This is a genomic window from Ruegeria sp. A4 (assembly GCF_056543025.1).
Map to the genome: position 1 here is coordinate 227,900 of NZ_JBQGAW010000002.1, position 57,671 is coordinate 285,570.

At 57.2% G+C, this 57,671-nt stretch carries 47 protein-coding genes, 2 pseudogenes and 1 riboswitch (2 of these 50 running past the window's edge); of the genes and pseudogenes, 23 read left to right on the top strand and 26 right to left on the bottom strand.

Features of this window, described 5'->3' with window-relative positions:
- On the bottom strand, positions 1–529 hold the 5' portion of the coding sequence (locus ACR0E2_RS10335; protein ID WP_480446336.1) for a DeoR/GlpR family DNA-binding transcription regulator. 245 nt of this gene lie to the left of the window's left edge; 529 of the gene's 774 nt are visible here — the first part of the coding sequence; its start codon is at positions 527–529; its stop codon lies off the left edge, out of view.
- A gap of 217 nt (positions 530–746) precedes the next feature.
- Here ACR0E2_RS10335 and ACR0E2_RS10340 point away from each other — a divergent pair, with 217 nt between their 5' ends.
- The 6 genes from ACR0E2_RS10340 (at position 747) to ACR0E2_RS10365 (ending at position 9,158) form a co-directional block, all read left to right on the top strand.
- Positions 747–1,691, top strand: coding sequence for an ABC transporter substrate-binding protein (locus ACR0E2_RS10340; RefSeq protein WP_480446337.1), 945 nt, complete (start codon positions 747–749; stop codon positions 1,689–1,691).
- Between the two features lie 74 nt (positions 1,692–1,765).
- Positions 1,766–2,788 (top strand): quaternary amine ABC transporter ATP-binding protein, encoded by a 1,023-nt coding sequence (locus tag ACR0E2_RS10345; protein ID WP_480446476.1) that lies wholly within the window; start codon positions 1,766–1,768, stop codon positions 2,786–2,788.
- Positions 2,785–4,776 (top strand): ABC transporter permease, encoded by a 1,992-nt coding sequence (locus ACR0E2_RS10350; protein WP_480446338.1) that lies wholly within the window; start codon positions 2,785–2,787, stop codon positions 4,774–4,776. Before ACR0E2_RS10345 ends, ACR0E2_RS10350 begins: the two co-directional genes overlap by 4 nt.
- Position 4,777: 1 nt before the next feature.
- Positions 4,778–5,659: a phosphotransferase gene (locus tag ACR0E2_RS10355; protein WP_480446339.1), complete on the top strand. Its 882-nt coding sequence runs from the start codon at positions 4,778–4,780 to the stop codon at positions 5,657–5,659.
- An 8-nt stretch (positions 5,660–5,667) separates the two neighbouring features.
- Positions 5,668–8,112 (top strand): GcvT family protein, encoded by a 2,445-nt coding sequence (locus tag ACR0E2_RS10360; RefSeq protein WP_480446340.1) that lies wholly within the window; start codon positions 5,668–5,670, stop codon positions 8,110–8,112.
- A gap of 266 nt (positions 8,113–8,378) precedes the next feature.
- Positions 8,379–9,158: an inositol monophosphatase family protein gene (locus ACR0E2_RS10365; RefSeq protein ID WP_171726410.1), complete on the top strand. Its 780-nt coding sequence runs from the start codon at positions 8,379–8,381 to the stop codon at positions 9,156–9,158.
- Between the two features lie 23 nt (positions 9,159–9,181).
- On the opposite strand, the gene ACR0E2_RS10370 is transcribed toward ACR0E2_RS10365, so the two are convergent.
- From ACR0E2_RS10370 to ACR0E2_RS10410, 9 genes and pseudogenes are all read right to left on the bottom strand, one after another.
- Positions 9,182–10,192 (bottom strand): FecCD family ABC transporter permease, encoded by a 1,011-nt coding sequence (locus ACR0E2_RS10370; RefSeq protein ID WP_480446341.1) that lies wholly within the window; start codon positions 10,190–10,192, stop codon positions 9,182–9,184.
- Between the two features lies 1 nt (position 10,193).
- Positions 10,194–11,144: an ABC transporter substrate-binding protein gene (locus tag ACR0E2_RS10375; protein ID WP_480446342.1), complete on the bottom strand. Its 951-nt coding sequence runs from the start codon at positions 11,142–11,144 to the stop codon at positions 10,194–10,196.
- A gap of 16 nt (positions 11,145–11,160) precedes the next feature.
- The gene (locus ACR0E2_RS10380; protein WP_480446343.1) at positions 11,161–11,934 is read right to left on the bottom strand and encodes an ABC transporter ATP-binding protein; all 774 of its coding nucleotides are present in this window, start codon (positions 11,932–11,934) and stop codon (positions 11,161–11,163) included.
- On the bottom strand, positions 11,931–12,287 hold the full coding sequence (locus ACR0E2_RS10385) for a DUF1636 family protein (protein ID WP_480446344.1): 357 nt from the start codon (positions 12,285–12,287) through the stop codon (positions 11,931–11,933). The genes ACR0E2_RS10380 and ACR0E2_RS10385 overlap by 4 nt, the downstream gene beginning before the upstream one ends.
- 98 nt (positions 12,288–12,385) lie before the next feature.
- Positions 12,386–12,582: riboswitch (cobalamin riboswitch) on the bottom strand.
- 100 nt (positions 12,583–12,682) lie between these two features.
- Positions 12,683–13,300 (bottom strand): annotated as a pseudogene (locus tag ACR0E2_RS10390) (D-lyxose/D-mannose family sugar isomerase).
- 64 nt (positions 13,301–13,364) lie between these two features.
- The gene (locus ACR0E2_RS10395) at positions 13,365–14,291 is read right to left on the bottom strand and encodes a carbohydrate kinase family protein (RefSeq protein ID WP_480446345.1); all 927 of its coding nucleotides are present in this window, start codon (positions 14,289–14,291) and stop codon (positions 13,365–13,367) included.
- 30 nt (positions 14,292–14,321) lie between these two features.
- A complete protein-coding gene (locus ACR0E2_RS10400; protein ID WP_480446477.1) occupies positions 14,322–15,380 on the bottom strand; it encodes a glucokinase in 1,059 nt (352 codons plus the stop codon).
- Positions 15,354–16,658 (bottom strand): annotated as a pseudogene (locus ACR0E2_RS10405) (GH1 family beta-glucosidase); the annotation flags it as partial. The pseudogene ACR0E2_RS10405 and the gene ACR0E2_RS10400, both read right to left, overlap by 27 nt.
- Positions 16,655–17,692 (bottom strand): LacI family DNA-binding transcriptional regulator, encoded by a 1,038-nt coding sequence (locus ACR0E2_RS10410; RefSeq protein ID WP_480446346.1) that lies wholly within the window; start codon positions 17,690–17,692, stop codon positions 16,655–16,657. The pseudogene ACR0E2_RS10405 and the gene ACR0E2_RS10410, both read right to left, overlap by 4 nt.
- Before the next feature lie 220 nt (positions 17,693–17,912).
- On the opposite strand from ACR0E2_RS10410, the gene ACR0E2_RS10415 reads away from it, so the two are divergent.
- The 14 genes from ACR0E2_RS10415 (at position 17,913) to ACR0E2_RS10480 (ending at position 35,250) form a co-directional block, all read left to right on the top strand.
- Positions 17,913–19,271: an ABC transporter substrate-binding protein gene (locus tag ACR0E2_RS10415; RefSeq protein ID WP_480446347.1), complete on the top strand. Its 1,359-nt coding sequence runs from the start codon at positions 17,913–17,915 to the stop codon at positions 19,269–19,271.
- 55 nt (positions 19,272–19,326) lie between these two features.
- The gene (locus ACR0E2_RS10420; RefSeq protein ID WP_480446348.1) at positions 19,327–20,334 is read left to right on the top strand and encodes a carbohydrate ABC transporter permease; all 1,008 of its coding nucleotides are present in this window, start codon (positions 19,327–19,329) and stop codon (positions 20,332–20,334) included.
- Positions 20,335–20,337: 3 nt separating this feature from the next.
- Positions 20,338–21,486, top strand: a complete 1,149-nt coding sequence (locus tag ACR0E2_RS10425; protein WP_171638771.1) for a carbohydrate ABC transporter permease — start codon at positions 20,338–20,340, stop codon at positions 21,484–21,486.
- A gap of 9 nt (positions 21,487–21,495) precedes the next feature.
- Positions 21,496–23,151, top strand: coding sequence for an alpha-glucosidase (locus ACR0E2_RS10430; RefSeq protein ID WP_480446349.1), 1,656 nt, complete (start codon positions 21,496–21,498; stop codon positions 23,149–23,151).
- Positions 23,152–23,154: 3 nt separating this feature from the next.
- Positions 23,155–24,237, top strand: coding sequence for an ABC transporter ATP-binding protein (locus ACR0E2_RS10435; RefSeq protein WP_480446350.1), 1,083 nt, complete (start codon positions 23,155–23,157; stop codon positions 24,235–24,237).
- A 71-nt stretch (positions 24,238–24,308) separates the two neighbouring features.
- Complete coding sequence (locus ACR0E2_RS10440) at positions 24,309–25,058, top strand: sugar phosphate isomerase/epimerase family protein (RefSeq protein WP_480446351.1); 750 nt, start codon at positions 24,309–24,311, stop codon at positions 25,056–25,058.
- The gene (locus ACR0E2_RS10445; RefSeq protein WP_480446352.1) at positions 25,058–26,095 is read left to right on the top strand and encodes a LacI family DNA-binding transcriptional regulator; all 1,038 of its coding nucleotides are present in this window, start codon (positions 25,058–25,060) and stop codon (positions 26,093–26,095) included. Before ACR0E2_RS10440 ends, ACR0E2_RS10445 begins: the two co-directional genes overlap by 1 nt.
- Positions 26,096–26,126: 31 nt before the next feature.
- Positions 26,127–26,876, top strand: a complete 750-nt coding sequence (locus tag ACR0E2_RS10450) for a basic amino acid ABC transporter substrate-binding protein (RefSeq protein ID WP_480446353.1) — start codon at positions 26,127–26,129, stop codon at positions 26,874–26,876.
- A 64-nt stretch (positions 26,877–26,940) separates the two neighbouring features.
- The gene (locus ACR0E2_RS10455; protein WP_480446354.1) at positions 26,941–28,587 is read left to right on the top strand and encodes an amino acid ABC transporter permease; all 1,647 of its coding nucleotides are present in this window, start codon (positions 26,941–26,943) and stop codon (positions 28,585–28,587) included.
- A complete protein-coding gene (locus ACR0E2_RS10460; protein ID WP_480446355.1) occupies positions 28,584–30,548 on the top strand; it encodes a beta-galactosidase in 1,965 nt (654 codons plus the stop codon). Before ACR0E2_RS10455 ends, ACR0E2_RS10460 begins: the two co-directional genes overlap by 4 nt.
- A gap of 147 nt (positions 30,549–30,695) precedes the next feature.
- A complete protein-coding gene (locus ACR0E2_RS10465; RefSeq protein ID WP_480446356.1) occupies positions 30,696–31,820 on the top strand; it encodes an extracellular solute-binding protein in 1,125 nt (374 codons plus the stop codon).
- Between the two features lie 116 nt (positions 31,821–31,936).
- Positions 31,937–33,049, top strand: a complete 1,113-nt coding sequence (locus ACR0E2_RS10470; RefSeq protein WP_152460254.1) for an ABC transporter ATP-binding protein — start codon at positions 31,937–31,939, stop codon at positions 33,047–33,049.
- A 12-nt stretch (positions 33,050–33,061) separates the two neighbouring features.
- The gene (locus ACR0E2_RS10475; protein WP_171119259.1) at positions 33,062–33,982 is read left to right on the top strand and encodes an ABC transporter permease; all 921 of its coding nucleotides are present in this window, start codon (positions 33,062–33,064) and stop codon (positions 33,980–33,982) included.
- A complete protein-coding gene (locus ACR0E2_RS10480; protein WP_480446357.1) occupies positions 33,979–35,250 on the top strand; it encodes an ABC transporter permease in 1,272 nt (423 codons plus the stop codon). The genes ACR0E2_RS10475 and ACR0E2_RS10480 overlap by 4 nt, the downstream gene beginning before the upstream one ends.
- A 40-nt stretch (positions 35,251–35,290) precedes the next feature.
- Here the strand turns inward: ACR0E2_RS10480 and ACR0E2_RS10485 are convergent, their stop codons facing one another.
- The 10 genes from ACR0E2_RS10485 to ACR0E2_RS10530 all read right to left on the bottom strand — a co-directional run bounded on the left by ACR0E2_RS10485 (position 35,291) and on the right by ACR0E2_RS10530 (position 46,555).
- Positions 35,291–37,207 (bottom strand): beta-galactosidase, encoded by a 1,917-nt coding sequence (locus tag ACR0E2_RS10485; protein ID WP_480446358.1) that lies wholly within the window; start codon positions 37,205–37,207, stop codon positions 35,291–35,293.
- The gene (locus tag ACR0E2_RS10490; RefSeq protein ID WP_480446359.1) at positions 37,204–38,064 is read right to left on the bottom strand and encodes an SMP-30/gluconolactonase/LRE family protein; all 861 of its coding nucleotides are present in this window, start codon (positions 38,062–38,064) and stop codon (positions 37,204–37,206) included. Before ACR0E2_RS10490 ends, ACR0E2_RS10485 begins: the two co-directional genes overlap by 4 nt.
- On the bottom strand, positions 38,061–38,666 hold the full coding sequence (locus ACR0E2_RS10495; protein WP_480446360.1) for a 2-dehydro-3-deoxy-6-phosphogalactonate aldolase: 606 nt from the start codon (positions 38,664–38,666) through the stop codon (positions 38,061–38,063). The genes ACR0E2_RS10490 and ACR0E2_RS10495 overlap by 4 nt, the downstream gene beginning before the upstream one ends.
- Positions 38,663–39,556, bottom strand: a complete 894-nt coding sequence (locus ACR0E2_RS10500; protein ID WP_480446361.1) for a 2-dehydro-3-deoxygalactonokinase — start codon at positions 39,554–39,556, stop codon at positions 38,663–38,665. The genes ACR0E2_RS10495 and ACR0E2_RS10500 overlap by 4 nt, the downstream gene beginning before the upstream one ends.
- Positions 39,557–39,560: 4 nt before the next feature.
- Positions 39,561–40,325 carry an SDR family NAD(P)-dependent oxidoreductase gene (locus ACR0E2_RS10505; RefSeq protein ID WP_480446362.1) on the bottom strand — a complete coding sequence of 255 codons (765 nt, stop codon included), beginning with the start codon at positions 40,323–40,325 and terminating at the stop codon, positions 39,561–39,563.
- Positions 40,325–42,031, bottom strand: a complete 1,707-nt coding sequence (locus tag ACR0E2_RS10510; RefSeq protein ID WP_480446363.1) for an IlvD/Edd family dehydratase — start codon at positions 42,029–42,031, stop codon at positions 40,325–40,327. The genes ACR0E2_RS10505 and ACR0E2_RS10510 overlap by 1 nt, the downstream gene beginning before the upstream one ends.
- Before the next feature lie 58 nt (positions 42,032–42,089).
- A complete protein-coding gene (melA, locus tag ACR0E2_RS10515) occupies positions 42,090–43,430 on the bottom strand; it encodes an alpha-galactosidase (protein ID WP_480446364.1) in 1,341 nt (446 codons plus the stop codon).
- On the bottom strand, positions 43,427–44,275 hold the full coding sequence (locus ACR0E2_RS10520; protein WP_170345350.1) for a carbohydrate ABC transporter permease: 849 nt from the start codon (positions 44,273–44,275) through the stop codon (positions 43,427–43,429). Before ACR0E2_RS10520 ends, melA begins: the two co-directional genes overlap by 4 nt.
- 1 nt (position 44,276) lies before the next feature.
- Positions 44,277–45,203 carry a carbohydrate ABC transporter permease gene (locus tag ACR0E2_RS10525; protein ID WP_171119269.1) on the bottom strand — a complete coding sequence of 309 codons (927 nt, stop codon included), beginning with the start codon at positions 45,201–45,203 and terminating at the stop codon, positions 44,277–44,279.
- A gap of 92 nt (positions 45,204–45,295) precedes the next feature.
- Positions 45,296–46,555 (bottom strand): ABC transporter substrate-binding protein, encoded by a 1,260-nt coding sequence (locus ACR0E2_RS10530; RefSeq protein ID WP_480446365.1) that lies wholly within the window; start codon positions 46,553–46,555, stop codon positions 45,296–45,298.
- A 141-nt stretch (positions 46,556–46,696) separates the two neighbouring features.
- Here ACR0E2_RS10530 and ACR0E2_RS10535 point away from each other — a divergent pair, with 141 nt between their 5' ends.
- The 3 genes from ACR0E2_RS10535 to ACR0E2_RS10545 all read left to right on the top strand — a co-directional run bounded on the left by ACR0E2_RS10535 (position 46,697) and on the right by ACR0E2_RS10545 (position 51,090).
- On the top strand, positions 46,697–47,503 hold the full coding sequence (locus tag ACR0E2_RS10535) for an IclR family transcriptional regulator (RefSeq protein WP_480446366.1): 807 nt from the start codon (positions 46,697–46,699) through the stop codon (positions 47,501–47,503).
- A complete protein-coding gene (locus tag ACR0E2_RS10540) occupies positions 47,500–48,558 on the top strand; it encodes an ABC transporter ATP-binding protein (RefSeq protein ID WP_480446367.1) in 1,059 nt (352 codons plus the stop codon). The genes ACR0E2_RS10535 and ACR0E2_RS10540 overlap by 4 nt, the downstream gene beginning before the upstream one ends.
- A gap of 318 nt (positions 48,559–48,876) precedes the next feature.
- Positions 48,877–51,090: an NADP-dependent isocitrate dehydrogenase gene (locus ACR0E2_RS10545; protein ID WP_480446368.1), complete on the top strand. Its 2,214-nt coding sequence runs from the start codon at positions 48,877–48,879 to the stop codon at positions 51,088–51,090.
- Between the two features lie 577 nt (positions 51,091–51,667).
- Here ACR0E2_RS10545 and ACR0E2_RS10550 read toward each other — a convergent pair.
- From ACR0E2_RS10550 to ACR0E2_RS10575, 6 genes are all read right to left on the bottom strand, one after another.
- On the bottom strand, positions 51,668–52,723 hold the full coding sequence (locus tag ACR0E2_RS10550; RefSeq protein WP_480446369.1) for a glycosyltransferase family 2 protein: 1,056 nt from the start codon (positions 52,721–52,723) through the stop codon (positions 51,668–51,670).
- A gap of 173 nt (positions 52,724–52,896) precedes the next feature.
- On the bottom strand, positions 52,897–54,006 hold the full coding sequence (locus tag ACR0E2_RS10555) for a LysM peptidoglycan-binding domain-containing protein (protein ID WP_152460270.1): 1,110 nt from the start codon (positions 54,004–54,006) through the stop codon (positions 52,897–52,899).
- A gap of 44 nt (positions 54,007–54,050) precedes the next feature.
- Positions 54,051–55,313, bottom strand: a complete 1,263-nt coding sequence (locus ACR0E2_RS10560; protein ID WP_480446370.1) for a substrate-binding periplasmic protein — start codon at positions 55,311–55,313, stop codon at positions 54,051–54,053.
- Positions 55,314–55,334: 21 nt separating this feature from the next.
- Complete coding sequence (locus tag ACR0E2_RS10565; protein WP_480446371.1) at positions 55,335–56,117, bottom strand: PP2C family protein-serine/threonine phosphatase; 783 nt, start codon at positions 56,115–56,117, stop codon at positions 55,335–55,337.
- A 3-nt stretch (positions 56,118–56,120) separates the two neighbouring features.
- Positions 56,121–57,161: an FHA domain-containing protein gene (locus tag ACR0E2_RS10570; RefSeq protein WP_480446372.1), complete on the bottom strand. Its 1,041-nt coding sequence runs from the start codon at positions 57,159–57,161 to the stop codon at positions 56,121–56,123.
- Positions 57,162–57,362: 201 nt separating this feature from the next.
- Positions 57,363–57,671 carry the 3' end of a serine/threonine protein kinase gene (locus ACR0E2_RS10575; RefSeq protein ID WP_480446373.1) on the bottom strand. The gene runs 1,878 nt beyond the window's last position, so only the last 309 of its 2,187 coding nucleotides appear in the window; its start codon lies off the right edge, out of view; the stop codon is at positions 57,363–57,365.

The window sequence follows — 57,671 nt, forward strand, 5'->3', positions numbered from 1 at the left end:
CGACTGAAAAAACGGCGAAACGGACGTTCAAACGTTTGATCAGGTCCTGAGCTTCAACGCCGAATGCGCCCCCATCGTGCGACCGCAGCTCGCCACCAGCCATGAACACCCGGTTGTTGTTTCGTGAAGCCAATGCCTGCGCCACAAAAACCGAGTTCGTCACGACAAAGAGATCGCTGTGGTTGCCAAGCGCCTGCGCCACATAAGCGGTAGTAGAGCCGATATCGAGGAAAACGGAGTCGCCGTCACTGATGACCTCGGCAACCGCCTTCGCCAGCTTCTCTTTCGCGTCAACCTTCTTGTCCAGGCGGCTTTGCAGCGACGGTTCCAGAATGTCTTCGAGAAGATGAACCCCGCCATGGACCTTGCGTACGATGCCGCGTTCTTCCAGATTGCGGACGTTTCGCCGAATGGTTTCCAGGCTAACCTCAAGTTCATTCGCCAGAACGCTTACCCGGCACGACCCGCCCGCGCGAAAAAGGGCGCGCAGGATTTCTTCTTCTCGTTGGTTTGTGGTTGGCAGGTTCATGTTTCGCGCTCTGATGGCATCGTCATAAGGGACGTTAAGCCATACCACAATACCCACATAAAGCAACGTTTTGCAAAAGGGCGGCCGTAGAAATTCGGTTTAAACAGGAAATTATGTGGCTTTACGTGGTTTTTATTGACACAAAACCCCACGATGTGGTCGTCTGTACTCAATACCACCGATTCATCGAAAAAAATCACGACAGGGAGAAGGTGTTATGAATTGTAAAATGGGAATTTCCGCGCTGGCCATCATGGCCGCCGGAGCCGCAACAACTGCATGGGCTGTTGAGTCCACGGACCCAATCAAACTGACGCTGCACGACTGGTCGGGGCAGTTGATCAATACCAAGATCATGGGTTCGATCCTGGAAGAAGCCGGGTACAACGTTGAATATGTTCAGGCGGATTACATTGCTCAGTTCGCCGGTCTGAAAACGGGTGACCTGCATCTGGCAATGGAAATCTGGGAAACCACCGGACGCGAAGCGCTGGACGAGGCAACCGGCACCGGCAAGGTCGTCAATGTCGGCGAAACCGGCCTGATGGCGATCGAAGAATGGTGGTATCCCAGCTACATGAAGGAACGGTGCCCGGGATTGCCGAACTGGGAGGCGCTGAAAGACTGCGCCGAGGAATTCGCGACGGCGGAAACTGCTCCGAACGGGCGTTATGTCGGCGGCCCGGTGACCTGGGGTGGCTTCGATGACGAGCGTGTCGAAGCGCTTGAACTGGATTTCGAAGTCGTCCATGCGGGCACCGACGCGGCCCTGTTTGCAGAATTGGAATCCGCTTATCAAAGGCAGGATCCAATTGTTCTGTGGGTCTACGTCCCGCATTGGGCGCCGGCGAAATACGAAGGCGAGTTCGTCGAATTTCCACCATATACGCCAGGGTGTTACAGCGACCCTTCTGTCGGTGTGAACCCGAACATGGCGTATGATTGCGGCAAACCGCGTGGCCCGATCTGGAAAGCAGCCTGGTCTGGCCTGCAAGAAAAATGGCCGGGCGCTTATGACATCATCGAAGCCTACAAAATCAACAATGATGAAATGAGCGCCATGGTTGGCAAGGCCGACCTGGACGGCGTGGAAATCGACAGCGTTGTTGCAGAGTGGATGGAGACCAACAAAGACCGCTGGTCTGGTTGGATCTCGAAGTAATCCACTGGCCAGAGCGGGCCTGTCGCTCTCTCAGACCGCTCTGGCCTTTTTCGCGAATGAACCGGACCACCCTGATGCCCCCCAAGACCAAACTGTCGTGCCGAAACGTCTGGAAGCTTTATGGCCCCAATGCAGATCGGTTGCTGCGGACAACCCCCGAACCTACGGCAGAAGAAATTCGCAAGGCAGGCGTGATCGGCGCAGTGCGCAACGCCAACATCGAGATCGCGGAAGGCGAGATCTTCGTCATCATGGGCCTGTCGGGGTCCGGCAAATCCACTTTGGTTCGGTGCTTGTCCCGGTTGATCGAGCCAACCGCCGGAGAAGTTCTGTTCGACGATGCTGACCTCTTGCGCGCCAGCGAGAATGAGCTGATCGAAATTAGGCGTCACAAGATGGGTATGGTGTTCCAGCATTTCGCGTTGCTGCCGCATCTGACCGTTTTGCAGAATGTGATGTTTCCGTTGACGATTCAGGCCACACCCAAACCCGAAGCCGACGCCAAGGCCCGCGAGGTGGTGGAACTGGTCGGTTTGAAGGGGCGCGAGGATTATTACCCGCGTGAGCTGTCCGGCGGCCAGCAACAGCGCGTCGGCATTGCCCGTTCCTTGGTGACCGAGCCTGATCTATGGTTTCTGGACGAGCCGTTCTCGGCCCTCGATCCGCTGATCCGGCGCGAGATGCAGGATGAATTCCTGCGGTTGCAGGAGCGGTTGCACAAGACCATCGTTTTCATCACCCATGATTTCGAAGAGGCCGTTCGCCTGGCCGACCGCATCGCCATCATGAAGGACGGAGAGGTGATCCAGATCGCCACGCCGGAAGAGCTGGTGATGCACCCGGCCACCGATTATGTGGCTGAATTCACGAAACATATTCCCCGCTCAAAGGTCCTGACCGTCGGCGGTGTCATGGCCCCCGGCGCTGTTGGCGAGGGCGATCCGATCTCTCAAACCACGCGCATCGCGGACGTGGCGGAACGGATTATCGCGGCAGATGCGCCGATCTCCGTCGTGGACGCAGAGGGCCAACCCGTCGGAGCGATTGACCGCAAGGCCGTTGCGCATGTGCTGTTCGGCGGCGGAGACACGTCATGATCCGCCTGACCCGCAGCCAGATGGCCATTCTGCTGCTTGTGCTGGTCACCATCGTGCTTGGCTATTTCGGCCGTGATTTGAGCAAGGCGCTGGATGCGCGCTGGTTGACCAAGTTCCCCTCGGCCTGGGTGATCCCGTTCAAAGCCTACATTTCCTCGGCGATGACATGGCTGATCGAGGATGCCGCCATCGGGCCGGTGTCCTTCACCGATGTCACCCGCGCCATCGCTTGGGTGATCGAGCAGCCCTACAATCTGGTATTGGCCCTGCTGGCCGACGGCTTTGTCAGCGGTCAGGGGAATGACGCGCAGGTCATCCTGCCTGCGATCAGCTGGATCGTGGTCATCACCGCCGTTGTCGCCTTGGGTCAATATTGCCGTGACTGGGGATTGGCCGCTCTGGTCGGGGCCTGCTTTGTCTATCTTGCAGTTTTCGGACAATGGGACAGCGCCATGGTGACGCTGGCCTCGGTCCTGATCGCGGTGCCGATTGGCGCGGGCGGCGGGTTGCTGTTGGGCATTCTCGCCTATCGCCATCCGCTTTTTGAAAAGATCATCTCACCAATCCTGGACCTGATGCAGACGATCCCGATCTTTGCCTATCTGGTGCCGATCCTGTTCATGTTTGGCTTTGGTCCGATCTCTGCCTTGGTTGCGACGATCATCTATGCGACCCCGCCGATGGTGCGGATCACAACGCTGGCGCTGAAAGGCGTGGATCCTGAGATTCTGGATTTCGGACGCATGGCGGGCACGACCCGGCGGCAGTTGATGTGGCGCGTGCTTGTGCCCTCGGCCAGCCACAGCCTGATGGTGGGCGTCAATCAGGTGATCATGCTGACCCTGAACATGGTCATCATCGCCTCGATGATCGGGGCTGGGGGGCTGGGCTTTGACGTCCTCGCCGCGCTGCGCCGTCTGGACATTGGGGCAGGGTTCGAAGCCGGCATCGCCATCGTGGTACTGGCCATCGCCGTCGACCGTCTGAGCCAGGCCTTTGCCGAACGGATGGGGCAGGTGCATCATGAGGTCCCCGGCTCGTGGATCGCGCGTCATCGCCGGACGGTTCTGGTTGTGGTCCTGATGCTGCTGACCTGGGTGCTGGGACAGTTCTCGCCTCTGTTGCTGGAATATCCTGAAAGCCAGACCATCACCACCGGCGCGTTCTGGGACAACACGGTCGAATACCTGAACGTCAACTATTTCGACACGTTCGAGGCCATCAAGGTTTTCTTCCTGACCTGGTTCATGATCCCGATCAAAACGGTTCTGCTGGGCATCCCGTGGCCATGGGCCATCGCGATGCTGTTCCTGCTGGGCTGGCACGCAGGCGGTTGGCGTCTGGCGTTTCTGTGTGGCGGAATGGCCTCGCTGATACTTGTGTCGGGCCTGTGGTCAAAGGCGATGGTGACAGTGTATCTGTGCGGCGCATCTGTCATTCTGGCGACGCTGATCGGGGTGCCTCTGGGTGTTCTGGCGGCACTGAACAAACGCGCTGGAACGGCCATCAATCTGCTGATCGACACGCTGCAAACCTTGCCCAGCTTTGTTTATCTGATCCCTGTTGTCATGCTGTTCCGGGTCGGCGATTTCACCGCCCTGATTGCCATCGTTCTCTATGCGCTGGCCCCGGCGGTCCGTTATGCCGCCCATGGTGTGCGCTCGGTCAGTGAGGAACTGATCGAGGCGGGTCTGGTTTCGGGCTGCACCCGCAGACAACTGCTGCGCAATATCCGCCTGCCGATGGCGTTGCCTGAAATCCTGCTGGGCGTCAATCAGACGATCATGCTGGCGCTGTCGATGCTGGTGATCACCGCCCTCGTCGGCACCCGCGATCTGGGGCAGGAAGTCTATATCGCCCTGACCAAGGCCGATACCGGCCGCGGTCTGGTGGCCGGTCTGTCGATTGCTTTCATCGCCATCATCGCCGATCGGTTGATCAATGCCAGTGCCCGCCAGGCCCGCATCCGCTTTGGACTGGAGAGTTGATATGAGCCATCCCGACCTGATGACCCGCATCCGCGCTCTGCCGATCTGGCAGGGAGAGATCGAGGCCACTCCGCTGACCGGCGGCATCACCAATGTGAACTACAAGGTCACGGACGGCAGCGGGTCTTATGTGGTTCGTGTGGGCGACGACATCCCCCTGCATCAGGTGATGCGGTTCAATGAGCTGGCCGCCAGCAAAGCAGCCAATGCGGCGGGTCTGTCGCCTGCCGTGCTGCATTCCTCGGGCGATCTGACAGTGCTGGAGTTCATCGAAAGCCGCACATTGACGGAAGAAGATGTCCGCCACCCGGACATGCTGCCCCGAGTTCTGGAATTGGTGAAAGCCTGCCATGTCGAAGTGCCGAAACACCTGCGCGGGCCGTCGCTGGTGTTCTGGGTGTTCCATGTCATCCGGGACTATGCCGCAACGCTGACCGAGAAGGGCAGCGCCCATGCAAAGCTGATCCCCGATCTGATCGACGCAGGCACGCTGCTGGAACATGAGGCAGGGCCGTATGACATCGTGTTCGGCCATAACGATCTGCTCTGCGGCAATTTTCTGGATGACGGCAACCGCCTTTGGCTGATCGATTTCGACTATGCCGGGTTCAATTCTCCGCTGTTCGATCTGGGCGGGCTGGCGTCGAACAACGGCTTGTCGCCTGAACAGGAAGACTGGGTGTTGGAGAGCTATTTCGAAGCCCCGGTCACCGACGATCTGCGCCACCGCTATGCGGCGATGAAATGTGCCTCGCTGCTGCGGGAAACCATGTGGAGCATGGTGTCCGAGATCACCTCGGATATCGACTTTGATTACGCAGCCTACACAGCTGAAAACCTGGCGCGGTTCCGCGCAGCCCTTACCGATTTCAAAAATACCTGAGGACAGACATGACCGACCTTCCGAATACAGCCAAAGCCGTCATTATCGGTGGCGGGATCATCGGCTGCTCGACCGCCTATCACCTGGCCAAGCTGGGCTGGACGGATACGGTGCTGCTGGAGCGCAAGAAGCTGACCTCGGGCACCACCTTCCACGCAGCGGGTCTGGTGGGACAGTTGCGTTCGAACGCCAACATCACGCAATTGCTGGGTTATTCCGTTGATCTGTACAACAAGATCGAAGAGGAAACAGGGCTTGGCACTGGCTGGAAGATGAACGGCGGCTTGCGTCTGGCCTGCAACGAAGAGCGCTGGACCGAGGTGAAACGCCAGGCCACTACGGCGCATTCCTTTGGTCTGGACATGCAGCTTCTGACCCCATCCGAGGCGCAGGAGCTGTGGCCCTTGATGGATGTCTCTGACGTGATCGGCGCGGCTTACCTGCCGACAGACGGTCAGGCGAACCCGTCAGATATCACGCAGGCATTGGCCAAGGGCGCCCGCATGGCCGGAGCGAAGATATTCGAAGATACTAAAGTCACCGATATCGAGATCGAAGATGGCAAAATTCGTGCGGTAATCACCGAGCAAGGTCGGATCGAGTGTGAAAAAGTGATCTGCTGCGCCGGGCAATGGTCCCGCACCTTTGCCAGCCGTTTTGGCGTCAACGTTCCTCTGGTTCCGATGGAGCACCAGTACATGGTGACTGAACCTTTCGACGTGCCCGGCAATCTGCCCACTTTGCGCGATCCCGACCGGCTGACTTACTACAAGGAAGAAGTCGGAGGTCTGGTCATGGGCGGCTATGAGCCGAACCCGATCCCCTGGGCCACCAAGGGTATTCCGCAAGGTTTCCACTATACCCTTCTTGACAGCAACTTCGATCATTTCGAACAGCTTATGGAACTTGCGCTGGGTCGCGTGCCCGCGCTGGAAAACGCTGGCGTCAAGACGCTGACCAACGGGCCGGAAAGCTTCACGCCCGACGGCAATTTCATCATCGGTGAAGCGCCCGAGTTGAGGAATTTCTTCGTCGGTGCCGGCTTCAATGCCTTTGGCATCGCGGCTGGCGGTGGTGCTGGCATGGCGCTGGCGGAATGGGTGCACAAGGGTGAGCCGCCCTTCGATTTGTGGTCTGCCGATATCCGCCGCTTTGGCCGCCCGCATTTCGACACCGACTGGGTTCGCACCCGTACCGTCGAGGCGTATGGCAAACACTACACAATGGGTTGGCCGCATGAGGAACATGACTCGGGCCGCCCCTGCCGAAAATCGCCGCTTTATGACACGCTGAAAAAGCAGGGCGCGTGTTTTGGCGAGAAACTGGGCTGGGAACGCCCCAACTGGTACGCGGACGTGTCAAAGGGCGAGGTGCCCAAGGATGAATACAGCTTTGGCCGCCAGAACTGGTTCGATGCCGTCGGGCGCGAACATAAAGCGGCACGCGAAGCGGCTGTGTTGTTCGATCAGACCTCTTTCGCCAAATTCGCCCTCAAGGGCCCGGATGCTTTGGCAGCGATGAACTGGATCTGCGCCAATGATGTGGACAAGCCGGTTGGTGCGCTTGTCTATACCCAAATGCTGAACGACAAGGGCGGGATCGAGTGTGACCTGACCGTTGGGCGCGTGGCCCATGATGAGTTCTATATCGTCACCGGCACCGGCTATGCCACCCATGACTTCGACTGGATCAACCGCAGCATTCCCGAGGGCATGAATTGCCAGCTTTTCGATATCACCTCATCGAATGCGGTTCTGTCATTGATGGGGCCAAAATCGCGTGAGATTCTGGCGGCGGTGACGCGCGATGATGTCTCGAACAGCGGGTTCAAGTTTGGCACGATCCGCACCATCGGCATTGCGGGGTGCCCGGTCAAGGCGCTGCGCGTGACTTATGTGGGTGAACTGGGCTGGGAGCTGCACCTGCCGGAGGAATATGCACAGACCGTGTATGATGCCTTGATGAAGGCAGGGCGCCCGCATGGATTGATCAATGCAGGCTACAGGGCGATTGAATCGCTGCGTCTTGAAAAAGGCTATCGCGCCTGGGGCTCGGATATCGGGCCGGATCATACGCCGTTCGAAAGCGGCTTGGGCTGGGCCGTGAAACTCCGGAAAAATATTGATTTCAAAGGGCGCGCCGCATCTGAGGCGCAAAAAATCGGCGGCGTAAAGAAGATGCTGGCATGTTTCACCGTTGACCCCGAGGTTGTTCTTCTGGGGCGTGAAACGATCTATCGGAATGGCGAAAGGGTCGGATGGCTGACTTCGGGCGGTTATGGTTACACCGTCGGAAAGTCGATCGGCTACGGTTACATCCGAAACGCCAACGGTGTCGACGCGCAATACGTCACATCGGGGACATATGAATTGGATGTCGCCACTCAGAGGGTTCCTTGCGAAGTGACGCTGCAACCGCTTTACGACCCGCAGATGAGCCGGGTGAAGATCTAACCCGAGGGTGCAAGAGCAGTTCTACCGACACACGCACGGCGATCGGAACACATGGGGAAAGCATGCAAACAGGGCAAGTCCGTCCCGAATGTGCGAAAGGTCGTCCGATCTGGCTGTTTGCGACCCATAAAGCGTTGATAAAGTTTCAGTATTATCACACCTCATGCCCATCCGAAAACTGAAATGCAAGACTTCTCATTCAGCTTTCAGGGCAAACAACCTTTCATCCGTCGGAGATTGGATGACTTCAGCCGAAAGGACCGGAAATGGTAACCCCAGATGCGTTGACTGAGCATGCGATGAAGATTGCTGATATTACCTCGGAGTCCGCGATGCGGTTTTTTCGGGGGTCTTTGGGCATTGAATTCAAACAGGATGAAAGCCCGGTGACGCAGGCCGACAAGGCAGTTGAGGCGGAAGTACGCACCTACCTGAAACAGCATTTTCCCGGACACGGCATCTTTGGCGAAGAGCACGGGCAAGAAGCAGGCGACGGGCGTCATATGTGGGTGATTGACCCCATTGACGGAACCCGTTCGTTTCTGTCCGGCCATCCTTTGTTCGGGTTCCTTTTGGCGCACCTTGTGGATGGGCGCCCTCGGTTGGGCCTGGTCGGAATGCCGGCCTTGCATGAGACCTATTTGGGTGTGGTTGGTGACGGGGCCAGCCTGAACGGGCAACCGATAGAGGTGTCGAACACCACGCGTCTGGATCAATCGGTTTTGTACGTGAATGAAGGCGACAAAATTTATCGCGATCATCCTGACCTGTTCAGTCGGCTGATGAATGCAGGGCAGACGCGCCGATTTGCCTATGATTGTTATCCCCATGCCTTGCTTGCTTCGGGCCATGTCGATGCTGTGGTGGATTACGATCTGCAACCTTATGACTATCTGGCGCTCTCACCTCTGATCACGGCTGCTGGCGGAGTGATGACCGATTGGCACGGGCATGCGTTAACCCTCGATTCAGATGGCGCGGTCGTTTCCGCCGCAACCCCTGAACTGCATGCTGAACTGCTTGACCTAATCAATGTCGAAAAATGACAGTGTTGCGCAACCCTGGAAAACTAGCTCCCGCGATCAGATTTGAACAAATACAAAAAGACAAAAAGTGATCCTATCGACGTTGTGACGATTCCCACGGGCAACTCCTGCGGAGCCAGAAGAAGGCGTGACAAGATATCGGACAATGTCAGCAGAATCGCGCCCACGATCGCCGAGACGATCAGCAGGTTTCGGTGCAGAGTTCCGGCGATGCCGCGTGCAATATGAGGCACCATCAGCCCGACAAAGCCGATGACACCGGCAACGGAAACGAAACTGGCCGTCGCCAACGCGGCAACGAAAAACATGCTGAACCGCAGTCCTTGAACGGGAATACCCAGTGACGAGGCTGTGAAATCCCCGGTCAGCAGCGCGTCAAGCCACCGGCTGCGGTAAAGTGAATAGCTCAGGATCAGGCCCAATCCGATCAGGACAAGCGGGAACGTTTCCCATCTTGCCAGTCCCAGACCGCCAAGCATCCAGAATATCACCGAATGAGCAGCGCGATTGTCGCCAGAGAAAATCAGGTAGTTGGTGATTGCGGAAAACAGAAAGGACACCGCCAGGCCAGCCAGGATCAGTTTTTCGGGTGCGCTTGTGCGCAAGCCCTGAACCAGCGCCAGAACAATGCCGGACGCGATCAAACCACCGCAAAATGCCGCCAGCGGCAACGTCCAGATTCCCAGGACATCACCCGTGACGGTGATCACCAGAACGGCGCCAGCAGCTGCACCAGAGGACAGACCGAACAGAAACGGATCTGCCAGATCGTTTCGCGTCGTTGTTTGCAAAACAACACCAACGACGCCCAGTCCCGCACCAATCACGGCGGCAAACAGGGCGCGGGGCAGGCGAAGGTCGAAGACGATCCGGTGCAAAGGCGTCATGTCTCCGTCCACCAGACCGGTTCCAAGGCCGATGGCCGAAAAAACTTCGCGCACGGGGATTGGGGTGGTCCCGTAGACGATGGACAACAGCAAAAGGGCGGTCAGAACAACCGCCCCCAGCAAAATCAAACGGCCCAATCGGACCATATCAGTTGGTCTCCGGGTGCATCGCCTTCGCCATCTTCTCGATCGCCTCGATATTTGCCGGGCCGGGCGTCAGTTCCTCGTAACGCAGGCCAATCCAGCGCTCGTTCTTTACCGCGTCCGTTTGTGACATCACCGGGTGATCCTTGAGGAACTGGAAAGTGTCCTCTGCGCCGTTGCCGGACTGATAGTCGAGCAGCACCAGAAATTCCGGGTTAGCCGCGGCGACGGCCTCCCACGACGTGCGACCCCAGCTGGTATCCAGATCATGCGTCACGTTCTCGCCACCCGCGGCTGCGATCATTGCATCGGGAATGGCGAACTTGCCCGCGGTAAACGGAGCATCGGCCGGCCCGTCCAGCAGGAATACGCGGGGCTTCGCCAGATCGGCTGTTTTTGCTTCGATGGCGGACAGTTGGTCCTTCCAGCGGGCAACCAGCGCCTCGGCCTTGTCCTCGACCTGCATGACCGTGCCCAGACGCAGAACGTCATCAAACAACAGGTTCATGCTGGCCTCGGGGCGATCCTTGTCCAGATGCACGCAGCTTTCGGATAGGATCATGGTCTTGATACCAAAGGGTTCCAGCGTGTCGGGCGTGACGTCACCGCCGGGTTTCATGCCATAGTACCAACCGGCAAAAAACAGATCGGGTTCGACGGCCACAAGGTTTTCAATGGTCGGGTATTTGGGGGCAAGCTCTGGGATGTCGCCACGCTGAGCATCAAAATCAGGGCTTGTTTTGTACCAGCCGGTAATTCCGGTAAGCCCCACGATCTTGTCCTGAAGGCCGAGCGCAAAGGCCATATCCGTCATGTTCATGTCATGCACGACCAGACGTTCCGGCGCCGAGTCAAAAGCCAGCGGTTCGCCGCAATTGTCCACGGTGACGCCCTCTGCGGCCACCCCACTTGCCAAGCCAGCGAAGACGACCACTGGCCAGAGTTTCTGCATCATATTTAAGTTCCTGTTATTATGACAGTTTCCGTTTTCGGATATCCAGTGCGGGGATCATGCGGCCTTCGTGCTGAAAGCACAGATAATCCACGCCGAATGTCTCACGTACCCGGTCTGGGGTCAGAACTTCGACAACAGGCCCGAACCCCGTCAGACGCGTGGCTTTCATCAGCGCCACATGGGTGGCGAATTCCGGGATCATGACCAGATCATGGACGATCATGACGACAGTTACCCCCAGATCAGCGACCAGAGACAGCATGTGCCCCTTGGCATCGGGGTCCAGATGGTTGGTTGGCTCGTCCAGAAACAGCAAGGACGGATTCTGGGCCAACGCGCGCGCGATATGTGCGCGCTGACGTTCTCCGCCGGACAGCTGACCCATCGTTTTGTTGGCAAAATGCGACAGCTCGGTCGTCGTCAGAACCCGTTCCAGATCAGCCTTGTGCTGAGCCATCGAACGTTCGCCTTGAATCGGGATTTGCCCCAGCGCAACATAGTCTTGCAGGCGCATCCGCCCGTCAGGCATTTCCTGCTGCCCGACCACAGCAATGGAGCGGGCACGTTGGCGGGCGGACAGGGTCCGAAGGCTTTGGCCTTCTATCCAAACATCACCCAAGGCAATCCGTTCGATCCCACACAGCAGTTTCAGCAGAGTGGTCTTGCCGGCGCCGTTCGGCCCTGCGATTGCCAGAATTGATCCTTCTTCCAGACGAAAGGATACATCCTGCAACAGGACATCGCCATTGAGCGCGTAGTACTCCAAATTCTCGGCAACCAGAAAGCTCATGATCCCCCCCCGGACGGCAATGCGGGCATGCGCGACAAGGTCTTTGCGAAAAGGGCCGGGGGGCGGTCCGAGGCGCTGGTCCAGCCATCGTCACTGTCGCCGAACTGGGTCGCGAATTCGACCAGGGCGGACAGGTCGTGTGATGTCGTGATATCGCCAAACAGGTACTGCGCTTTGCCCGGGGCCTGAAATCCGACGGTCATGGCCCGTTCACAACCTGCCATGCAGGCCACCATTCGGGTTTCAAAACCGTCAGGCAACCGGGCATCCAGCACGTCTTGCGCAGCCTCGGCAGACATCGCCCCCTGACATGTTGAACAGATCAGAACGTAGTGATCAGAATAGCAGGTCATCGCCATCTCCGTCGTTTGCCAGACGCAGACAGAGGGCACATACCCGGATATTACGCAAACGCGCCATCAAGCCTCCTTCCGAGACGCCCCGCCTCGGGTTGGTTTATAGTGCGATGGCAGGTCTCCTGACTTGCGGGTCGTTGCTTGGCCGACCTTCCCAACCCATGCGGGTCAGTGGTGAAGTGGCGTCGCTCACCGCTTACAGTTGCGGGGGCAGTCACGGACTTGGCACATTCCAGTGCCGCACCGTGTTCCCATTTTCATCCCTTATGGAACCATCCCGCTCAGCTAGTCTGGCAATGCCAGACTTGTCAAGCGGCAGACGAAGGCGTTGGTAGATGGAATTGCGACAGCTGACCCAGCTGTCCTGCTGCGCCAGCCCGGACCGAACGGTGTCAATAGTCTGATACAAGAAGGAAATCCGGTTCGGAATCTTTCTCGACCTTTGAAAACCGTGGAATTGGCTTTTCAAACCCAATGTCGGTGCGGTCGTTATTCACGGTCGATACCTCGCCAATAAGGCAATCGCCGCGCTCGGCCCAAAAAGCGTGCCAGATGCCGGGCATCAGAGTTACGCTTTGCCTCGGCTTCAGCCGCACGTATTCTTGGGGTTGCAAGGTTACGGGGCAGGCATCGCTGGGGACCGTCACCGGGTTGTCGCGGTCGACGCCACCGTTTGGATCCGACGCATGAATTTCCAGAACGAGATCGCCGCCGCCCCTGTTGATGATGTCTTCTGCCTTAACGATATGCCGGTGCATCGGAGAAAGCTGATCGTCTTTCGAGATCAACAGTTTTTCTGCACAGAGCATCCCACGCCCGGATTTCAGATCCTTCACCTCACCATTGTTTAGAGTGAACAGGAATAGGCAATGTTCGTCGAAATGGCCTTGTGCGTAATTGGTAATGTCCCATCCCAGCTTGCGGCTGCGGACAGTTTCGACCAAAGAGATGCGCATTTTCTCGGGCGATCAATCCGCAAAGGGTGGCAACACGGCTCCGAAAGATTGAATGAACGTCTGGGCTTAGGGCTTGAAGTGGTTGATTTCGGATCGTTTCATCATGCCATCCCGCAGATCAAAGTTCGTGCGCCCACGGGGGTTCTGCCCCGGCTCGGGAAACGGTCACGGCCGCCACGTCAGCGCCCAGTTCCATGGCTGCTTGCAGGCTTTCAACCGTCAATCCGCGCAGACCTGACTTGGTCAGATGCCCTGCGCGGCTGAGCTCGGTCAGAACGCCGGCGTTGAACGTGTCACCTGCGCCGATCGTATCGACCACCTCAACGGGCTTCACGGGAACCGAGACTTCGGAACCATCCGCCAGGTAACCGTGCGCCCCGTCACTGCCACGGGTGACGATGACAACGGAAGGACCCGCCTGCAACAGCACAGACGCTTTTGCGGATTCGGCTTCAGCGCCCGGAATGATCCAGTCCAGGTCCTCGTCTGAAACCTTGACGATATCCGCACGCGAGATCATGCGGTTCAAACGCGTCCGAAACCGGGTTTGATCCTTGATGAAATCCGGGCGGATATTCGGGTCCAGCATCACTGCCCGGTCGGAACCGTGGCTGTCCAGAAGGGCGGCATAGGCATCTGCGCAAGGTTCACACGCAAGGCTGATTCCACCGAGATACAGGGCAGAGACAGCAGGAAGCTGATCGGGCATGTCTTCGGGCAGCAACATCCGGCCCGCGGTGTTTTCATCGACAAAGCTGTAAGTCGCGTGTCCATCCGAGAGCTGCACAAAGGCAAGCGTGGTGGGACGGTCCGAGATGATCACATGTGTCGTGTCCACATGGCTCGCTTTCAGCGCATCAATCAATTGCTGGCCGAACATGTCCGATGACAAACCTGTCAGCATCCCTACCGGAATACCCAGACGTCCCATCGCGACGGCTGTGTTCAGAACTGCACCACCAGTATGTGGCACAAAACCAATTGCGCCCGATGCGGTCGGTTCTGAAATCATATCTATCAGCGCTTCACCACAGCACAGGATCATGTCTTGGTCCTTCTAGGTAAGAAACTTCGGTTAGTCTGGTTGCTGTCTCAGCGCGTTCTTGCAGAAGTTGTTTGCGCCGATGATCCCGAACTCTGCCTGTTCAGACACGTAAAGGTTCAGGGAGCGGCGCAAGTCGCTGAAGCGGCCGCCGCCGTTGAACGCATCCTTGAAGTTGTCACTGAATAGCCAGCGGTTTTTCTCGGCAACGCCGCCGACAAGGAAAACGCCCCCCTCCGGCATCAAGGTGACCGCCAGATCACCCATCAAAGCACCTAAGTGGGTGGTAAAAATCTGCGCCGCCTTTTCGGCGACCAGATCGGTGCCGTTGCGGGCATCGTTCAGAATGTCCTTTGCGGAGCGCGCCTGAGTTCGCGCTTGACCGGATGCCAATTCAACCGCCTGATAAAGGATCGGCAGGCCGGTTCCGCTCAGGAACATTTCTGCTTCCAGCGCCAGGCTGTCCCCAAAGAAACAGCCCGGTGCGATGCGACGTGCCGCCTCAAAGATCTCAACTTCGTCGCGATGGCGCGGGTACAGGCCCACGTGCCCGCCTTCGCCGGAGACCGTGTGATACCTGCCTTCGGAAAAAAGCAAAGCACCAACGCCAAGCCCGGTTCCGGGCCCTACAACCAGCCGTGTGCCTGTGGGCGGCGCCTCCTGACCCTGCAAGACCGCAACATCCGACCTGGTCACCTCGGCCACCGACCACGCCGCAGCGGTGAAATCATTTATGACAAAAGTGCGCTCTGCTCCTGTTGCTTTCGTCAGCTCGGTTTCCGAAAGATCCAGGTTCGCGTTGGTCAACTGAATTGTTCCGTCCCTGACCGGCCCGGCTCCGGCTGCTACGACGGCCTGTGGGTTGGTTCCGATCTCGTCCCTGAGGTCATGGAACGCCTCGAGCAGGTCTTCCAATGTCCCCGTCGGGTGTTTCCGAAGATCTGCCAATTCTCCGTTCGTGACGACGCCCAGACGAGTGTTCGTACCGCCGATATCCGCAACCAGGTTCCAATGCTCATGCACGGCACCGAATGGTTGCGCTAACGGCTGAGAGACGCTCTGAGTACCGGACAGGGCGGATTTCAGCGCCATGAAAGACGCTTTGGGCGTTCTCGCAAGTGTTTCGAAATCCACGTCCACCAGTCCAAACCTCTTTTCGTACCCGAAGGCCCATTCATAATTGTCCAGCAGCGACCAGACAAAATAGCCATTCACCGGAACACCTTGTGCCAAAGCGTCCAGTACGGCCGCAAGGTGCTTGTCGAGATAATCGATACGATCATCGTCCTGCACGCGCGCCTCACTCGCCATTCCGTTTTCGGTGATATAGATTGGCAACGCGCCCGTATAGTCTTTCCTTGTTCTGACAAGAAAGCGGGTAAGGGCAGAGGGATCGATTTCCCATCCCATCTGCGTTTTGGGTAACGGTCCGGGAACCTCTTGCAGGCCGGGCCAGGCGGCGTCCGCCGGGGCAATCAATTTTCGGGTATAGTAGTTCAACCCGCACCAATCGACCTGTGTGCCGATGGTTTCAAAGTCGTTCTGCCAGCCCTTGGGCAGGTGCGGCTCCAACCCCTCCAAGGCGGTTTGGGGATATTCTTTGTTGAAAACCCCGCCTAGGAAGAACCGGTTGTAGATTGCATCGTAGCGATCTGCCGCAAGCCGCGCTTCCGTGCTGTCATCTGCTGGCTCGGACCATTCGAGGTTGAACACGGCACCCAGATTGCCCATCCCAAGACTGCGCATGGCCTGAATCGCCCGCCCGTGGGCCAACAAAACGTGATGCATCGCCCGGGCTGCGGCGCGGATATCGCGCAGACCGGGCGCATGGTGGCCTTCAAAATGGCTCAGCCAACTGACACACCAGGGTTCGTTGATCGGCGCGGCACTGAACATCCGGTCGCCGATCCGACCCATGATGACCTGCGTATAATCCGCGAACCAATCCGCGATATCGCGATTGCACCATCCCCCCTGATCCGCAAGCGCCGACGGCAATTCCCAGTGATAAAGCGTCACGCAGGGGCGGATACCGCGTTCCAGCAGGGCGTCCGCCAATCGGTCATAATAATCCAACCCTGCCTGATTGACCTGACCACGCCCGTCCGGCAGCACGCGTGCCCAGCTGGTCGAAAAACGATAACAGTCAAACCCGGCCTCGCGCACCAGATCGAAATCCTGTTCGAACCGGTTCAGGTGATCACAGGCCACGTCTCCGTTTTCCCCGCGCACCACGTTGCCCGGTGACGCCGCAAAGGTATCCCAATGAGTTTGCCCCGCCCCGCCCTGTGCGTGGCCTTCAATCTGGTACGCAGAAGTGGCAACACCAAAGAGAAAATCCTTGGGAAAATCAGCGCGTGCGTGTTTCATGGTTGCACCCTGTTAGGCGCAGGGCCGGTTGACCTGCCAACGACCAGCTCGGCCTCCAGCAGCCGGGTTTTGACGGGATCATTCGGGGATTTGATGCGCTGGATCAACATGTCAGCCGCCATTTCACCCGCCTGACGGACGGATGAGCGCGTTGCCGTGAAAATCGGAACATCCTGCCCGTTCTTCAAATAGGACAGGTCGTCGTCATGGGCGATCACTGACACATCCCTACCCATCTCAAGCCCGTTTTCGGACAGCGCACGCCGTACGCCGATGGCAGAGATCATCGATGAACACAAAATAGCGGTCGGAGGGGAATCGAGGCGCAACATGTTCTGCGTTTCGTGATGGCCGTAAACCTCTGTCATTTCAGCGCTGCGCATCAGATCGGCATCGGGCGCAAGCCCGGCCTGACCAAGCGCCTCAAGATATCCGTCGCGGCGGCGTTGGGCAAAATCCATATCTTCCAGACCGTTGATCAGAGCGATCCGGCGATGGCCAAGGTCAATCAGAAAGCGGGTGGCGCGCATGAACGAACTTTTGTTGTTCACGTCGATCCAGTCATACTGAGCATCGACGCCGGTCGAGCGCCCGTGCACGATGAATGGGACGCCCATGCGGGTCAGGACTTCGATCCGTGGTTCGTTCACTTTGGGGCCTTGCAGCACGACTCCGTCCACCGCGCCGCGCTGAAAAAGACTCCGATACGCTTCTTCAATCGAAGTGTCGTCGGCATTGGTGAACATCATGTCATAGCCATGTTCAGCGTATTTCTTTGCGGCACCGGCGACGAAATCCCCGAAGATCGGGTTGACCATTTCATGCCGGGACGAGCTGGGAATGACGTGGCCGATCACCATCGATCGTCCGGTCGCAAGCCCTTTGGCGCGACTGTTCGGCCGGTACCCGTGTTTGCGCGCCGCGGCTTGAACGCGCGCACGTGTATCCTCGCTCACTTCGGGGTACCCGTTCAGCGCCCGGCTGACCGTAGTTTGCGAAAGGCCCAGAACTTCCGAGAGCTGCTTCAGGTTCATTTTACGATTCAAAGCGCCTTAAATTGAGTGGCTCTTTTTTGTTTTGTGAGCAAATACGGCATCCGTCAACTTGTTTTGCATTGAAAGCAGAAAATATAATTTATTTTGGCGCTGGGAAGCAAAATATTGACAGGGCGCCGATGTTGGCGGATAACACGGGCTATCCAAAGCGCTTTGAAAGCGAGTCTTTGAATACATGAAAGCTTGGGAGGAGGATTTGATGAAACACGGGCTTTACGCAGGTGCGGCGGCACTCGCCCTGATGGCCGGATCAGTTCAGGCAGAGGGTGAGATGATCCACGCCGTCGGCGAGGGCAGTTTTGACTGGGATGGGTTTCAGGCCTTTGCCGAAGCGAATGATCTGTCCGGCGAAAGCCTGACCATTTTCGGCCCCTGGCTGGCTGGCGAGGGCAAGTCCTTCGAAAACCTCGTGGCCTATTTCGATGAGGCAACAGGCGCGAATTCCAGCTATGTGGGTTCGGATTCTCTGGAACAGCAGATCCTGATTGATGCGGCCGCAGGCTCGGCGCCGAATCTGACTGTTTTCCCGCAGCCTGGTCTGGCGGCAAACCTCGCAAAACAAGGCTATCTGACGCCGTTGGCCGAAGGCACTGCGGATTGGATCAAGGAAAACTTCGCCGCGGGTCAATCCTGGGTCGATCTGGGTACGTTTGAGAACGCAGAAGGGTCTGACGATTTTTACGGGTTCTTCTTCAATGTGAACGTCAAATCGCTGGTTTGGTACGTGCCCGAAAATTTCGAAGACTTTGGGTATGAAGTGCCCGAAACCATGGAAGAGTTCAAAGCTCTGATGGATCAGATGGTCGAGGACGGCGAGACGCCCTTGTGCGTCGGTCTGGCCTCGGGCGGCGCAACGGGTTGGCCTGCGACGGACTGGGTCGAGGATCTTATGCTGCGTACGCAACCACCTGAAGTCTATGACCAATGGGTGTCGAACGAAATGAAGTTCGATGATCCCCGTGTCATAGCCGCGATTGAGGAATATGGCAGCTTTACCCGCAATGACGACTATGTCGTAGGTGACGCAGACGACACGGCGGCAATTGATTTCCGTGACAGCCCCAAAGGTCTTTTCGATAGCCCGCCGGCCTGCATGATGCATCGTCAGGCTTCGTTTATTCCCGCCTATTTTCCGGAGGGCACGGAATTGGGGGTGGATGCTGACTTCTTCTATTTCCCGGCTTACGCCGAAAAAGATCTGGGTACACCGGTGCTTGGGGCCGGGACATTGTTCACGATCACCAACCCAAATCCCGCGGCCGAAGCCTTTCTGGAGTTCCTCAAGACACCTTTCGCTCATGAGATCATGATGTCGCAGGATGGTTTCCTGACGCCCCACCTTGGTGCAAACCCGGATAACTATTCGAATGATTCACAGCGCGGACAGGGCGAAATTCTGACCAACGCTACGACCTTCCGCTTTGACGGGTCCGACCTGATGCCGGGTGCGGTTGGGGCAGGTACGTTCTGGACCGGGATGGTCGACTACTCTTCGGGTGCAAAAGATGCAGCCACCGTGGCCAGTGAAATCCAGGCATCCTGGGACGCAGCCAAGTGACCAACTTATGGGGCGGTCCCGGGGCCGCCCCACTTGCCAAACGGATGGGCGCACCATGACACCCGCACTTCAAGGCCTGCTGACGATCGCCATCGGCGTGTCGGGTTGCGTGGGCTACTTCTATCTTTCCAACCAGTTTCTGGACAAAATCCTGTTTCCGCCGCGCGGTCCGAATGCGGGCCGAAACATCAACCGCGCGAACTTGATCCGCCCTTGGTTGTTCCTGTTCCCGGCGCTTGCTGCATTGGGGCTGTATCTGGCGTATCCGGTGGTTGAAACCTTGCGCCTTTCGTTAACGGAACGCGTGCCCGGTGGCGGATACCGATGGGTTGGCCTGGACAATTATACCCAAATGGCGGCTGAGCCGAAGTTTTGGGAAGCCATGCGCAACAACATGTTCTGGCTGATCGTCGTGCCGGCCATGTCAACGGCTTTTGGTCTTCTTGTGGCGCAACTGACCGACCGCATCCGCTGGGGGAACTTTGCCAAATCCCTGATTTTCATGCCGATGGCCATTTCATTTGTTGGTGCATCGGTGATCTGGAAACTGGTTTATGATGCGCGACCAGCGGAACAAGACCAGATAGGCATCCTGAACGCGCTGTACATCTTCTTCGGCGGAACCGAACCCAACACGTGGTTAACAATCCCTTTCTGGAACAGTTTCTTTCTGATGGTTGTCCTGATCTGGATACAGACGGGTTTCGCGATGGTCATCCTGTCGGCGGCCTTGCGCGGTATTCCCGAAGAAACCATCGAGGCGGCCATTTTGGATGGGGCCAATCCCTTTCAGATCTTCTTCAAGATCAAGGTGCCGCAGATCAAAACCACGATCCTTGTTGTTTGGACGACGATCACGATCACCGTTCTTAAAGTGTTTGACATCGTCTTTGCCATGACCAACGGCCAGTGGGAGACACAGGTGCTGGCAAACTACATGTACGACAAGCTTTTCCGCGCCAATGACTGGGGCGTCGGATCCGCCTCGGCCATGGTGATCATGTTGCTCGTTACGCCGATCCTCGTCTGGAACGTGCGCAACGCGCGCAAGGAGATGGAGTAAGCCATGAGCGATATCGCCGGAACCAAACCCGCGCTCAGATGGGTGGTGCATCTGTCAGTCATCTTCCTGGTGGCTCTTTGGGTCATTCCTACACTTGGCTTGCTGATTTCGTCCTTTCGGACGGCAGATCAGATTTCGTCCAGCGGCTGGTGGCGGTCGCTGTTTCCCTCTGAACAAAACCTGACGCTTCGCAGTGCCGCGCCCGAGACGCAGGTGCTGGAAAACGGAGTGTATGTCATTCAGGGGGCGTTGTTCGGCGAGGATGAGCAAGCAACGATTTCCAGATGGGGTATCAGTTCGCGCGAGGTTGATGCATTTGAACCGGGCCAAACAGCCGAACTGCGCCGAGGTGGTACGATCACGGTGGATGCGACGGGCAACTATCGGATGGAAAACACCGAGGAATTCACAGGGAAACGTGGCGCGCGCATCTTCGTAACAGCGGAACTGCCACCCGAGTTCACTTTGGAAAACTACCGAAAGGTTCTTCTGGATCAAAGCAGTACGGACAGCATGGCCAAGGCGTTCTTCAACACGCTGACGGTGACCATCCCTGCAACAATCATCCCGATCCTGGTTGCTGCCTTCGCGGCTTATGCGCTGGCATGGATGGAGTTTCCCGGGCGCGCCCTGCTGATCGCGGCCGTTGTTGGCCTTTTGGTCGTTCCGCTTCAATTGGCCTTGATCCCGTTGCTGAAATTTCACCTCAATATCGGGATCGGCAAAGGCTATCTGGGAGTCTGGCTTGCGCATACAGGGTTTGGGATGCCACTGGCGATTTACCTGCTGCGCAACTACATGGCCGGATTGCCGCGTGATCTGATCGAAAACGCCCGCGTCGATGGCGCCACCGAGTTTCAGATCTTTACCAAACTGATCCTGCCACTCAGCTTCCCGGCGCTGGCGTCTTTCGCGATCTTCCAGTTCCTGTGGACATGGAATGACCTTCTTGTTGCCAAGGTTTTCCTGATCGACGCGACCGGCCAGACAACCGTGATGACGAACCGCATCGTCGAGCTGCTGGGTACACGTGGCGGCAATTGGGAAATCCTTGCGACCGCTGCCTTTGTCTCGATCTTCGTGCCGCTGGTCGTCTTCTTCGCAATGCAAAAATACCTGGTCCGGGGCCTGCTGGCCGGATCTGTCAAATAGAGGCGTCTGATGAACGTGCAGAACAACTTTGTACGCAGCAATGCAACGAAACTGTCTTCGGATTGGTGGCGCGGTGGTGTGATCTATCAGATCTATCCACGCAGTTTTCAGGACAGCAACGGGGATGGAATCGGTGATCTGAAGGGCATCACTGCGCGACTGGACTACATCGCCTCGCTGGGCGTTGATGCAATCTGGATCTCGCCGGTTTTCAAATCGCCGATGAAGGATTTTGGTTACGACGTCAGCGATTACCGCGATGTCGACCCCATGTTCGGGTCGCTGGCGGATTTCAAAGAGCTTTTGGATCAGGCCCATGCCAAGGGTCTGAGGATCATGATTGATCTGGTTCTGTCGCATACATCCGATCAGCACCCTTGGTTCATCGAAAGCCGCAGCAGTCGTGAAAACCCGAAATCCGACTGGTATGTTTGGGCGGATCCCAAACCGGATGGCACGCCACCGAACAACTGGCTTTCGATCTTCGGCGGCTCGGCCTGGCAATGGGATGCCCGACGCCTGCAATATTATTTGCACAACTTCCTGACATCGCAGCCGGATCTGAATTTCCACTCTCCGGATGTTCAGGATGCGTTGCTGGACGTGGCGCGGTTCTGGCTTGATTTGGGGGTGGATGGCTTTCGGCTGGATACCATCAATTTCTATTTCCACGACAAGGCGCTGCGCGACAATCCCGCGCTGCCGATGGATCAACGCAACGCCACGATCGCACCGGCCGTGAACCCCTACAACCATCAGGACCACCTGTTTTCAAAAAGCCAGCCCGAGAACATCGCCTTCCTCGAAAGACTGCGGGCCTTGACGGACGAATATGAAGGCCGGGCTTGTCTGGGCGAGGTCGGAGATGCGCAGCGTGGGCTCGAGATTATGGGCGAATACACATCCGGGGATAAGCGGATGCACATGTGCTATGCCTTCGAGTTCCTGGAAAAACGTTCATTGACCGCCACTTACACCAAGCACGTTTTTGACCAGCTGGAAGCGAAGGCAGGTGACGCGTGGCCATGTTGGGCATTTTCCAACCACGACGTGCAGCGTCACGTCTCGCGCTGGAATTTGGATGACGCCGCAACCCGCCAGCACGCGGTTCTCATGATGTGCCTGCGCGGCTCTGCCTGCCTCTATCAGGGCGAGGAGCTGGGCCTGCACGAAGCGGATGTGCCGTTCGAGAAACTGCAAGACCCCTATGGCATCGAGTTCTGGCCCGAATACAAAGGCCGCGACGGCTGCCGCACACCGATGGTTTGGGCAGCACAAGATGAACAATCGGGTTTCAGCACCGCAGAGCCCTGGCTGCCGGTAAGCGCACAGCAGGCCGGGCAGGCGGTGGACCGATTGGAGGCGGATCCAAGCTCGATGTTGAACCACTACCGTCGCGCCATTGCCTTGCGGCATGCGCATCCTGCTTTGGCAACGGGGGCGCAGACCGGCATGACGGAAACGGGTTCGATTCTGTCTTTTGTGCGTGAGGATTCTCATGAGCAGATATTCTGCGCGTTCAATCTGGGCACGGATTCTGCCGCGTTCAATCTGCCCGAAGGCAGTTGGCAGGTCATGGGTCAGGACCTGGGCGGTGTCGAAGGAAGCGGCAACGTTGTCCTGAACGCGGCGCAGTTCATCCTGATGTACAGGAAAAAGGGATAAAGCATGTCTGAGCTCAACCTAACGGATGTCGCCAAGTCCTATGGCCCTGTCGATGTTTTGAAGAACATCAACCTCGACATCGAACAAGGCGAACTGATCGTTTTTGTCGGTCCTTCCGGATGCGGCAAGTCCACCCTGCTGCGGATGATCGCCGGGTTGGAGAAGATTACAGGCGGCACGCTGGAAATCGAAGGGCAGGTCATGAACGATGTTCCGCCTGCACAGCGGGGCATCGCGATGGTGTTTCAAAGCTATGCTTTGTATCCCCACATGACCGTTCGCGAGAACATGGCCTTTGCCCTGAAAATCGCGAAGATGCCCACGGCCGAGATTGATGCTGCCGTAGATCGTGCCGCTCGAATCCTTCAGCTGGAACCATTCCTGGACCGCCTGCCAAAAGCTCTTTCCGGGGGGCAGCGTCAACGGGTTGCCATCGGGCGCGCGATCGTACGTGACCCAAAGGTGTATCTGTTCGACGAACCCCTCTCGAACCTCGACGCGGCACTTCGGGTGGCCACGCGGATCGAGATCGCGCGCCTGAAAGAGGCCATGCCTGACAGCACCATGATCTACGTGACCCACGATCAGGTCGAGGCGATGACCCTGGCCAGTCGGATCGTGGTATTGGCCAACAAGGGCATCGCGCAGGTCGGGACACCGCTTGAACTGTATGAGGCGCCTGATAACGAGTTTGTTGCGCAGTTCATCGGTTCGCCGTCCATGAACCTGCTGTCCGGCACAATCACCGGAACCGGCGAAATGACCACCGTTGACCTGTCATCAGGCGGGATTGCAAGATCCGCGGTTCCAACCGAAGACAGTGACCTGGGTAAAAAGGTCAATATCGGGGTGCGCCCCGAAGACTTGGCCATGACGGAAGACTCCGCGATTCTGTCCGGCAAGGTGGATTTCACCGAAGCCCTGGGCGAAGTCACGCTGCTGTATTTTGAGAAAACCGATGGTGCGGATGCAGTCATTGCAAAGCTGCCGGGGGTTCAGCGGAACCTGCGCGGCCAGACGGTCTCGGTCACGGCCGCACCGGACAAAGTGCATCTGTTCCACAATGGATTGTCCATGCGCAAATAGCAGCGAAACGCAGTTCTTGACAGAAGTGCGTTTTGTGTTTCACCATAATTGAAACGTTTCAATGGTGAAAAATGCGGGTATCGGCGCAGCTTTACACGGTTCGGCAATGCGGTGGCCTCTCGGACCAACTGAAGTTGGTTTCCGCTTGCGGGTTTTCGGATATCGAAACCACCGGTCTGCATGACATGACACCGCAAGAGATGGCGCGCATCGTCCATCAATCAGGTCTTAACCTTCGTTCTGCACATTTCGATTGGGAAGAGTTCCACGAGCGTTTCGACGACATCGTTGCAGTACTGCACCTTTTGGAATGCCAGGTGGCGGTCATGCCTTGGCTGGCGCTACAGGCGCGGCCCGGCACTGTCGAGGGATGGAAGGCAGTGTCGGGCCAGTTGTCCGATTGGGCGGATCGACTGAGGGATCACGGCATCAGTCTGGCCTATCACAACCACGATTTTGATCTGTTCGGGGCGCCGGGAAAAACGCCTCTTGAACAGATTCTGGCGCAAGAAAACATCTATTGGCAGCCTGATATAGGTTGGATCGTCGCGGCTGGTCAGGACGCGGCTGACCTACTGGCGCGCCATGCGGATCGCATCCTGTCTGTTCATGCAAAGGACGTGGATCCGCGGGGCGGATCAGGCGACAGGCGCTGGCGCAATCCGGGTGAGGGTGTTGTCGATTGGGACGCCACGATACGAGCCCTTTCAACCACCAAGTGCACCGACCTTTTCGTCGAGCATGATGAAACCGCCGATCACAGGCGCACCTTGCAAACGGGGCGGTCGTTTTTGACTGAACGGCTTGGGGGTATCGGCTGATGGCGCGGGCAACGATCAAATCGATCGCCCGTATGACCGGCTATTCAGTCGGCACGGTTTCAAACGCACTGCGCGGCGCTTCTTCGGTAAAACGGGAAACGCGGGAGGAGATCCAAAAGGCGGCGTCCGAGCTTGGGTATCGGGTCAATCTGGATGGCCTGAAACTGCGCACCAATAAATCCTACAGGATTGCGGTATTGGTCAGCGTTTCGGGCAGTGCCGCTGAAGAGTGGGAGGGTGTGGAGTTTACCCGGATTCTGGCCGGAATATCCGACGCGGTTCAAGGGTCACGCTATGAGTTGAGCGTCTTCAGTGTACGAGATGTTGAAGCCGCATTGCAGACCCTACATTCCATCGTGCAGGAAGGGTTGGCAGACGGCGTGATCTTTTCCGGAACTCGCGTGAATGACCCGCGTATCGCCTATCTGCAAGATAAAGGTTTTCCGTTTGTCACATACGGGATGAGTGACAGTGCCCAACCACATCCTTACGTGGATCTCGACAGTCAGGCTGCTGCTTTTGATGCAACGGCTCGGCTGCTGGCATTGGGGCATAAGCGGATTGCGCTTATCAACCCGCCGGATGACCTGATCTATGCCCGTCAACGTCGCCAGGGGTATTCAGATGCTCTGACAGCAGGTAGCATGGAGTTTGACCCGGCCCTTGTTTATCCCGGCCCGACCACGGCGAAGACCGGGCAAAGGGCCTTTGCGGCGCTCATGCGAATGCACAACCGGCCAAGCGCCATCATTTGCGCGAACGAGGCGATGACCCTTGGCGCCTTGTCCGCTGCGGCCGACATGGGCGTTCAGGTCGGCAGGGATGTCGTTGTTATTTCAAACGACGATCTGAAGCTTAGCCAGTATTTCATACCCCCGCCCAGCACCTACTATTTGCCGATAGGCGAGACCAGCCGCATGCTGGGGGAATTCATGCTTAAAGCACTGGACGGCGTTGATCCGTCGGAAACGCAAAAAAAGATCAGGGCCACATTGATCGAGCGGCAACCTGACACCCCGGCGCCGGGCATGGCGTAGACCAACTGAGCCATCAGAGGAGAAACCGAACATGTTCAAAAATCTATTTGCCGTTGCAACGCTTGCAATGCTGACAGCGCCGGCGGCTTTTGCCGCCGATCTGGAAGGTCGCGTTCTCAAGATCGGAACGGATGCAACCTATCCCCCGATGGAAACCGTCGACGAAACAACCGGTGAAATCGTAGGTTTTGATGTCGATGTGATGAATGCAATCTGTGAAAAGATCAATTGCGTTCCGAATTTCGTAAACACCGCTTGGGACGGCATCTTTGCGGCGCTTCAACAGGGTGAGTTCGACCTTGTCATCTCGGGCGTATCGATCACGCCCGAACGTGAAGAAACTATGGACTTTTCCGAACCGTACATCGTTGTCAGTCAGGCCATTTTGCTGCAAGTCGACAACGCGGATATGACGCTTGAGGATTTCAAAGCGGGTGGCCAGAAACTGGCGGCACAAACCGCGACGACCAACGCCCAACTGGCGGAAGAGCTTGTAGGGCGCGAGAATGTCAGCCTCTACGACAACTTCTCGGCGGCTATTCTGGCGCTTCAGAACGCAGACGTGCAAGGGGTGATCATTGATGGCACCTCTGCCGCGGCCTACGAGCAGGAGTTTGCCGGAGAACTGACCGTGGGCATCACAGGCCTGCAATCGGATCCATTGGGTATCGTGTTTCAGGAAGGTGACCCGACGGTGGATGCAATCAATGCCGGTCTCGCCGCCATTCAGGAAGACGGCACGCTGGACACGCTGAAGGCCAAATACTGGGGCACAAACTGATCCTTCAAGCCCTTCCGGGCCCGGAGGCAGCCGTTGCCGGGCCATGTTTCAGCGGAGAAGTTCCATGTCGCGTCTCAGCACGATCCGCCCGAGCAATCTTGTATTGCTCGCAGCCGCCCCCTTCATCATCTATCTGTTCGCCACATCCTCGAAATATCTGCGATCTCTGATTGCAATTCTGGGGATCGGCAACAATGCAGGGCCGATTTTCGTCGGCTTTCTGCTGATCGTCTCGGTTGCAATCCTTGGATATCTCTGCGCCCGGCATGTACGTTTTTCCAATCACGCCCCAGGTTGGTTGCGCGTTTCGGCCCTTGCGGCGCTGCCCACATCAATTGCGCTTTTGATCATGAGCTTTGTATCTCCACAGCTTTTGATGCCCTTCGCGGAATCCGTTTTCTTTCATGCGCTCAGCGAGAACACATCAACCCTGATCGACCGGTCCAGTCAGACGTGGGTGTTGTATCCCGAAGTCGTGACCCAGGTTCAAACAGGACTGCAAGTTCTTCTGGCCGCATACACGGCCGTTGTCGCCTTGAGCCTGCTGTCGGCGCGGTTGCAACCCCCTTGGCGCAGGCGCGTTCTTTTGGGGCTGGAATGCCTTACCGGTGCGGTTTTGTTCTATCTGATGTTCATGGCCCACTGGCAGTTCGCGACGGGCGTTGCCATTACGTTTCGCGCAGCCATCTTCGCCTATATCTTCTCGGCCATTCTGGGCTTGATCTGGGTGGGGCTGCAATCGTTCAAACCACGGGCGCGCACCACGATTCTGTATGGTTCCATCAGCCTGGCATTGCTTGCGATATCAGCCTTTTTCTTCATGCAGCCGCAGGTCAGTTACGTTCTGGTCGGAAGCACCGAAGGGCGCATCGCCATTGTGCGCGGCACACCACAGGCGCAGGCTGACATCATCCGGTTTGGAGAGTTCGACGGTGCCGGCGACCAACAATACCGCATACGCAGCGCCACTGATGCGGCGGCCGCCCTCGAGCAGATTGAAACCGTCGACAGCGTTTCCGGAGCGTTTGTTCCCGTGGATGCTCATTCACAAGGCTATCCGGTTCTGTGGCAGACCAGTTTCCTGCCTGACAAATACCGGAATCCCGCTCTGGCTTTTGCTGTTTTCGGCTTTCTGCTGCTGACGCTGACCATTGGCGGCGCACAGCACAAGCTGCATCCTTTGGCGGTCGGGGCCGAATTTTTCGTGGACACGATACGCGGCATTCCGATGTTGGTTATCATTCTTTACATCGGCCTGCCCTTGGCGGGCGCGGTCAAGGATGCTACGGGCGGCGGCATTGATATGACCAACATGACACGCGGGATCATCGCGATTTCGGTCGGGTATTCGGCCTATATGGCCGAAATATTCCGATCTGGGATCGAGGCCATCCCGAAAGGGCAGCTGGAAGCAGGCAGTTCGCTGGGCTTGTCGCGCTGGCAGACGGCGCGGCTGATCGTTCTGCCACAAGCCCTGCGGATCGTCACCCCGCCATTGGGCAACGAATTTATCGCGATGATCAAGGATACCTCGTTGCTGTCCATTCTGTCCGTCCGCGACATGACCCAAAGGATGCGAGAGTTTCAGGCAGCAAGCTTTCTGCCCTTTGCGCCGTTCAATACGGCAGCAATTCTGTACGTGGTACTCACCCTCTGTTGCGCAAGCTTCCTGAAATGGATCGAACGGCGCACGGCAAAGGACAACCGATGAGCAAACTGGAGCTTGGGGTTTGCTACTACCCCGAACAATGGGACCCGTCCCAGTGGCGCAGTGACGCCGCGCGGATGGCCGAGATGGGTTTGGATTGGGTTCGGATCGCCGAGTTCACCTGGGGTCTGATTGAACCGGAACGCGGCCGGTTTCACTGGGACTGGTTGGATGACGTCATCGAGATTCTGGGGCGGGCTGGCCTGCGGGTCATGATGTCGACTCCAACGGCTGCGCCACCCAAATGGCTGATTGATGAGCATCCCGAAATTCTGCCGGTTGGCCCTGACGGCCGGGTCAGGGGCTATGGTTCCCGCAGACATTATTGTTTTTCCAGTGACGTGTACCTGGCCGAGGCGAAAAGGATCGCGACGGAATATGCCAGCCGATATGGCCAGAACCCGCATGTCCATGCCTGGCAAATCGACAATGAGTACAACGACCACGACACCGTTCTCAGCTATTCCGATGCCGCGCGGTCTGGCTTTCGGCGCTGGCTGGCACAACGATACGGCACAATCGACGCACTGAACGAGGTCTGGGGGACCGTGTTTTGGGGGAGCCGCTATTCCGGCTTTGACCAGATTGAACTGCCCAACGGTTTGGTCGCTGCACCCAACCCCACCCATGCCCTTGATTTCAGGCGCTATTCTTCGGACCGGGTGCGGTTGTTCAACAAGGCACAGGTGGACGTGCTGCGCGAACATGCGCCGGGTCGAGATATCACGCACAATTTCATGGCCGGTAGTTTCGAATTCGATCACCACGCAGTGGCCGCCGATCTGGATATCGTCGGCTTTGACAGCTACCCGCTGGGTAATCTGATGGGCTCAACCCTGTCAGAGAAGGAAAAGCGCCGTTATCTGCGAACCGGCGCGCCTGATTATCAGGGATTTCATTGCGACTTGTATCGCAGTCAGGGGCGGGGGCGGGTATGGGTGTTGGAACAGCAACCGGGGCCGGTGGACTGGGCGGCACAAAACCCTTCCCCAGCCGAAGGGATGGTTCGGCTTTGGACCTGGGCCGCATATGCACACGGCGCGCAAGCTGTGATGTTTTTTCGATGGCGCCAGGCAAAGTTCGCGCAGGAACAATACCATACAGCCTTGCTGCGCTCGGATGACAGTCTGGATCAAGCCGCGCTCGAACTGGCTCAGATTGTGAAGGATCGCGAAAACCTGCCGTCAACGACGCGCGTTAAAGCCTCGGTGGCGATGATGCTGGATTACGCTTCGATCTGGGCGGCCGATATTCTGCCGCATGATGATGACTTCCCCAATTCCCATATCTTCCGCGAATGGTACACCGCCTTGCGCTGTCTGGGGGTGGACATTGATTTTGTGGGTCCCGAGGATGGTTTGGAAGGTTACGCACTGATCGTGCTGCCGCAAAGCATGATCGTGACCCCGGATCTGGCCGCAAGACTTGAGGTTTCGGGGGCAAAGCTTTTGATTGGTGCCCGATCCGGCAGCAAGACAGCTCAAATGCAGACCCCTTCGAGTCTGGCGCCGGGTGCGTTGGCGGATCTGATCGGCGTCCGTGTCGTCCGTGTCGAATCGCTCCCGGATATTGCAAGGGAATCCGTGCAGTTGCAGAACGGTCAGCTTTTTGGCTTTGGCGGTTGGCGTGAAATCGTCGAGACCGAGGCAAATGTCCTGGCGCGCTTCAAAAGTGCCTATTGCGACGCCAGCCCAGCGGTCGTCCGGTCGGATCGTGCGACATATCTGGCCATGGTACCCGGCGGTGCGCTCGTGCACGAGATTATGCGCGATGTCTTGGAATGGGCAGGGCTGAAGCCTCTGGACTGCGATCCAGACCTACGCGTAACCCGACTCGGTACGTTGCAGTTTGCTTTCAATTTTGGTGACATGTCCAAACCCCTGCCTGGTGGTGGATCACGACGAATTTTGATCGGCTCGGATCCGGTTGGCGCGCGCGATTTTACCGTATGGCAGGTAAACTAACGCTCTGAAATTCAACCGAAACGTGTCAAGAACAAAAACTGGACATAAGAATTCCGTAAACTGTCACTTTTGGACTGACGAACGGGCACAGAAAGTCCTATGAATAAAAATACAAAAACAAACTCATCCAACAATGGGAGATCACCTATGGCTAAACATTCTTCATTTTCGAGACGCTCTGTGTTGAAAGGCGCAGGTGCCGCGGCACTTGCGGCACCCCTTTACAGCAAGAGCGCTCTGGCGTCGTCGGGCGAAATCAACATTCTGATGTGGTCGGACTACCTGCCGCCCAGCTTCATCGAAGAGTTTGAGACGCTTACTGGAATCAAGGTGAACTATACCGGTATCGGCTCGAACGAAGAGATCATCAACAAGATGAAGGCCACCAAGGGCCAGGGTTTTGATATCGTTTCACCGACCAACAACCGGTCGTTGCAGTGGGAACCGCTGGAGCTGCTCCAGCCCTTCGACATGAACCGGGTTCCGATCGATCTGGTGAACCCTGCCATGGCCAAGATTGGCACTGATGCGTGGAACTTTGGCGATTCAGGTGCGCACTGGCTGCCGCATATCTGGGGTACAGAAGGTATCGCTTACCGTACTGACCTGTGGCTGCCGGATGGTGATGCGCCGTCCTATGGCGACGTGTGGTCGGAAGCGAACGCCGGTAAAACCATGGGCCGCGCGCATTCCATGATGCTGGGTGCCGGCCTTTACATGGAACGCGCTGGCGAGATGGAGCCGGGTTCGGTCTGGGCGGCATATGGTGATGAAGACACCATGCGCAAGGTTTGGGGCCAGATCACCGACTGGTGCGTTGCACGCAAGGACCGCATCAAATTGATCTGGAACGACGCCGACACACAGAAGAACGGTCTTCTGAACGAAGGCGTTATTGTTGGCCAAACTTGGGACGGCCCACCCCTTGCACTGAAATCCGCAGGCGAGCCAGTACACTATCAGGCGCCTGTCGAAGGTGCTATGGCTTGGGTGGATGGTATGTCCATGCCGACTGGTGCCGCGAATATCGATCAGGTTTACGCTTTCATCGACTTTGCCTATCAGGCCAAGCCGGCCGGTGTTGCGATTGACAGCCACGGCTACAACTCGCCGGTATTGGGAGCCGACCAGTATTCCGGCGACACCTACAAGAAGAACTTTGCCGAGGCCTATCCGGGCGACTCGCTGGCCAATCTCAATCCGTGGCCTGCAGAAGCGCCGTGGTATGCTGAAACCCGGACTGAGTTCGTCAACAAGTTCAAGAGCGCTTAAGCGTTCCGAACCTTCGCCCTCCGCATCCTGCGGGGGGCACCCATCTGCGCGCCGTCCCGGCGTGGCGGACACTAATACTGTGTGGTGACAACACGCACCTCAGGGAGAAACCAAAAATGAGTGCAGGGGTCGGAGTCGATCTGGAAAACCTGTGGATCCGTTTCGGCGACTTTGTCGCCGTGCGCGATGCAAACGTCAACATCAACGGGGGCGATTTCTTTTCTTTCCTCGGGCCATCGGGCTGCGGAAAAACAACCATTCTGAGGGCAGTGTCCGGCTTTCTTGAACCAAGCGAAGGCAACGTCCTGATTGGTGGCAACAATATGCGTGGCATCGGGCCCAACAAGCGTCCAACGGCGCTGATCTTTCAGAACCTCGCATTGTTCCCGCTGATGAAGGTCTGGGAAAACATCACGTTTTCCATGGAAATCAAAGGGGCCAGTGCTGCCGAACGCCGCAGGCGCGCCGATGAGCTTCTGGACATGATTGCGTTACCGGGGCAAGGGGACAAGCTGCCAAGCGAATTATCAGGCGGTCAACGTCAGCGTGTTGCTATTGCCCGGGCACTCTGCGCTGAGCCAGACGTGTTGTTGCTGGACGAGCCCCTTTCGGCACTTGACCTGAAGCTGCGCCAGCACATGCGGACCGAGTTGCGTGAAATTCAGCAGCGCGTGGGCATTACCTTCATCTACATCACGCACGACCAGGGCGAAGCGCTGACCATGTCAGACAATATCGCCGTCATGCGTGCCGGTGTGATTGATCAAATCGCCGACGGGAAGACGATTTACAACGATCCCAACACGGCTTTCGCGGCTTCATTCGTTGGCGAAAACAATGTGTTCCGCGGGAAAATCAAGCAAGTGATGGGCAAGGAAGCTTTGATCGCGACCAACCGTTCGGGTGATCTGGTGGCAAGGATTTCGACGGCCAATCAGGGCAAGATGAAAGAAGGTGATGACGCGATGATGTTCATCCGTCCCGAGGCCTTTGCGATTGCCCCCGATGGCGCAACGGGCGATCACTTCGTCACCGCCCGGGTCAATCATGAAGAGTTCGAGGGCAACGTCTTTAACATCTTCACAGAAGGTGAAGGCGGAAAAGAAATCAAGGTCTCGATCCCCAACCATGGGCAATCTTTTGAGGACCACACCGGACAGAACATCACGCTGGAATACGAGACGCATAACGCGGTCATCGTTCCTGCCGGTGAACTGGCAGCGGAATAGGGGGACGATCTCATGCCCCGATTCCTGAAAGAATTCTTCAATCGCAACGGCACCGGTATGGGTTTGGCGATCCTGGGTCTGGTTCTGTTCTGGACCATCGGCCTTATCATCCTGCCGCAGCTGTCGATGCTGGATTTCTCGTTCCGTCCAAACCTCCCGCCTCCAGAGATTGGCGGGCCGAAGGACGTCTATACGCTGGAAAACTACAAGTACCTGATATACGGCCCTGAAGGCGGCAGTCAGGATTACAACACGGTTGACCTGCGGGTGTTCTTCCGCACCCTCGTGGCGGCCGTTTGCGTCACGATTTTCAACCTGATCATCTGCTATCCGATCGCCTACTATCTGGGGCAGTCCGAAGGCAGCCATATCCGCATCTTCGCGATCATGCTGATCATCCCTTACTGGATCAACGAAATCCTGCGCGCCTTTGCGTTGCGCATTATCTTCGGTGAAACCGGTGTTCTGAACACGTTGTTCGTGGGGCTGGGGGTCTGGGATACGCCGTTCGACTTCATCCGGAACGATATCGCGCTCTATGCCGGGCTGGGTTATGCCTATATTCTGCTGATGATCTTCCCAATGTATAACGTCATAGAAAGCCTGGACAAAAATCAGATCGAAGCCGCGCGCGACCTTGGTGCGCCGTGGTGGCGGATACATTGGCGTGTGGTCATTCCATATGCCAAGCCAGGGATCAGTTCGGGCTGTACGATGGTGTTCATGCTGTCTGCGGGCGCGCTGGCGGCACCGCAGATCCTGGGCGGGCCGTCGTCGCTGTGGTTCACACAGCTGATCTATCAGCAGTTCAACGATAACAACGACTGGCCGCAAGGGGCTGCTTACGCGATCGTCCTGCTGGTGACCTGTATCCTGTTCGTGCTGGCCATGATGCGCCTGTTCAAAGTGAACATGGGGGATATCGGGAAATGAACAATTCCTTTCTCCGCATAAGCATCTGGGTATATCTGGCGATCTTCTTCCTGTATCTGCTGGGGCCGCTTGTGATCATGTCGATCACCGCGTTCAACTCGTCCGGCTTCCCGCGGATGAGCCCGTGGGAATGTCTGACCTTCCAGTGGTTTGGCGAGCTGTTTCAGGATCAGCGCATCCTGAACGGCATCAAGAACTCACTGATCATCGGGATCGGCACGGTCATCCTGTCAGTGGCCATGGGTCTGGCGGGTGCACTGATGCTGACCCAGATCTGGCCAAAACTTCGGGCGACTTACTATACGATCATTATCGCTCCGATCCTGATCCCGGGTGTTGTTCTGGGTATCTCGACGCTGGTGTTCTGGGATCGTATCAACCGGATGCTGGGACTGGGGGCGGACAGCTTCCTGTCAAATGGCATTTTTCTGACGGTGATCGGCCAATCAACCTTTATCGCCAGCTACTGCATGCTGGTGTTGGTGGCACGCTTGCAGCGCTACGACGTGGCCTTGACCGAGGCTGCGCTGGACCTTGGCGCCAGCCACGCCCAGGCCTTCCGCAAGATCCTGTTGCCGTTCATGCGCCCGGCGATTGCATCGGCAGCGGTGTTGGCGTTCCTCGCATCGTTCGAAAACTACAACACCACCACCTTTACCTTCGGTGAATACCCGACGTTGACGATCGAACTGGCCCAAAAGGTCCGTTATGGCATCACACCCGCGATCTCGGCGCTGGCCTTCATCATCGTGGCGCTGACAGTGTTCTTCGCTCTGCTGAACGAAGCCAAGCTGAAACGTCAGGAACTGGTGGCAGCGGCGCGCAAGAACGCGACGGTTGAAGAGCTGGCCGGCAAGATCAAACTGCCCAGCTTCTTTTCCGGCAACATGGCAGCGGTTCTGCTGGTTGTATTTGCCGTCGCAACGATCACAGTTGTCGGCACTGCGGCCACCTACAATCCGGCGCAGTGTATCGCTGATGTCCGCGAGCAGAAGAAGTTGGAAGCGGAACAGCGTATTCAGGAGTTGCGCAAACAGCGTGAAGAACGCCTCAAGCAACGCGAAGCTGAAGAAGCGGAACAGGGCGGTGTTCAAACCACCCCGAAACCGTCGAACAACAGCGGCTTTGGCAATGTTTTTGCACCGAACTCTTTAGGGGGTGACGAAAACGAAGGCGCAGATGGTGGGTCTGACTCCGAAAGCGCTCCGTCCAACAACAGTGGTTTCGGCGGGGTGTTTGACCCCAATAGCCTGCAAAGCGACGATTAGCGGCGCAGCTTCGTAACCTCGGCACCCGCCCGGACTGACCTCAGGTCGGTTCGGGCGGATTGCGTTTCAGGATTTTGACGTCACAACCTTCGACGGTGAGCCCGTTCCAATCCACCGGCCCCGCGTTGTAGTTGATCAGGAAGTCATGATTGGCCGTCTCGCGCAGTCGCAGGCCTTGCGGCATCCTGCGCAATGTCAATTCGGCTTCTTCCGCCGCCATGGCTATCACGCGATCCCAAAGGTCTGCATCCGGGAAGCCTGCCAAGTACCAGATTCCGTCCCCTGCCTTGAGAGCAGGTGTTCCGTCTTCGAAACTCAGCAGGTCTTGGGCCGTTCCTGACAATCGGTCGATCCAATGCTGCGCCGTTCCGCCACCCTTGACCGCGCGTTCAACCGTGGGCGGCAGAGTTTCGACCAGATCAACATCGCAATCGATCCTGCTCAGACCGGGTCTGCCCTTTTCAGGGATTTGAAAATCGCGGGTGATCGCGCCGCTGCGCGGTCCCAGAATGGCAAGATCGCATCTCTCAGCCAGACGTTGTTCCACATCAGGATCCATTGTGGCCAAACCGGGGGCAAAGATCACCGAGTAATTGCCTGGAATGTCCTTCGCCGAAACAAAGTCTACCGACAGACCGGCCCGTCGCAGCGCGCGATATGCCGAAAAAACCAATCGGAAATAGTCAAATCCCGCGCCTTGTGGTTGTGTGGACCACGCCCAGTCCGAGGCGTAATCGAACAGAATGGCCACTTTGGCCTGTATCTGTTGCACCGCACCCAACAAGTTCAGGTCATCCGCGGTCTGGCGGGCCTCTGCCAGTGCAGCAGCAGGGTGATTGTTCGATGTCATGAAGCCGGCATGCATTTGCTCTTGCGCAAACGGGGCTTGCCGCCATCGGAAATAACTCACCACCTCGGCGCCATGAGCAACGGCCTCCAATGACCAAAGCCGCACCATTCCGGGCAGCGGCGCCGGATTATACGGTGCCCAATTCACCGGGCCGGGTTGTTGTTCCATCACCCACCAACGGCCGCGCCCGACCGCCCGGTAGAGATCATGATGAAACGCCTGCATGTCCGGATCGCCCTGTTGCAAAAAGGCGGTCTTGTGCGCGTCGTCGGCGTCCAGCCGGTCCGACAGAAAACCGATCGGATAACTGTCCCAGGTGGCGATATCCAGATCCGCGCCAACCTTGAAATGATCGAAGTCCAGAATACGGCCCATGTAATTGTGCAAGAGCGGCGCATCAGTCAACGGTCGCAGCGTATCCACCTGTGCTTTGTTGAAGGCCGCGACCTGATCCGAACTGAAGCGCCGGAATGCCAGTACATGAGCCGGGTTCGGCTCGGTCACGATTTGATTGGGCAGGTCGATTTCGCTGAAGTTGCGATATTCCATCGACCAGAACACATTGCCCCACGCTTGGTTCAGCGTTTCAATTGTTCCATACCGTTCGACCAGCCAATGGCGAAACGCCTGTTGGGCAGCTGCGCTGTAACTGAGAGTGGTGTCGTGACACCCATATTCATTGTCAATCTGCCACGCGACCACATGGGGGTTCTTACCGTACCGTTCACCCAATATCCGGGCGATACGGGTAGATTCGTCGATATAGCCTTGATGGCTAAAGCAGTAATGCCGCCGGGATCCGAACTTGCGCGGGTTGCCGTTTTCATCGGCAGCCAGCATGTCCGGGTGTTTGTCCAACATCCAGCGCGGCGGCGTTGCGGTTGGCGTGCCCAGCACGACCTTCAATCCGGCTCCACCGAGTGTCTCAATCGCGCGATCCAGCCATTCGAATTTAAAAACGCCGGATTGCGGCTCGATGCGGCTCCACGCGAACTCGCCAATGCGCACCCATGTCAGGCCTGTTTCGACCATTTGCGCGGCATCGTCGGCCCACATCGTCTCTGGCCAATGTTCAGGATAATAACAAACGCCCAGTTCCGGCTTCATAAGATGACCTTGTGTTCTGCCTGACCCTGACCTGCGTTTCGCGCGGCAAAGGTCATGCCGTTGGTCGGTTGGCTGTCTATTGCTTCTGCGCTCAATCCCTGACGGGCCGTTGTGCAGAAAAGCGTATTCAGTTCATCGCCCCCGAAAGCGGGACATGACGTATGGGATGCGTCAAATGCAACGGCCTTCAGAAACATGCCGTCGGCCGTGTATGCCGCAATCCGGCTGGCACCCCATTGTGCAATCCAGATATTCCCCTGGGCATCGATGACCGCACCATCCGGGTTCAGACCTTCTTTGCGCAAATCCAAGAAAACTGCGCTGTCGCCTTCCGGCCACCCGGTTTCGGCGTTCAGACGCCAGCGCCTGACTTGTTTCGTTGCGGTGTCACAGAAATAGGCCACCGAACGATCGGGCGCAAAACAGATCGCGTTGGAGATTGTTACATCCGGAACCAATCGTCTCAACTCACCTTTCCAGAAGCGATAGATTGATCCGGCCCTAGGTTCCGCCTGCTTGCCCATTGTGCCGATCCAAAACCCACCCCACGGATCGGCGCGGCCATCGTTTGAACGGGTGACGGGGTTGTCGGCTTCCAGAGGCGTGATCAAGTTCCGCTTTCCGGATTGCAAATCGAAACGCCACAGCCCCGTTTCCGACGCCATAAGAAGCGTATCGCGATCCACCCAGCCCGCGGCCGAGACATGTTCATCGAAGCTCCAGCTTTTTGGCGCGTCCCGCTCGCGGGTCATCAGGCGTTTGCCGATGATATCGAACCAGAAAAGCTGACATCTTTCAGGATGCCACAACGGGCCTTCGCCCAACTCGCAGGGGCGGTCGTCAAAAATGGTGCTCATCCGGCGGCCTCGTCATAGGCCGCAACGATATGCCGGGCGCGCTCGGCGATTTCGGCGACATCCATTCCGGGTTTGTAAAGTGCAGAGCCTATCCCGAAGCCATCTGCGCCCGCTTTGATCCATTGCCCGAAATTGTCGGGTCCGGCACCGCCAACAGCAAAAACAAGCGCGCCTATGGGCAAAACCGGTCGTAAAGCGGCCAAACCCGCCGGACCAGCCATCACCCCCGGGAACAGCTTCAACCCGGTGGCCCCGGCCTTGAGGGCCGCAAAAGCTTCGGTTGGGGTGTAAACCCCCGGCCAGTTTTGCAGGCCCAACGCGACGGAACGCTTGATGACCTCGGCGTCATAGTTGGGCGATACGATCAACTTGCCTCCGGCGGTCGACACAGCGTCCACCTGATCGACTGTCAAAACCGTGCCCGCGCCGATCAGGGCCTGATTTCCAAACGCATCAACCAAAGTGCTGATACTGTCGAGCGGATCCGGAGAATTGAGCGGCACTTCGATCCGGTCGATGCCGGCATCGATTATGGCGCGGCCAACGGCTTTGGCTTCGTGCGGTTGCAAGCCACGCAATATGGCGATGATGGGACGGCTCATGCGGTTTGCCTTGTCATGTTTCGGGCCAGCGCAAGCCCGGCCAGAGTTGCCTCGGTGGCGTTTGCGGTTTCCACGAATGCGCCCTGCCGTTGCAAGGCTGTTGCATATGTCTGCGACACGCCCTCTGCTCCGATAACGGCCAGTTGCTGCCCCAGCCAATAGGGCCGTGTCGCGGCCAGTTCGGCCCCGATCAACATTCCGGAAAGGCGCGCGCGTGCGGTGGCTTTGGCCTGACCTTCCAGCAAGTCCGCCGCTCGCAGGTTGAAAAGACGCGCAGCCAATTGTTCGGGCTTTGACAACGTGTCCGCAACCGCCTCGGCGAAGGCGTCTTCGTCCCAGCCCGGGCCTACAGAGTGCCGCAGCACGGACTGACCACACAGCAGGTCGAACAACTCACCCGTCATGAAGGTACGAAAGCTTACAACCTCGCCAGCGCTTACCTGAACCCATTTGGTGTGGGTTCCGGGCAGGCAGATGACGCCGTCCCAATTCTGGCGCGCGCCCAGAAATCCGGCAATCTGGGTTTCCTCACCCCGCATCACATCCGGTGGGGTTGTCTGTTTCAGACCGGGTATGACAAAGGCCCGAATGCGCGGGTCTGATCCAGGTACGCGGATCGGGACATCCGGCAAGGGGTCCGACGGCACGGTCGAATAAGGGGCTTCCACCCAGCCCTGTCGTGCGCCGACCATTCCGCAAGCGACCACATCCACCGGCGCGCCGGGCAGCCAGTTTTCGATCAAATCCAGCAGGGCGGCTTGAAACCCGTCAGGTCCGACATGCGCCATGCCCTTGTCGGATTGCGCATGGTTCAGCGCGGTCGAACCCTGCATGGCCCAGGCCCGTAAATGAGATGTTCCCCAGTCGACGGCGATCCATTCAGTATTCATAACATCATCCCGAAACCACGACGCCGCCATCAACAGCCATACATTGCCCGGTCATCGCATGGCTGGCCCTGGACGCCAGAAAAAGTGTTGGTGCTATCATATCCTCGGGCTTCAGGTGCTCTTTCAGACATTGCCGGTCCAAATGGGCCGCCAGATCCTCGGGTGTGGCCCATTTATCCAACTGTTTTTGCGTCAGAACCCAGCCGGGGGCCAGAGCGTTTACGCGGATTTTCCTGGGCCCCAGTTCTCGTGCCAATGACCGTGTCATCCCCGTGATCCCGGCATTCGAGGTCGTATAGATCGGATAGCCAGCATTGCCCATCATGTAACTGATCGAGCTGAAATTGATGATTGCCCCGCCATCTTTCATTTGCCGGGCGGCTTCCTGACACGCGAAATAATAGGCTTTCAGGTTCACCTCGATCATCCAGTCCCAGAATTCCGTCGTGGTTTCCTCAAGCGTATGACGTTGGTCGTTGGCTGCATTGTTCACCAAGACGTTCAAAGGGCCATGAGCCTGGGCAGCTTTGACCATCGTCGCGTGCAGCAGTTCGGTATCCGTCATGTCGCCTTGCAGGAACAGCGGCGCGCGGCCGTGCTTGTCGCGCATCTCTTCGACAAACCCGCTGGCATCCGACCGACCAATGAAGGCCACATTGGCCCCCTGTGTCATGAATCCATCTGTCAGCGCCGCACCAACGCCCGAGCCGCCGCCGGTGATATAGACGGAGGCCCCGTCGAGATCGTGGAATGTAGCTGGTTGGGTCATCAGTGGCTCTCTCTGGTCACGAGGCGGGTGTCTTTGCCAACAAGAAAACCCAGATCCGCCCCCTGATCCGCTTGCAGCACGTGGTCGATGTAAAGTTTTGCATAACCGCGAGTGTAGTGCGGATCATCCGGTTGCCACGCGGCGCGGCGGGCGTCCAGTTCGTTTTCGTCTACAAGCAGTTCCAGTTCGCCGCTGCTGGCTGAAACACGGATGCGGTCTCCGGTTTTGACCAGCGCCAGCGTGCCACCCGCCTGTGCTTCGGGGCTGACATGCAAAATGACGGTGCCATAGGCTGTTCCCGACATGCGGGCATCCGAGATCCGGATCATGTCTCGTACACCCTCTTTCACCAGTTTCGCCGGAATTGGCATGTTGCCAACCTCGGGCATGCCCGGATACCCCTTGGGGCCACACCCTTTGAGCACTAGGATGCTCTTGGCCGTGACTGGCAGGTCTTCTCGGTCGATATTGGCCTTCAGGTCTTCGATGTTGTCGAACACGAAAGCCTCGCCCTCGGTTTCAAGAAGCGCGTCAGTGGCCGCCGAAGGCTTGACGATTGCCCCATTCGGCGCAAGGTTGCCGCGTAGGACTCGCAGGCCCGCAGCGGGCTTTACAGGATCATCGAAGGGACGGATGACGTCGGTATTGAAACACTCGGCCCCTTCGTAATGTGCTGAAATATCTTTGTTCAGAACCGTCTTTGCCGGGCGCAGGAACGATTTGAGTTCATTCAGTACAACCGGCATGCCGCCTGCGTAGCAGAAGTCTTCCATCAGGTATTTGCCCGACGGCATGCAGTTGACCAGCAGCGGGATTTCGGATCCGATTTCAAAGTCTTTCAGGGTCAGGTCAACCCCGACACGTCCCGCCAGCGCCAGCAGGTGAACCACCGCATTGGTCGAGCCTCCTACGGCCGCGTTGGCGAGGATGGCGTTCTCAAACGCCTCTTTGGTCAGGATGTCCGAGGGCTTGAGGTCTTCGTCGACCATCTCGACGATGCGCTTGCCGGTCATGTGCGCCAGCGCCATGCGGCGGGCGTCGACCGCCGGAAGCGCGGCATTGGTGGGCAGGCTCATGCCCATCGCCTCGACCAGCGACGCCATGGTGGACGCGGTGCCCATGGTCATGCAGACGCCAGCGCTGCGCGACATGCCGGATTCGGCGTTCATGAAATCCTGCAAGGTCATTTCGCCAGCCCGAACCGCTTCGGAAAATTTCCAGACATCGGTGCCGGACCCGATATCCTGTCCGCGGTATTTACCGTTCAGCATCGGGCCTGAACTGACGACGATCGAAGGCAGATCGACAGACGCGGCCCCCATCAACTGACCTGGCGTGGTCTTGTCGCAGCCGCCCAACAGAACGACCCCGTCAATACCATAGGCGCGGATCGATTCTTCGACATCCATGGCCAGCAGGTTGCGGAACAGCATCGCGGTGGGTTTCATCTGGGTTTCACCCAGCGACATGACGGGGAATTCTACTGGAAAGCCGCCCGCCTCCCACACGCCGCGTTTTACGCCCTCGGCCAGATCGCGCAGGCCCGAGTTGCAGGGGGTCAGTTCCGACCAGGTGTTGCAGATGCCAATTATGGGTCGCCCGTCAAAAGCGTGGTCGGGAAAGCCCTGGTTTTTCATCCACGACCGGTGGATGAAGCCATCCTTGTCGAGTTTTCCATACCAATGCTGTGAGCGGCGTTTTGTCATTTCTGGCTTTGTTTTTCTTGGCGGAAGTTGGATCTGAGTATTTGTGAAAAGATGAAGATCAGGCGGCGCGGGCCGGCCGGCACCAGTCGGGCAGCCAATCGTTGTGGGCCGTCAGCAGATCCTTGACAAGGTTGCGGATCTGGCGCAGGTCCAGTTCGGCGGCGGTGTGCGGATCCATCATCGCGGCGTGATAGATATATTCGGGGTTCTGTTCTGTCAGGGCCCGAACAGTCAGTTCCTGTACATTGATCTGGGTGCGCATCAGGGCAATCAACTGCGGCGGGATGTCGGTCACGACAGAAGGCTGTACGCCGTTGCTGTCGACCAGGCAGGGGGTTTCGACCGCCGCGCCCATGGGAAGTTGCGGGATCTGGCCGGTATTGGGCAGGTTGCCATAGGCCATGTAAGGCGTGTTCGTAACGATCGCGTTCATCAGGTCGGCGGCGAATTCGTGGCTGCGCGTGACATCGATATTGCGCCCGTCGGTCAGGGTCTTGGCCTGTTCCTTCCACATCTCGACCTGCTCGACGCAGCGGGTGGGGTATTCGTCCAGCGGGATGGAAAATTCCTCGATCAGGTCCTGTCGCCCGTCCTTGATGAACCACGGCACGTATTCGGCCAGGTGTTCCGAGCTTTCTGTGCAGAAATAGCCCAGGTGATCCATCACCTCGTAGCGCACCTTGTTGGGGCAGCGCGGCATCAGCAGCGGCGCCTTCGGGAATTTCCCCGAGTGATAGCCCTGGCGCAGTGCCGGATACAGGTCGCGGCCTTGATGTTCCAGTTTCAGAAAGAATGCGACGTGATTGACGCCAGCGACTTTGTAGCGGAACTCATCCTTTGGCAGATCCAGATCGTGGGCCAGTTCCTCGACAGTATTTTGAACCGAGTGACAAAGACCCACATGTTTCAGGGTCGGGAAGCGTTCGGCCAGTGCCCAGGTGTTGATGGCCATCGGATTTACGTATTGCAGCAATGTCGCGTTCGGACAGAGTTGCATCATGTCCCCTGCGACATCCCAAAGCACCGGAACCGTGCGCAGGCCTCGCATGATCCCTCCGACGCCCAGCGTATCAGCGATGGTTTGACGCAAGCCATACTGCTTGGGGATCTCGAAATCGGTGATCGTGCAGGGATTGTATCCCCCCACCTGAAACGCGGTGATGACGAAATCGGCCCCGTCCAGCGCCGCGCGGCGGTCGGTATGGGTCGAGACGGTCGCCCCGGCCCCGACCGAGCGGATCATGGAGCGCGCAACTGCTTCGCTTTCCGCAAGGCGCTGGGGGTCGATATCCATAAGCGCAAAGTGACTGTCGGCCAGCGCAGGGGTCAACAGAGCATCTCCAACGATGTTCTGCATGAAAATTGTGGACCCGGCACCGATAAAGGTAATTTTGGTCATTTCACAGCTCCGAGGGTCAAACCCGCAATGAAGTGTTTCTGCATCAGGAAGAACATGGCCACCGGTGGCAGAGCCGCCACGATGGAGCCCGCGCTCATCAATTGATAAGCGGCGCGGAATTGTGCGTTGAAACTGGTGATCCCGGCAGTTACAGGCTGGCTTTCTGCGCCTTGCGTCAGGACGACGGCCCAGAAATAGTCGTTCCAGATGAAGGTGAAGATCAGCACGCTGAGCGCGGCGATCGCGGGCTTCATCAGCGGCAGGACCACGTACCAGAAGATGCGCCATTCGCTGATACCTTCGACCCGGGCGGCCTCGATCAGTTCAAAGGGCAGGGCGCGGATGAAGTTGCGCATGAACAGGGTGCAGAACCCGGTCTGGAACGCAATGTGGAACAGGACCAGCCCGGTCTTGGTGTTGTAGAGCCCAAGTTGCAGGGTCAGATCCCGAACCGGCACCATCAGGATCTGGAAGGGCACGAAATTCCCGGCCACGAACATGAAAAATATCCAGAGGTTCGACTTGAACTTGTAGATGCCAAGCGCGAAGCCGGTCATGCAACTGAGCGCCACCGCTCCGATCACGGTGGGGACGGTGATCATGAATGAATTCAGCAGGTATCGCGGCATGTCCGAATTGAAGAACACCTGCCCATAGTTGAAGGCGCCCTCAAAGCTGGATGGCATCCCCCAGTAATTCGCGTTGGTGAAGTCAGCAGCGGGTTTTACCGAGAAAAGTGCAACCGCCAGTAGGGGACCCAGCCACAACAGAAGGGCTAAGGGAAGCATGGCTTGATACGTGATCTGCGCCGCGCGGGGTTGTTTTTCGATGGGTTTGGGAAACATCTCAGCGCCCCTTCTCTTCACGGTACATCGACCACAGGAAGTAGGCGATGAAGCACAACATGATCAGGAAAAGGATCACGGCGATGGCCGCGCCATAACCCATGCGGAAGCCATACTCGGACAAGGCGACCTCGAACATGTAATAGGCCAGCACGCGGGAGGATCCGAAAGGTCCGCCTTGCGTCATGATCGAGATCAGGTCGAATGACCGTAATGCGCCTATGATGGTTACGACAAACGCGATAAAGGTTGCGGGCCGCAATTGTGGGATGATGATGTGCCAAAGCATCTTCCAACCCTTGGCCCCGTCCAGGCGTCCAGCCTCGATCTGTTCCGGATCCACAGCGTTCAGGCCGGTGAGGTACAGGATCATGCAATAGGCGGTTTGTGGCCAGAGGCCGGCGAAGATGATGCCGTAGGTCACGAAACGCTCATCGCCCAACACGTTTACCGGGCCAAGGCCGAAGAAGCCGAGGAATTCGTTCAGCAACCCGAAGGTCGGATCGTAGAACCAGGTGAACACCAGCCCCACCACGACCTGAGAAATCACGAAAGGAAAGAAAAACAGGGACTTATACAGGCGGATGCCCCAAACGGTCTGATTCAGAAACAGGGCGATGAACAAACCTGCCGGAATCGCAGCCAGGTAAAGGATCAGCCAGATCAAGTTGTTTTTCATCGAGATGTAGAAAGCATCCCGGTCTACCCATTCCCAATAGAGGTCTTCGTAGTTACGAAAGCCGACGTATTCCGCAGCGCCCAGGCCGTCCCACTCGTAAAGTGACAGGTTGAAGGACTGGAATACCGGGATAATCACATAGACCAAAAAGAACAGCATCCCGGGGGCCAGAAACAGCCAGGGTGCGATGCGTTGTTGGTTGCGATGGAACCAGCTTTCCTGTTCTGAGGCGTCGGCAGCAACTGTCATGGGAAACTCGGGTCTGTTGGAGCAAGGCGGGTCGGAACCCGCCCTACGATTCAAAGGAGCGTGGGCCGGGCTTTGGCCCGACCCTGGACTGGTCAGTTATCGTAAATACGCTCGCGCGCGCGTTCGAGTTTGGCCAGTATCCGGTCCAAGTTGTCGGGTTTGACCATGAATTCCTGGAAACCCTCCATGGACACTTTGGCCATTTCCGCAGGCGCGTCGCGGTCCCAGAACTGGGCTACCCCACCGGGGCTGTTGGACGAGAGCATTTCAAAGCCCTGTTGCAGGAACTTGTCGTCATCCACGGCGGATTGCGCGTTGACCGGCAATTGGCCGAGATTCGCGCCGTTGTTGATTTCGGTCTGTTCATCAGCAGAGACCACGAAACGCAGGAATTCGCGCGCAGCTTCCTTGTTCGAAGCATTGGCCGGGATGTGGAACGTGTCGGTCGGGGCGTCTTCGGCCAGCTCGACATCGGGATTGATCGCGACGAACTGGTAGAAATCCAGTTGGTCATCCGTCAGGCCCGCATCGCGCAACGGTGCCACTGCGAAGTTGCCCATCAGATAGGCTGCTGCCTCACCATTGACCATGAAGGGCAGGGCTTCTTGCCAGCTATACGTCTGGTGATTGTCGATGAAGGCGCCCATGTCGATCAACTGTTTCCAGTTGGCGAAAGTCTGTTTTACCCGGTCATCTTCCCAGCTGACTTCGCCGTTGGCGAGTTGCTGGTGGAAGTCGAAACCATTGGTCCGCATGTTTAGATAATCAAACCAGCCACCGGCGGTCCAAAGGAACTTGGTGCCAATGGTATAGCAGGCACGCCCGGAATCGACGATTTTCTGGCAGTTGGACAGTTCTTCTTCCCAAGTGGTCGGCTCGCTCAGGCCCAGCTCGTCAAAGATGTCTTTGCGATAGTAGACACCCCACTGATAATAGGTATAGGGCACGCCCCATTGCTTGCCGTCGATTGTCAACGCGCCCTTGGTCGAAGCGAGGTTGTCGGCGATTTCGGGCTCGGCCCACAAATCTGAAACATCCTCGAACAGACCTGCCTCGACATATGGTTTCATACGGTTGGCCGCGTACCACGTGGCCACGTCCGGGGTGTCGGCCGTCAGGAAATTCCGGATCTGCGTTTTATAGGCTTCGCGGTCGATGACGGTTGTCTCGATTTCCAACCCCGGATGCTGAGCGCCGAACCGTTCGATCATCGCCTCCATCGTCGCGCGTGGCGCCGGGTTCGATGTGTCCAGAAAAATCCGCAGATCTCCGGTGAGTTCCGCAGCAGCTGGCGCCGCCAACGCGACACCAAGAGCCAGCGCAGCCGTCGTGCGCTTGAAAGTTGAATACATGGTTTCCTCCCTGTTGGTCTCCTGCAAAGTTCCAAATAGTGGAACATTGTTTTATATATTGAAAACTACACATCGACTCGGTTACTGTTGTCAAGACCCTCGTGAGGATGGCGAGGGATAATCGGAGGAGAATGATGGCCCGTGTCAGGTGACGGAACTATAGGCAAAGCATGTGATGTACTGGATCACGTGGCATCGTTCGAGCGCCCTGTTCGATTCGCTGAACTCTTGGAAAACAGCGATTTTCCGAAGGCAACCCTGTATCGATTTCTGCAATCCCTGACCAACCAAGGAATGCTGTCTTATGACCGCGACAGGCAGACCTATGCGCCCGGTATGCGGTTGGTTCGGTTGGCCCATGCGGCATGGACGCAAAGCTCACTGGCTCCGATAGCGCGGCCTTTTCTGGATGCCCTCAGCCGAGAAACCGGTGAAACGGTGCATCTGGCGCAGCTTGATTCCAGTCAGGTTCTTTACGTCGACAAACGCAACGCCGCACAACCAATCGAGATGTACTCTCAGGCTGGAAAAGTTGGACCGGCCTACTGCACGGGGGTCGGCAAGGCGATGCTGGCATTCTTGGACGAAGATGCGTTGAACAAGGCGGTGTCGCAGCAAAGCTATCACCGCTTCACCGACAAAACGCTGACATCCGAAAAGATGTTGCGGGCTGATCTTGACAGAATTCGCAGCCGGGGATTTGCCATCGATGATGAAGAGCACGAGCCGGGCATCATTTGCATCGCCTGCCCAGTTCTGACGTCAAACGGTCGGATGCTTGGCGCGATTTCGATAACCGGGTCCACCGAACGTATGGATTTCGATCAACTCGAAGCCTGGGTGCCGCGCCTGCGGCGTGTGGCCGAACAAATTGGAGCCGAGGCACAAGCCTGGCGGTTTCCCGAAACAGGCCAAAGTTCCAAAAACGACAGGATGCTGATGACATGACAGGTGTAACTCTGAATCGGGCAATCAAACGGTATGGTCAGACACAGGTCATTCATGGGATCGATCTGCAAATCGAAGATGGAGAGTTCTGCGTTTTTGTAGGGCCTTCAGGGTGCGGAAAATCCACGTTATTGCGGATGATTGCAGGGCTGGAAGAAACCTCGGAAGGTGAGATTCACATTGGATCGCGCGAGGTGACACATATGGATCCAGCCAAGCGCGGCGTGGCGATGGTGTTTCAGACTTATGCGCTTTACCCGCACATGTCAGTGGCCGAAAACATGGGATTTGGCCTGCGCATGAATGGTGTCCCAAAAGCCGAGATCGACCAGAAGGTTCAGGAGGCTTCGAGCATTCTGAAACTTGATCCCTATCTCAAGCGCAAACCCAAGGCCCTGTCCGGGGGGCAACGGCAAAGGGTTGCGATCGGGCGGGCGATTGTACGCGGGCCCGAGGTTTTTCTGTTTGACGAACCCCTGTCCAACCTGGACGCTGAATTGCGTGTCGAGATGCGCGTCGAAATCGCGCGTCTGCATCAGGAAATCGGTGCAACCATGATCTATGTGACCCATGATCAGGTCGAAGCCATGACGATGGCCGACAAGATTGTGGTGCTGCGCGATGGCCGGATCGAACAGGTCGGCGCCCCGATGGATCTGTACCGTGATCCTGACAACCGGTTTGTTGCAGGTTTCATCGGTTCGCCCGCGATGAACTTTCTTGATTGCGATTATGCCGACGGCCATGTCACCCATCCCGCTTTGGGCCAGCCATTGCCGGTCTCGGCAGCTGTTCCTGCCGGAACGGACAAGGTGACATTGGGGATGCGCCCTGAACATATTCATATCGACCGGTCTGCGGACACCTGCACCGTGGAACTGACAGAAGCGCTCGGGGGTGTATCCTACTCGTATTTGCTGACGCCAAATGGTGACAAACTGATTGTCGAAGAGAGGGATGACCAGCGCAGCAAAACCGGGGACCGGATTGGCATATCCATTCAACCTGACCGTGCCATGGTATTTGATCCCGAGACAGGACAGAGATTTCGGTAATCCTTGGCCGCAACCCGAAAAACTTCGTGGGACAAGCTGTACAGCTTCATGGAAAACACTTGGCGTGACCTGAAGGGAAACGTCAAAGACAGGCGGGTGAAACGTTGAGCTGATGACATCAAAAGCCATCCACGCCCCGCCCGTGGCAAAACGCGCGGGCACAGATGATTGATTCCCAGCGCAACGTGATTTAAGGGAGGCCCTGTCAAAACAGAGTCACCCAGGGGCGGTATCGTGATCGCGCCCCTCCCGCGCCACGCTGAAGTGGCTTCAACTCTTGGATCGCACGCCCCGAAAGGCTTAAAAAGGTAAAAGAATATGGCAGATAAATCGAACTTCGACATATTGTATACCATTGTAGACGAAGCGCCCGAACTGGCCAGCGCCTCGTTCCTGCCCATCATTCGCAAGTTCGCTTCGGCTGCTGGCGTCAGCGTGGGCACCAAGGACATTTCACTGGCCGGGCGCATTCTGGCAGCCTTCCCCGAGAACCTGACGGATGAGCAGCGTGTCTCGGACGATCTGGCGGCATTGGGTGAGCTGGTAAAGACCCCGGACGCCAATGTGATCAAGCTGCCGAACATCTCGGCATCGGTTCCGCAACTGGTTGCCGCCATCGAAGAGTTGCAGTCGCAAGGCTATGATATCCCGGCCTATCCCGAAGAACCTTCGACCGACGAAGAAAAGGCGATCCGTGCGCGTTATGATGCCATCAAAGGCTCGGCCGTGAACCCGGTTCTGCGTGAAGGTAACAGTGACCGCCGCGCGGCGCGGGCTGTCAAAAACTATGCCCGCAACAACCCGCATTCCATGGGCGAATGGACCTCGGACAGCAAAACCAAAGTCTCGTCCATGTCGGGCAACGATTTTTACGCCAATGAGAAATCGGCCACCATCACCGCTGCCCAAGCGGGCGATGCAAGGATCGAGTTTGTCGGCAAAGACGGCAGTGTGACTGTCCTGAAGGACGCGTGGCCGCTGGAAGAAGGCACCGTGGCTGATGCGACCTTCATGTCGGTCAAAGCACTGTCATCCTTCCTTGCAGAGGCCATCGAGGACACCAAGAAAGACGGCACAATGTTCTCGTTGCACCTGAAAGCCACGATGATGAAGGTCTCAGACCCGATCATCTTTGGCTATGCGGTCAAGGCCTGGTTGGCGCCGGTTTTCGAAAAATTCGGTGCGGAACTGGATGCGCTGGGTGTGAATCCGAACTCGGGTCTTGGCGACTTGCTAGAGCGGGTACAAAACAATGCCGAGATCGTCGCCGCAATAAACGCGATCAAGGCTGATCGTCCATCCATGTATATGGTGGATAGCGACAAGGGCATCACCAACCTGCATGTTCCTTCCGACGTGATCATTGATGCTTCGATGCCAGCGGTGATCCGCGCGGGCGGCAAGGGTTGGGATGAGACCGGCGCCAAGGGTGATACTAATTGCGTCATCCCCGACCGGTGCTATGCAACTGTTTATGATGAAAGCATCAAGTTCTTCAAAGCCAATGGTGCATTGAATCCGGCCAGTGCCGGTGCGGTCGCAAACGTTGGTCTTATGGCGCAGAAAGCCGAGGAATACGGCAGCCACCCGACCACCTTCGAGGCACCCGCCGACGGCACAATGCGCATCGTTCTTGCCAATGGCGAGATCTTGCATTCGCACGAGGTCGAAAAGGGTGACATCTGGCGGGCCTGCACCGTCAAGAAGGCGCCGATCGAGAACTGGATCCAACTGGCGATGGACCGTCAGCGCCTGACCGGATCCGAGGCGATCTTCTGGCTGGATGCGAACCGCGCCCATGACGCCGAGCTGATCAAATACGTGGAACCGGCGCTCAAGGCTGCGGGCGTGGCTGACAAGTTCCAGATCTTGGCCCCGCGCGAGGCAACCCGCCAGACGCTGGAAACCATCACCGCCGGAAAGGACAGCATCGCCATCACCGGCAACGTGCTGCGTGACTATCTGACCGACCTGTTCCCAATCCTCGAACTGGGCACCTCGGCCAAGATGCTGTCGATCGTCAAGCTTATGAATGGCGGCGGCCTGTTCGAAACCGGGGCAGGGGGCTCGGCACCGAAACACGTGCAGCAATTGGTCGAGGAAAACCACCTGCGCTGGGATTCGATGGGCGAATTCTGCGCGCTTGGGGAATCCCTGAACTTCCTGGCCGACGCCAAAGGAAACGCGAAGGCAGGTGTTCTTGGCGCTGCGGCAGAGGCCGCAACTCAGGGCATTCTGGACAACAACCGGTCGCCAAGTCGAAAAGTGGGCGAACCGGACAACCGCGACAGCCACTACTGGTTCGCGCGCTACTGGGCCGAAGCCTTGGCAGCCCAATCTGACGATGCCGATCTGGCAGCTGAAATGGCACCACTTGCAAAAGAGCTGGCAGACAAAGAAGAGCAGATCTTGTCGGAGCTGGCCGCAGTCCAAGGACCGTCGGTGGATTTGGGCGGATACTATCACACTGACCCGGTCAAAACCGGCGCTGTGATGCGCCCCAGCGCTACACTGAACGCAATCATCGGCTGATCGCCGTCGAACAGGCGGGCGAGTTTCGTCCGACATCAAAACACGAAGGGACCGCCTTTGCGCGGTCCTTTTCATGGAACGCGGGATTGCCAAAAGACCCGCGCCGAAGCTTGCGCCTGACGATCTGTAGCTTGCTGTGGCTGCGCCTTTAAAACCAACCTTGTCAGGTTCTATGAACGACTTGCGCAATGTGTGCCCGGGAGACACTTGCGCAACACTTTGGACTTCAGCGCTTGGCCGTCCGCTCGCCAGGCGCAAATTTCGATCGCTTTCCCAAAACTGCGAACAGGGCGGTCAGCAAGGATCGAAAGATCCTGATTTTTGGAAAAAATTTAAGATTTACGGGATTCCCCCAATAGCGCCGGTTTTCAGTCCGCGTTAGGTATTTGGGGACAAAGAATTTCACTGGTGAGGCCTTAGGGCTATATCACTCACTCAGAAAAATGGCCAGCATTTGGGGTGCTGGCCATTTGCGTATCTGGTTCACCAAATCCTTGAACAAACCAGCGTGTTCAGACGCTTACGCGCGAACAGGCCGTTCATTTGCCTAGCATTGAACTGGGGGGGGTGGTTCTGATCAGCCAAATCGACGGGTTTGAGCCTCGACAAGCGATGGCTTGATTTGGTCAACGCCTGACGCAGCTACACCTTTGTGCTGCAAATATGACAGACGACGTGCTTCCCTCCGGGCAAGAGCCAGAGATTCCAATATCAAAGCGCAGACGATGGACAGCATTGTCGCAACAAAACCGGATACTGCGACGACGACAGACGGAATTCTATCGACAAGCCCTGTTTCCAAGAATTCCCGGAATACGGATACAAACACAAAGAGCGAAGGCAAAAACATAAACACGGCCAATGACAGGAAAAACGCAATGGGCTTTTCATCCTTGATCAGCAAGCCGATCATTTTGAGAATCCGCCATCCGTCGGAAAACGTCGCCAGCTTGGAGTTCGATTCTGGCAGGCGTGACGAATACCTTGTTTGAACCTCACCGATTGGCATGCGCATCTGCATCGCATGAACTGTTAGCTCTGTTTCAATCTCGAACCCGTTTGATACTGCGGGGAAGCTTTTGACAAAGCGTCTGCTGAAAACGCGGTAACCCGAAAGCAGGTCGTTGATTTTGCTGTTGAAGAAGAATTTCACAAGCCAACTGAACAACGCGTTGCCAAATTTGTGGCCGCGCCGATACGCTTCGGTTTCTTCATTCACCCGGGCGCCGTTGACCATATCCAGATTCTGCGAAACGAGCAGGTCGATCAATTCCGGCGCCGCCGCGCTGTCATAGGTCGCATCTCCGTCAGCCATAACGTATACATCCGCATCAACGTCAGCAAACATTCGACGGACCACGTTGCCTTTGCCCTGGTATGTTTCGGAATAGACCCGCGCGCCTGCCTCAAGCGCGACCTTGACGGAGTCGTCGGTGGAATTGTTGTCATATACGTAAATCGTCGCGTCGGGCAGGGCCGCACGGAATTGCCGAACGGTTTCACCTATGGCAACGGCCTCGTTGTAGCAGGGCAAGATCACTGCAACGTCCAAATCCGATCTGGTCGCGGACGACGGTGAGTTATTCTGAATATTGAAGGCGCCCTGTATCATATGAAAATCACGCTCTTTCATTGGCATCAATTGAATGATGATCGTGCTTGGGGTTAGAAGGTGCTGCGCATTTGAGGCTGTTATGAAGCAGATAAGAGGCCAAAATTTGTCATTCTGAAAAACCTCGTGTTTAACGCTGACAAAAAAGGGGCCGATTGAAGAACCGGCCCCAAAGTTTCAGCTGAACCGAGGGATCAGTTCGACGCTGCCATCAGTTTCTCGTTGTGCTCGCGCAGCGTGTCGGAGACGATCGCATACCATTCCCCGGTTTCGCGCATCTCGTTCAGGCCTTTGTTCAACATCGCCAGGTATTGCTTGCCGAACGGATTGCTGCGGTGGCTGATAAAGCGCAGCGAGGACAGCGAGGTCACGTACGGGTTCTCAACCAGGTCGTTCTGGTTCAGTCCCATTTCAACCATTGTGTCCGAGAACAGCTGAACTTCAAAAGTTGCAACATCTGCGGTGCCGGTAAGGACCGCGTCCAGGCATTCACGTGCGGTGATCGGCTGCATCAGCGTAATGGTTTCACCATTGTGCAGACCTTCCTGTTCCAGATCATGGATGAACCAGCCATCCATACGGCAGATGGTGGCGCCCTTCAGTTCTTCAAAGGTTGTCGCATTCGCATACTGGCTTTCCGGAATGGTGTAGAACCCGACGACAATGTCATAGACCGGAACAGATGAATCGAACTGTGTGCAGCGCACCTCGGTTTCCCAGGACCATTCGTAAGTGCGGTTGGTGCAATCCGGCATGTTCCACGCCATGGACACGTCAAAGGCGCCAAGAGGCAGAAGAGTTTCCAGGTGCGAGTTCCAGTCATCCACGAAGCTTACGGAATAGTCGCGCGCGTTGCCGCCGCGCTGCAAAGCCGTGGTGCCCAGACGGGTGATTGCTCCGCCACCGTTCAGCGATTCATCTGCGAAAGGTGCCCAGCCATTGCCGGTCACCAGCTTGATCGGCGGCTGGTAGACGCTCGAACGTTTGACGCTGGCTGCGCGTTGTTCTTCAGCTGCTATGATTTCCTGCGCGCTCTGACCATTGGGCAGGCTGCCGTCTTCACAGGGAAGGGCCAGAACCAGACCTGGCTCCAGAGCGTTGGGGTTGGTGATTTCGTTCCGGTTCGCGTTGAAGATCGGCTGATAGTTCGACGTGCCATAAGCTGCGATTGCAATGGTCGCCATGGTGTCACCGTCTTGGACGGTATAGTTGGTACAAGCTTCCTGCGCCGCAGCGGCGCCCGCACTCAGAGCAGTGATCGCGGTTGCTGAAAGCGCTACCTTCTTTATCTTTTCGTTAAACATGTCCACTTCCTCCAGACTTTAGTTTGTCAGGCCAGATCGGGGCCTTATCCATTTTCCATTTGATGACGCAGGGCGGTTGACACGATGTCGCGCCATTCGCCCGATTGCTGCATGATTGCCAGACCCTGATTCAGCGTCTCAAGGATCGCTTCCCCATCAGGATTATCTTTGTGGGTCATGACGTTAAGCGACTTGATGGCCGCAAGGTTGGGGTTTTCGATAATCCGGTGCTTGTACCCAAGCCGATCTATTGCCTCGGCTGCCAGATGTGCTTCGATGGCAACGATATCTGCGGTGCCTTCCATCAGAGAGTGAAAGCAATCATCCGGTGACGTTGGGCGCAGAAGTTTGATGACCGGTTCGTACAGGCTTACCGCGTCCATGTGAGACAGGGACCAACCCTCCGGCCGGCAGATCGTTGCACCGGCAAAGTCGGCATAGGTTAATGTCTCTTCATAGCCGGAACCTTCCCGGGCGAAGAACGTATCCACAACCTCGTAGAACGGGTTTGAGAAATTGTAGGTCTCGCACCGGTTGCGATCATCTTCCGACAGCGCAACGGCCTCTTCGCAATTGGGGCGCGACCAGGGGAAGGTGGCGTCAAATGCAAGCGTCGGCATCAACAGGTCCAGATGGGATGACCAGTCATTGACGAACTGAATCTTGTAGGCCTGTTCGGGAGCGGCACGAAACATCGCTGTCTCAACCAGATGGGTATAGAGCCCCCGATTGGGCAGAGATTCATCGGTGAACGGAGCGTAGTTCCCACCGGTGATCAACAGCAATTGACGATCCCGAATCTCGGGCCGTTCACCTGTTCCGGCATTCCGGATCAAAGCGGCAGCTTCGGCGCGGGCGGCTTCGACCTCTTCCTTGGCAGCAGCCCGTGCCGCAACGACCGCGTCTTCACTCGCTTTCTTTGCCTCGGCTTCCGCTGCGGCAACACGTGCTTCTGCTTCGGCCACAGCTTTTTCAGCGCGTTCTTCTGCGGCTTTTACCAGCTCAGCCGCCATTTCCGCAGCCAGCCGCTCTGCCTCGGTATCAGCCAGCACCGGAGCGCGCCCGACATCTTCCAGACATGGCAGTTCCAGAACGTCGCCAACACGGATGATATTGGGGTTGGAACCGATAATATCCCGGTTCGCGTCGAAAATGATGCGAAAGTCTTCCGTCGCATACACTTCGATTGCCAATTCCCGTAAGCTATCGCCGCGTTGAATTTCATAACTTGAACACGCCTCTTGCGCAGATGCCGCGCCCGTCGCGGCAGCAAGGGCAAGGCTTGATATGAGTAAGTGCTTTTTCATGGGTCCTGTTGCTTTGCCTGTTTAGGTTCTTGTAAGTTTCGCCACTGCGATAGAAAGATTGTCCTGATCCGGGTCACCCTTGGCCTGCACAGCCGTCAGCAATGCTTCGGCAATGTCTTGTGCCAGCCCCTGTTGATGATCCCGCAGAATGGCCTGAATTTCGGTGTCGCTGATGTACTGCAACCCATCACTTCCAAGGATGAGGACATCGGTGGGCGACACGATCAATGGATCTTCCGGGCAGTCCACTTTGGGAATGGCCCCGCCCGTAACCACGGACGTCAATTGATTGCAGTCTATTTCCCGGGCTTCTGCTTCAGTGATCTCTCCCGAAGCCACTTTCGACGCAATCACGGGTGCCATCGAGTGGTCTTCGTTGACCTGCGTCAACGCCCCATCTCGAAACAGATAAAGAGGGCTGTCGCCGATCGAAATCCAGAACACACGCCGCCCCAGAAGAAGGACACCCAACATGGTCGATCCCATGTTGAACCCCTGGCCCCGGGCCTCGGTGTAGTTGGCGATCGCGGCATTGGCTTGCATGGCGGCCAAAGGAAGCGCATCTATCGCGGATCCTTCGTTCAGGGTTTCTGCCTCAAGTTCCGCGTCCAGCGCGTCGCGCCAAGCGGCCACTATCATTTCCGAAGCTATTTCACCCGCCTCATGGCCACCCATACCGTCCGCAATCACAACATAGCCCGCGTCCGACGCGTCAAACATGCGGGCTGCAATCGCGTCTTCCTGCGTTTCCCGCTGACCCTGGTTCAGGATCAGCGCAACATCATATGCCGGAGTAGCCAGCATTTATCAGGAATCCCGCCAATCAAAACCGTCGTCACAGAAGGCCATGAACCGGATCGAGGTTTCGCTGATGCGGATCAGGTCTCCGCTGGACAGGGCCACGGTGCTGAGAACAGGTTTGCCGTTCAGACGTACAAGATTGGCCTTGCCGCCATGGCCCAAGTAACACTTCCGGTCTTCGGGGTCATAGGCGATGACTGCATGGTTCGAGCGCGAAATGCCGGTATCGCCAAAATCCAACTGAATGGCCTGGTCATCGTTGCGTCCGATTTGCATCAGGCCTTCGGTGAGCGTAATGCTTGAACCTCGTCCCGGGCCGGCTGTTACTACCAACCAGCCCACCGGGAATGTCTCTTGCGCCGCTTCTGCTTTCGCTACGGGTTCGGAGGATTCGATCAGGTCCTGAACATGCGTATCGGCGCGCTCAAATCCCAGAAATGTCGTCTTGACCCGTGAACGGCGATCCTCGACCGGGGCGGGGGCTGGTGCAACCTGCTCAATCACCGGCTCAGCGGTCTCTTCGACCTGCTTTGCTTCTGGGGCCGGAGCTTCGGCAACCTCAACCTCGCCGACTTCCGGTTCGGCAGGTTCGGACACGACCTCGGCCGTTGCTTCCTCTGGCGAAGTCTCGGCGGGTGTTTCCGTCACATGCAGGGTGACAACCTGCTCGACCTCAACCAGTTCTTCGACATGCTCTTCCACCAGAACGTTTTTCGGAGCGTCGTCCTCTTCCAAATTGTCTTCTTCTTCCGAACTGTCTTCGGCGAAGATCGACTCCTCGGGGTCGGTCACTGCCTCCGGCTCGGCTTCGTCGAACTCGGGCATCTTTTCTTCGGGGATCAGTTCATCCGTTTCCTCATAGGATTCGGATGTCATGTTTCCACCGGCCAGGGCGGCGCGCAAAGCGTTGAAATCCGCAATGGGTTCCTGCTTTTCTTCTTCGCTTACGGCGCCGTCTACTGCGGCCGGTTTCTCGGCAACGTCTTCTTCTTTGGATTTGCCGGCACCTTCGAGAAGCCGGCTCAGAGGGCTTTTGTATTTGAACATGGTGTCGACACCTTCAAGTTAGTGACGCAGATAAGCCGCGTCGTAAGCTGCTACTGTTCCCTGCACGTCAGCGCAGAGCCACTCAATGGATACCCAAGGGAACTGGTACATTCTGCGGCGGGCCGGTTCCCGCCAGGGTGGCAAACCTTGATACCACCCTCAGCAAACACACACTGGCAGATCACTTTTGAACCGGTCAGATTACTCCTGTGCAAGCTGCATGATTGCGGCCGTCTCGGCCCCATTGCGCAACACTGTCAGATTTGCCTCGGGCTGCTCGCTTGAAACGAGTGCGGCCAGCATCTCATCAAGGCTTTCCGAGCCGTCAAATGTGACGCCGGAATGGCTTTCATTCAGCAGGACATCGTCTTTTTGCAGGCTTCCTGCCGCGTCGGCCGGAACTGCGTTCACCGTGGTTTGCCATCCGCTATTACCTTCGGCGCTAACGGTAAAGGTGTAACCATTTTCCAAACCAACGGATCGTATGGCGGGAAGGGCCAACAGACCATT

What these genes read in the sequence shown, in the direction of transcription:
- ACR0E2_RS10340 (WP_480446337.1), top strand. Translation starts at nt 747, where the DNA reads ATGAATTGTAAAATGGGAATTTCCGCGCTGGCCATCATGGCCGCCGGA.
- ACR0E2_RS10345 (WP_480446476.1), top strand. Translation starts at nt 1,766, where the DNA reads ATGCCCCCCAAGACCAAACTGTCGTGCCGAAACGTCTGGAAGCTTTAT.
- ACR0E2_RS10350 (WP_480446338.1), top strand. Translation starts at nt 2,785, where the DNA reads ATGATCCGCCTGACCCGCAGCCAGATGGCCATTCTGCTGCTTGTGCTG.
- ACR0E2_RS10355 (WP_480446339.1), top strand. Translation starts at nt 4,778, where the DNA reads ATGAGCCATCCCGACCTGATGACCCGCATCCGCGCTCTGCCGATCTGG.
- ACR0E2_RS10360 (WP_480446340.1), top strand. Translation starts at nt 5,668, where the DNA reads ATGACCGACCTTCCGAATACAGCCAAAGCCGTCATTATCGGTGGCGGG.
- ACR0E2_RS10365 (WP_171726410.1), top strand. Translation starts at nt 8,379, where the DNA reads ATGGTAACCCCAGATGCGTTGACTGAGCATGCGATGAAGATTGCTGAT.
- ACR0E2_RS10370 (WP_480446341.1), bottom strand. Translation starts at nt 10,192, where the DNA reads ATGGTCCGATTGGGCCGTTTGATTTTGCTGGGGGCGGTTGTTCTGACC.
- ACR0E2_RS10375 (WP_480446342.1), bottom strand. Translation starts at nt 11,144, where the DNA reads ATGATGCAGAAACTCTGGCCAGTGGTCGTCTTCGCTGGCTTGGCAAGT.
- ACR0E2_RS10380 (WP_480446343.1), bottom strand. Translation starts at nt 11,934, where the DNA reads ATGAGCTTTCTGGTTGCCGAGAATTTGGAGTACTACGCGCTCAATGGC.
- ACR0E2_RS10385 (WP_480446344.1), bottom strand. Translation starts at nt 12,287, where the DNA reads ATGACCTGCTATTCTGATCACTACGTTCTGATCTGTTCAACATGTCAG.
- ACR0E2_RS10395 (WP_480446345.1), bottom strand. Translation starts at nt 14,291, where the DNA reads ATGATCCTGTGCTGTGGTGAAGCGCTGATAGATATGATTTCAGAACCG.
- ACR0E2_RS10400 (WP_480446477.1), bottom strand. Translation starts at nt 15,380, where the DNA reads ATGGCGCTGAAATCCGCCCTGTCCGGTACTCAGAGCGTCTCTCAGCCG.
- ACR0E2_RS10410 (WP_480446346.1), bottom strand. Translation starts at nt 17,692, where the DNA reads ATGAACCTGAAGCAGCTCTCGGAAGTTCTGGGCCTTTCGCAAACTACG.
- ACR0E2_RS10415 (WP_480446347.1), top strand. Translation starts at nt 17,913, where the DNA reads ATGAAACACGGGCTTTACGCAGGTGCGGCGGCACTCGCCCTGATGGCC.
- ACR0E2_RS10420 (WP_480446348.1), top strand. Translation starts at nt 19,327, where the DNA reads ATGACACCCGCACTTCAAGGCCTGCTGACGATCGCCATCGGCGTGTCG.
- ACR0E2_RS10425 (WP_171638771.1), top strand. Translation starts at nt 20,338, where the DNA reads ATGAGCGATATCGCCGGAACCAAACCCGCGCTCAGATGGGTGGTGCAT.
- ACR0E2_RS10430 (WP_480446349.1), top strand. Translation starts at nt 21,496, where the DNA reads ATGAACGTGCAGAACAACTTTGTACGCAGCAATGCAACGAAACTGTCT.
- ACR0E2_RS10435 (WP_480446350.1), top strand. Translation starts at nt 23,155, where the DNA reads ATGTCTGAGCTCAACCTAACGGATGTCGCCAAGTCCTATGGCCCTGTC.
- ACR0E2_RS10440 (WP_480446351.1), top strand. Translation starts at nt 24,309, where the DNA reads ATGCGGGTATCGGCGCAGCTTTACACGGTTCGGCAATGCGGTGGCCTC.
- ACR0E2_RS10445 (WP_480446352.1), top strand. Translation starts at nt 25,058, where the DNA reads ATGGCGCGGGCAACGATCAAATCGATCGCCCGTATGACCGGCTATTCA.
- ACR0E2_RS10450 (WP_480446353.1), top strand. Translation starts at nt 26,127, where the DNA reads ATGTTCAAAAATCTATTTGCCGTTGCAACGCTTGCAATGCTGACAGCG.
- ACR0E2_RS10455 (WP_480446354.1), top strand. Translation starts at nt 26,941, where the DNA reads ATGTCGCGTCTCAGCACGATCCGCCCGAGCAATCTTGTATTGCTCGCA.
- ACR0E2_RS10460 (WP_480446355.1), top strand. Translation starts at nt 28,584, where the DNA reads ATGAGCAAACTGGAGCTTGGGGTTTGCTACTACCCCGAACAATGGGAC.
- ACR0E2_RS10465 (WP_480446356.1), top strand. Translation starts at nt 30,696, where the DNA reads ATGGCTAAACATTCTTCATTTTCGAGACGCTCTGTGTTGAAAGGCGCA.
- ACR0E2_RS10470 (WP_152460254.1), top strand. Translation starts at nt 31,937, where the DNA reads ATGAGTGCAGGGGTCGGAGTCGATCTGGAAAACCTGTGGATCCGTTTC.
- ACR0E2_RS10475 (WP_171119259.1), top strand. Translation starts at nt 33,062, where the DNA reads ATGCCCCGATTCCTGAAAGAATTCTTCAATCGCAACGGCACCGGTATG.
- ACR0E2_RS10480 (WP_480446357.1), top strand. Translation starts at nt 33,979, where the DNA reads ATGAACAATTCCTTTCTCCGCATAAGCATCTGGGTATATCTGGCGATC.
- ACR0E2_RS10485 (WP_480446358.1), bottom strand. Translation starts at nt 37,207, where the DNA reads ATGAAGCCGGAACTGGGCGTTTGTTATTATCCTGAACATTGGCCAGAG.
- ACR0E2_RS10490 (WP_480446359.1), bottom strand. Translation starts at nt 38,064, where the DNA reads ATGAGCACCATTTTTGACGACCGCCCCTGCGAGTTGGGCGAAGGCCCG.
- ACR0E2_RS10495 (WP_480446360.1), bottom strand. Translation starts at nt 38,666, where the DNA reads ATGAGCCGTCCCATCATCGCCATATTGCGTGGCTTGCAACCGCACGAA.
- ACR0E2_RS10500 (WP_480446361.1), bottom strand. Translation starts at nt 39,556, where the DNA reads ATGAATACTGAATGGATCGCCGTCGACTGGGGAACATCTCATTTACGG.
- ACR0E2_RS10505 (WP_480446362.1), bottom strand. Translation starts at nt 40,325, where the DNA reads ATGACCCAACCAGCTACATTCCACGATCTCGACGGGGCCTCCGTCTAT.
- ACR0E2_RS10510 (WP_480446363.1), bottom strand. Translation starts at nt 42,031, where the DNA reads ATGACAAAACGCCGCTCACAGCATTGGTATGGAAAACTCGACAAGGAT.
- melA (WP_480446364.1), bottom strand. Translation starts at nt 43,430, where the DNA reads ATGACCAAAATTACCTTTATCGGTGCCGGGTCCACAATTTTCATGCAG.
- ACR0E2_RS10520 (WP_170345350.1), bottom strand. Translation starts at nt 44,275, where the DNA reads ATGTTTCCCAAACCCATCGAAAAACAACCCCGCGCGGCGCAGATCACG.
- ACR0E2_RS10525 (WP_171119269.1), bottom strand. Translation starts at nt 45,203, where the DNA reads ATGACAGTTGCTGCCGACGCCTCAGAACAGGAAAGCTGGTTCCATCGC.
- ACR0E2_RS10530 (WP_480446365.1), bottom strand. Translation starts at nt 46,555, where the DNA reads ATGTATTCAACTTTCAAGCGCACGACGGCTGCGCTGGCTCTTGGTGTC.
- ACR0E2_RS10540 (WP_480446367.1), top strand. Translation starts at nt 47,500, where the DNA reads ATGACAGGTGTAACTCTGAATCGGGCAATCAAACGGTATGGTCAGACA.
- ACR0E2_RS10545 (WP_480446368.1), top strand. Translation starts at nt 48,877, where the DNA reads ATGGCAGATAAATCGAACTTCGACATATTGTATACCATTGTAGACGAA.
- ACR0E2_RS10550 (WP_480446369.1), bottom strand. Translation starts at nt 52,723, where the DNA reads ATGAAAGAGCGTGATTTTCATATGATACAGGGCGCCTTCAATATTCAG.
- ACR0E2_RS10555 (WP_152460270.1), bottom strand. Translation starts at nt 54,006, where the DNA reads ATGTTTAACGAAAAGATAAAGAAGGTAGCGCTTTCAGCAACCGCGATC.
- ACR0E2_RS10560 (WP_480446370.1), bottom strand. Translation starts at nt 55,313, where the DNA reads ATGAAAAAGCACTTACTCATATCAAGCCTTGCCCTTGCTGCCGCGACG.
- ACR0E2_RS10565 (WP_480446371.1), bottom strand. Translation starts at nt 56,117, where the DNA reads ATGCTGGCTACTCCGGCATATGATGTTGCGCTGATCCTGAACCAGGGT.
- ACR0E2_RS10570 (WP_480446372.1), bottom strand. Translation starts at nt 57,161, where the DNA reads ATGTTCAAATACAAAAGCCCTCTGAGCCGGCTTCTCGAAGGTGCCGGC.